This window comes from Streptomyces hydrogenans (genome assembly GCF_014656075.1).
Classification (GTDB): domain Bacteria; phylum Actinomycetota; class Actinomycetes; order Streptomycetales; family Streptomycetaceae; genus Streptomyces; species Streptomyces hydrogenans.
The window spans coordinates 1-55192 of the sequence record NZ_BNBS01000051.1 but is presented as its reverse complement, the minus strand read 5'-3'; the positions used below and the strand labels follow the sequence as shown (position 1 = coordinate 55192).

At 73.5% G+C, this 55192-nt stretch carries 57 protein-coding genes and 2 pseudogenes (1 of these 59 cut by a window edge); 37 read left to right on the top strand and 22 right to left on the bottom strand.

The genetic code is table 11. From position 1 onward, the window contains the following. The 4 genes in view from IE321_RS21950 to IE321_RS21935 are tightly spaced (at most 2 nt apart) and all read right to left on the bottom strand, a layout consistent with a single transcriptional unit that may run on beyond the window. A protein-coding gene (locus IE321_RS21950) for an O-antigen ligase family protein (RefSeq protein ID WP_190224226.1) crosses the window boundary here: on the bottom strand, positions 1-1274 show its 5' portion. Its footprint begins 70 nt before the window's first position; only the first 1274 of its 1344 coding nucleotides appear in the window; it begins with the start codon at positions 1272-1274; its stop codon lies off the left edge, out of view. 2 nt (positions 1275-1276) lie between these two features. Continuing rightward, positions 1277-2743: an exopolysaccharide biosynthesis polyprenyl glycosylphosphotransferase gene (locus IE321_RS21945; RefSeq protein ID WP_190224225.1), complete on the bottom strand. Its 1467-nt coding sequence runs from the start codon at positions 2741-2743 to the stop codon at positions 1277-1279. Beyond that, the gene (locus tag IE321_RS21940; protein ID WP_370531621.1) at positions 2740-3912 is read right to left on the bottom strand and encodes a glycosyltransferase; all 1173 of its coding nucleotides are present in this window, start codon (positions 3910-3912) and stop codon (positions 2740-2742) included. Before IE321_RS21940 ends, IE321_RS21945 begins: the two co-directional genes overlap by 4 nt. Beyond that, positions 3878-4090 carry a hypothetical protein gene (locus IE321_RS21935; RefSeq protein ID WP_226651322.1) on the bottom strand — a complete coding sequence of 71 codons (213 nt, stop codon included), beginning with the start codon at positions 4088-4090 and terminating at the stop codon, positions 3878-3880. Before IE321_RS21935 ends, IE321_RS21940 begins: the two co-directional genes overlap by 35 nt. Before the next feature lie 403 nt (positions 4091-4493). Between IE321_RS21935 and IE321_RS21930 the strand changes: the two genes are divergently transcribed. From IE321_RS21930 to IE321_RS21905, 6 genes are all read left to right on the top strand, one after another. Then, on the top strand, positions 4494-4733 hold the full coding sequence (locus IE321_RS21930) for a chaplin (RefSeq protein WP_043227061.1): 240 nt from the start codon (positions 4494-4496) through the stop codon (positions 4731-4733). A 273-nt stretch (positions 4734-5006) separates the two neighbouring features. Further along, positions 5007-5921: a hypothetical protein gene (locus IE321_RS21925; protein ID WP_190224223.1), complete on the top strand. Its 915-nt coding sequence runs from the start codon at positions 5007-5009 to the stop codon at positions 5919-5921. A gap of 245 nt (positions 5922-6166) precedes the next feature. After that, complete coding sequence (locus tag IE321_RS21920; protein WP_043227062.1) at positions 6167-6439, top strand: hypothetical protein; 273 nt, start codon at positions 6167-6169, stop codon at positions 6437-6439. A gap of 161 nt (positions 6440-6600) precedes the next feature. Further along, the gene (locus IE321_RS21915) at positions 6601-7551 is read left to right on the top strand and encodes a hypothetical protein (protein ID WP_190224222.1); all 951 of its coding nucleotides are present in this window, start codon (positions 6601-6603) and stop codon (positions 7549-7551) included. Between the two features lie 123 nt (positions 7552-7674). Next, positions 7675-8187: a hypothetical protein gene (locus IE321_RS21910; protein WP_043227064.1), complete on the top strand. Its 513-nt coding sequence runs from the start codon at positions 7675-7677 to the stop codon at positions 8185-8187. A 322-nt stretch (positions 8188-8509) separates the two neighbouring features. Next, positions 8510-8788, top strand: coding sequence for a chaplin (locus IE321_RS21905; RefSeq protein ID WP_043227065.1), 279 nt, complete (start codon positions 8510-8512; stop codon positions 8786-8788). 78 nt (positions 8789-8866) lie between these two features. Here IE321_RS21905 and IE321_RS21900 read toward each other — a convergent pair whose 3' ends face one another. Continuing rightward, positions 8867-9733, bottom strand: a complete 867-nt coding sequence (locus IE321_RS21900; protein ID WP_043227066.1) for a tyrosinase family protein — start codon at positions 9731-9733, stop codon at positions 8867-8869. After that, entirely contained in the window at positions 9717-10112 is a 396-nt protein-coding gene (locus IE321_RS21895) for a tyrosinase family oxidase copper chaperone (protein WP_043227067.1), read from the bottom strand. Before IE321_RS21895 ends, IE321_RS21900 begins: the two co-directional genes overlap by 17 nt. Before the next feature lie 149 nt (positions 10113-10261). Here IE321_RS21895 and IE321_RS21890 point away from each other — a divergent pair, with 149 nt between their 5' ends. From IE321_RS21890 to IE321_RS21880, 3 genes are read left to right on the top strand one after another with little or no spacing between them, the layout of a single operon-like run. Continuing rightward, positions 10262-10765 (top strand): DUF5949 family protein, encoded by a 504-nt coding sequence (locus tag IE321_RS21890; RefSeq protein ID WP_063766074.1) that lies wholly within the window; start codon positions 10262-10264, stop codon positions 10763-10765. A gap of 17 nt (positions 10766-10782) precedes the next feature. After that, positions 10783-11436: a vitamin K epoxide reductase family protein gene (locus tag IE321_RS21885; protein ID WP_043227068.1), complete on the top strand. Its 654-nt coding sequence runs from the start codon at positions 10783-10785 to the stop codon at positions 11434-11436. A gap of 1 nt (position 11437) precedes the next feature. After that, positions 11438-12463 carry a glycoside hydrolase family 26 protein gene (locus IE321_RS21880; protein WP_190224221.1) on the top strand — a complete coding sequence of 342 codons (1026 nt, stop codon included), beginning with the start codon at positions 11438-11440 and terminating at the stop codon, positions 12461-12463. On the opposite strand, the gene IE321_RS21875 is transcribed toward IE321_RS21880, so the two are convergent. Together IE321_RS21875 and trhA are read right to left on the bottom strand one after the other, a co-directional pair. Beyond that, complete coding sequence (locus IE321_RS21875; protein WP_190224220.1) at positions 12429-13034, bottom strand: acyl-CoA-like ligand-binding transcription factor; 606 nt, start codon at positions 13032-13034, stop codon at positions 12429-12431. The genes IE321_RS21880 and IE321_RS21875 overlap by 35 nt on opposite strands. Positions 13035-13051: 17 nt before the next feature. Next, positions 13052-13750, bottom strand: coding sequence for a PAQR family membrane homeostasis protein TrhA (trhA, locus tag IE321_RS21870; RefSeq protein WP_190224219.1), 699 nt, complete (start codon positions 13748-13750; stop codon positions 13052-13054). Between the two features lie 197 nt (positions 13751-13947). On the opposite strand from trhA, the gene IE321_RS21865 reads away from it, so the two are divergent. Next, complete coding sequence (locus IE321_RS21865) at positions 13948-15765, top strand: phosphoenolpyruvate carboxykinase (GTP) (protein WP_043227073.1); 1818 nt, start codon at positions 13948-13950, stop codon at positions 15763-15765. A gap of 127 nt (positions 15766-15892) precedes the next feature. Here the strand turns inward: IE321_RS21865 and IE321_RS21860 are convergent, their stop codons facing one another. The 6 genes from IE321_RS21860 to IE321_RS21835 all read right to left on the bottom strand — a co-directional run bounded on the left by IE321_RS21860 (position 15893) and on the right by IE321_RS21835 (position 22337). Continuing rightward, positions 15893-16483 (bottom strand): hypothetical protein, encoded by a 591-nt coding sequence (locus IE321_RS21860; protein WP_190224218.1) that lies wholly within the window; start codon positions 16481-16483, stop codon positions 15893-15895. After that, positions 16470-18065 carry a substrate-binding and vWA domain-containing protein gene (locus IE321_RS21855; RefSeq protein ID WP_190224217.1) on the bottom strand — a complete coding sequence of 532 codons (1596 nt, stop codon included), beginning with the start codon at positions 18063-18065 and terminating at the stop codon, positions 16470-16472. The genes IE321_RS21860 and IE321_RS21855 overlap by 14 nt, the downstream gene beginning before the upstream one ends. Next, the gene (locus IE321_RS21850) at positions 18062-19318 is read right to left on the bottom strand and encodes a toxic anion resistance protein (RefSeq protein ID WP_226651323.1); all 1257 of its coding nucleotides are present in this window, start codon (positions 19316-19318) and stop codon (positions 18062-18064) included. The genes IE321_RS21855 and IE321_RS21850 overlap by 4 nt, the downstream gene beginning before the upstream one ends. Then, the gene (locus tag IE321_RS21845) at positions 19315-20439 is read right to left on the bottom strand and encodes a hypothetical protein (protein WP_190224216.1); all 1125 of its coding nucleotides are present in this window, start codon (positions 20437-20439) and stop codon (positions 19315-19317) included. Before IE321_RS21845 ends, IE321_RS21850 begins: the two co-directional genes overlap by 4 nt. Positions 20440-20611: 172 nt before the next feature. Further along, positions 20612-21001, bottom strand: coding sequence for an SCO4983 family protein (locus IE321_RS21840; RefSeq protein ID WP_043227077.1), 390 nt, complete (start codon positions 20999-21001; stop codon positions 20612-20614). Positions 21002-21125: 124 nt separating this feature from the next. Beyond that, positions 21126-22337, bottom strand: coding sequence for a pyridoxal phosphate-dependent aminotransferase (locus tag IE321_RS21835; protein WP_043227079.1), 1212 nt, complete (start codon positions 22335-22337; stop codon positions 21126-21128). Between the two features lie 109 nt (positions 22338-22446). Here IE321_RS21835 and IE321_RS21830 point away from each other — a divergent pair, with 109 nt between their 5' ends. Together IE321_RS21830 and mptB are read left to right on the top strand one after the other, a co-directional pair. Beyond that, entirely contained in the window at positions 22447-22899 is a 453-nt protein-coding gene (locus tag IE321_RS21830; RefSeq protein WP_190224215.1) for a hypothetical protein, read from the top strand. Between the two features lie 41 nt (positions 22900-22940). Further along, complete coding sequence (mptB, locus tag IE321_RS21825; RefSeq protein ID WP_190224214.1) at positions 22941-24356, top strand: polyprenol phosphomannose-dependent alpha 1,6 mannosyltransferase MptB; 1416 nt, start codon at positions 22941-22943, stop codon at positions 24354-24356. On the opposite strand, the gene IE321_RS21820 is transcribed toward mptB, so the two are convergent. Next, the gene (locus tag IE321_RS21820; protein WP_190224213.1) at positions 24353-25960 is read right to left on the bottom strand and encodes an N-acyl-D-amino-acid deacylase family protein; all 1608 of its coding nucleotides are present in this window, start codon (positions 25958-25960) and stop codon (positions 24353-24355) included. The genes mptB and IE321_RS21820 overlap by 4 nt on opposite strands. Positions 25961-25973: 13 nt before the next feature. Further along, positions 25974-27242 (bottom strand): amino acid deaminase, encoded by a 1269-nt coding sequence (locus IE321_RS21815; RefSeq protein WP_190224212.1) that lies wholly within the window; start codon positions 27240-27242, stop codon positions 25974-25976. 131 nt (positions 27243-27373) lie between these two features. On the opposite strand from IE321_RS21815, the gene IE321_RS21810 reads away from it, so the two are divergent. The 4 genes from IE321_RS21810 (at position 27374) to IE321_RS21795 (ending at position 30184) form a co-directional block, all read left to right on the top strand. Beyond that, positions 27374-28423 carry a sugar kinase gene (locus IE321_RS21810; RefSeq protein WP_190224229.1) on the top strand — a complete coding sequence of 350 codons (1050 nt, stop codon included), beginning with the start codon at positions 27374-27376 and terminating at the stop codon, positions 28421-28423. Next, positions 28420-29196, top strand: a complete 777-nt coding sequence (locus IE321_RS21805; RefSeq protein ID WP_043227086.1) for an IclR family transcriptional regulator — start codon at positions 28420-28422, stop codon at positions 29194-29196. The genes IE321_RS21810 and IE321_RS21805 overlap by 4 nt, the downstream gene beginning before the upstream one ends. Continuing rightward, positions 29189-29599, top strand: a complete 411-nt coding sequence (locus IE321_RS21800; RefSeq protein ID WP_190224211.1) for a RidA family protein — start codon at positions 29189-29191, stop codon at positions 29597-29599. The genes IE321_RS21805 and IE321_RS21800 overlap by 8 nt, the downstream gene beginning before the upstream one ends. A gap of 126 nt (positions 29600-29725) precedes the next feature. Continuing rightward, a complete protein-coding gene (locus IE321_RS21795) occupies positions 29726-30184 on the top strand; it encodes a hypothetical protein (RefSeq protein WP_226651325.1) in 459 nt (152 codons plus the stop codon). Between the two features lie 43 nt (positions 30185-30227). On the opposite strand, the gene IE321_RS21790 is transcribed toward IE321_RS21795, so the two are convergent. After that, positions 30228-31565, bottom strand: coding sequence for a M14 family metallopeptidase (locus tag IE321_RS21790; RefSeq protein WP_190224209.1), 1338 nt, complete (start codon positions 31563-31565; stop codon positions 30228-30230). 310 nt (positions 31566-31875) lie between these two features. Then, a complete protein-coding gene (locus IE321_RS21785) occupies positions 31876-33600 on the bottom strand; it encodes a chitinase (protein WP_190224208.1) in 1725 nt (574 codons plus the stop codon). A 407-nt stretch (positions 33601-34007) separates the two neighbouring features. Here IE321_RS21785 and IE321_RS21780 point away from each other — a divergent pair, with 407 nt between their 5' ends. The 12 genes and pseudogenes from IE321_RS21780 to IE321_RS21725 all read left to right on the top strand — a co-directional run bounded on the left by IE321_RS21780 (position 34008) and on the right by IE321_RS21725 (position 43205). Further along, a complete protein-coding gene (locus tag IE321_RS21780) occupies positions 34008-34859 on the top strand; it encodes a hypothetical protein (RefSeq protein ID WP_190224207.1) in 852 nt (283 codons plus the stop codon). Between the two features lie 21 nt (positions 34860-34880). Continuing rightward, positions 34881-35600, top strand: a complete 720-nt coding sequence (gene cpaB / locus IE321_RS21775; protein WP_043227090.1) for a Flp pilus assembly protein CpaB — start codon at positions 34881-34883, stop codon at positions 35598-35600. Positions 35601-35609: 9 nt separating this feature from the next. Then, positions 35610-36866: a CpaE/TadZ family protein gene (locus IE321_RS21770; RefSeq protein WP_190224206.1), complete on the top strand. Its 1257-nt coding sequence runs from the start codon at positions 35610-35612 to the stop codon at positions 36864-36866. A gap of 3 nt (positions 36867-36869) precedes the next feature. Beyond that, the gene (locus IE321_RS21765; RefSeq protein WP_226651327.1) at positions 36870-37244 is read left to right on the top strand and encodes a TadE/TadG family type IV pilus assembly protein; all 375 of its coding nucleotides are present in this window, start codon (positions 36870-36872) and stop codon (positions 37242-37244) included. Next, positions 37241-37717 (top strand): TadE/TadG family type IV pilus assembly protein, encoded by a 477-nt coding sequence (locus tag IE321_RS21760; RefSeq protein ID WP_190224205.1) that lies wholly within the window; start codon positions 37241-37243, stop codon positions 37715-37717. Before IE321_RS21765 ends, IE321_RS21760 begins: the two co-directional genes overlap by 4 nt. Further along, positions 37714-39069: a TadA family conjugal transfer-associated ATPase gene (locus IE321_RS21755; protein WP_190224204.1), complete on the top strand. Its 1356-nt coding sequence runs from the start codon at positions 37714-37716 to the stop codon at positions 39067-39069. Before IE321_RS21760 ends, IE321_RS21755 begins: the two co-directional genes overlap by 4 nt. A gap of 8 nt (positions 39070-39077) precedes the next feature. Then, the gene (locus IE321_RS21750) at positions 39078-40019 is read left to right on the top strand and encodes a type II secretion system F family protein (protein WP_043227095.1); all 942 of its coding nucleotides are present in this window, start codon (positions 39078-39080) and stop codon (positions 40017-40019) included. An 18-nt stretch (positions 40020-40037) separates the two neighbouring features. Then, entirely contained in the window at positions 40038-40925 is an 888-nt protein-coding gene (locus tag IE321_RS21745; RefSeq protein WP_190224227.1) for a DUF5936 domain-containing protein, read from the top strand. Positions 40926-41110: 185 nt separating this feature from the next. Next, the gene (locus IE321_RS21740; RefSeq protein WP_043227096.1) at positions 41111-41320 is read left to right on the top strand and encodes a hypothetical protein; all 210 of its coding nucleotides are present in this window, start codon (positions 41111-41113) and stop codon (positions 41318-41320) included. Between the two features lie 32 nt (positions 41321-41352). Further along, positions 41353-41982: pseudogene (locus tag IE321_RS21735) on the top strand (pilus assembly protein TadG-related protein); the annotation flags it as partial. A gap of 14 nt (positions 41983-41996) precedes the next feature. Continuing rightward, entirely contained in the window at positions 41997-42572 is a 576-nt protein-coding gene (locus IE321_RS21730; RefSeq protein WP_043227098.1) for a hypothetical protein, read from the top strand. A gap of 9 nt (positions 42573-42581) precedes the next feature. Then, the gene (locus tag IE321_RS21725; protein ID WP_043227099.1) at positions 42582-43205 is read left to right on the top strand and encodes an OmpA family protein; all 624 of its coding nucleotides are present in this window, start codon (positions 42582-42584) and stop codon (positions 43203-43205) included. A gap of 39 nt (positions 43206-43244) precedes the next feature. Here the strand turns inward: IE321_RS21725 and IE321_RS21720 are convergent, their stop codons facing one another. After that, entirely contained in the window at positions 43245-43496 is a 252-nt protein-coding gene (locus IE321_RS21720; protein ID WP_190224203.1) for a hypothetical protein, read from the bottom strand. A gap of 674 nt (positions 43497-44170) precedes the next feature. Here IE321_RS21720 and IE321_RS21715 point away from each other — a divergent pair. Further along, entirely contained in the window at positions 44171-44767 is a 597-nt protein-coding gene (locus IE321_RS21715) for a hypothetical protein (protein WP_043227103.1), read from the top strand. 9 nt (positions 44768-44776) lie between these two features. On the opposite strand, the gene IE321_RS21710 is transcribed toward IE321_RS21715, so the two are convergent. Further along, a complete protein-coding gene (locus IE321_RS21710; RefSeq protein ID WP_190224202.1) occupies positions 44777-45691 on the bottom strand; it encodes a hypothetical protein in 915 nt (304 codons plus the stop codon). Between the two features lie 154 nt (positions 45692-45845). Between IE321_RS21710 and IE321_RS21705 the strand changes: the two genes are divergently transcribed. From IE321_RS21705 to IE321_RS21695, 3 genes are all read left to right on the top strand, one after another. Next, complete coding sequence (locus tag IE321_RS21705) at positions 45846-46235, top strand: DUF7674 family protein (protein WP_051842439.1); 390 nt, start codon at positions 45846-45848, stop codon at positions 46233-46235. 84 nt (positions 46236-46319) lie between these two features. Then, the gene (locus IE321_RS21700) at positions 46320-47492 is read left to right on the top strand and encodes a hypothetical protein (protein ID WP_190224201.1); all 1173 of its coding nucleotides are present in this window, start codon (positions 46320-46322) and stop codon (positions 47490-47492) included. Positions 47493-47534: 42 nt separating this feature from the next. Further along, a complete protein-coding gene (locus tag IE321_RS21695) occupies positions 47535-48707 on the top strand; it encodes a putative hexosyltransferase (protein WP_190224200.1) in 1173 nt (390 codons plus the stop codon). 19 nt (positions 48708-48726) lie between these two features. Here the strand turns inward: IE321_RS21695 and IE321_RS21690 are convergent, their stop codons facing one another. Continuing rightward, entirely contained in the window at positions 48727-49098 is a 372-nt protein-coding gene (locus IE321_RS21690; RefSeq protein ID WP_190224199.1) for a DUF192 domain-containing protein, read from the bottom strand. 29 nt (positions 49099-49127) lie between these two features. On the opposite strand from IE321_RS21690, the gene IE321_RS21685 reads away from it, so the two are divergent. After that, positions 49128-49865 carry a prepilin peptidase gene (locus IE321_RS21685; RefSeq protein WP_190224198.1) on the top strand — a complete coding sequence of 246 codons (738 nt, stop codon included), beginning with the start codon at positions 49128-49130 and terminating at the stop codon, positions 49863-49865. A gap of 328 nt (positions 49866-50193) precedes the next feature. Here the strand turns inward: IE321_RS21685 and mgrA are convergent, their stop codons facing one another. Then, positions 50194-51261 carry an L-glyceraldehyde 3-phosphate reductase gene (gene mgrA, locus IE321_RS21680; RefSeq protein ID WP_190224197.1) on the bottom strand — a complete coding sequence of 356 codons (1068 nt, stop codon included), beginning with the start codon at positions 51259-51261 and terminating at the stop codon, positions 50194-50196. A 99-nt stretch (positions 51262-51360) separates the two neighbouring features. Here mgrA and IE321_RS21675 point away from each other — a divergent pair, with 99 nt between their 5' ends. From IE321_RS21675 to IE321_RS21660, 4 genes and pseudogenes are all read left to right on the top strand, one after another. Further along, positions 51361-52122: an isoprenyl transferase gene (locus IE321_RS21675; protein WP_043227108.1), complete on the top strand. Its 762-nt coding sequence runs from the start codon at positions 51361-51363 to the stop codon at positions 52120-52122. 298 nt (positions 52123-52420) lie between these two features. Continuing rightward, positions 52421-53746: an RNA 5'-3' helicase PhoH2 gene (gene phoH2, locus IE321_RS21670; RefSeq protein ID WP_043227109.1), complete on the top strand. Its 1326-nt coding sequence runs from the start codon at positions 52421-52423 to the stop codon at positions 53744-53746. A 399-nt stretch (positions 53747-54145) separates the two neighbouring features. Next, positions 54146-54874 carry an aggregation-promoting factor C-terminal-like domain-containing protein gene (locus IE321_RS21665; protein ID WP_043227110.1) on the top strand — a complete coding sequence of 243 codons (729 nt, stop codon included), beginning with the start codon at positions 54146-54148 and terminating at the stop codon, positions 54872-54874. Between the two features lie 99 nt (positions 54875-54973). After that, positions 54974-55192, top strand: a pseudogene (locus IE321_RS21660) (AI-2E family transporter); the annotation flags it as partial.

Sequence of the window (55192 nt, the reverse complement as noted above, 5' to 3'; positions counted from 1 at the left end):
AAGACCACCGACATCAGCACCGTCGACGGGCCGCCGATGTCCGCGTAGAAGAAGTCGATCAGCTGCCAGGAGAGCAGCCCGCCCGCCACCAGCGCGCACTCCGCGCCCGTCCGGCGCCGCCGCAGCGCGCCCACCAGCAGCGCCAGCCAGCTCCCCGCCAGCGCGAGCAGCCCGATCAGCCCCTGCTCGCTCAGGACCAGCAGGTACATGTTGTGCGGCGACAGCAGCGGCTGCCGCTGGAAGCCCGCGCCCGCGCCCGCCGTGTCGCTGCCGGAGGAGAGCGCCACCGAGGCGTTCGAGTCCCGGTAGTGCGGGAAGCCCTTCAGCCCGACCCCGGTCAGCGGCTCCGAGCGCCACATCCGCCCGGCCGCCGCCCACATCGTGTACCGGTCCGTCACCGACTGGTCCGGCGCCGCCGTCACCCGCGTGATGCTCGTGACGCGCTCCTCCACCATCTCCGAACCGAGCCCGAAGCCGCCGACCAGCACGACCGCCAGCGCCCCCACCGCGAGCACCACCCGCGCCGCCCGGCGCACCCCGCCGAGCAGCAGCTGGATCCCGCAGGCCAGCACGGTCGCGATCCACGCGCCCCGGCTGAACGACAGCAGCAGCGGCACCACGAGCAGCCCCACGCAGACCAGCGCGACGGTGCGGACCCGGCCGGCCGGGCTGCCCAGCGCGATCCCGGTGACGATCACCAGGCCGTACGCCACCACCGTCGCCATGCCCATCACGTCGGTCGCCCCGAAGGTGCCCACCGCCCGGATGTCCTCGCCCTGGTACGACGCGCCCGTCCCCGTCAGGTACTGGCCGACGCCCACCGCGCCCTGGACCAGCGCCAGCGCCACCAGTCCCCACGCCACCACCGCGAAGTCCCGCCGGTCCCGGATCATCAGCAGCACCGCCGCCGGGACCAGCACGAACACCTGCACGTAACGGGCCACGCCCGGCAGGCTCGACGCCGGATCGTTCGAGGTGACCGCCGCCAGGCAGATCCCGAACACCGGCAGCCCGAGCACCACCGCGGCGGTCCGGGTCAGCGGCCGGGCCCCGCCGCGCAACACCCGGACGAGACAGATCAGCACCAGCAGCCCCGAGGCCGCGTCGGCGATCGTGCCGGTGCCGCCCGTCCCGCCCTGCGCCCCGTCGGGCCCCGGCACCAGCAGCAGCGCGATCACCGCGAGGACCGGGGACAGCGCCCCGGCCCTGCGGACCAGGTCCCGGGCGTCCGGCGTCCCCGCGAGGGCCGGTGCCGTCGTCACGGCCGTGGCCATCCTCAGCTCCCCGTCGGTCGGACGAGCCCGGCCGCCGTGCGGACCAGGATGCAGACGTCCTGCCAGAGCGACCAGTGGTCGATGTAGTGGTTGTCGAAACGGCAGCGGTCCTCGATCGAGGTGTCGCCGCGCAGCCCGTGCACCTGCGCCAGACCGGTCAGCCCGACCGGCATCCGGTGGCGGGCCGCGTACCCCGCGTGGATCTTGCTGAACTGGGCGACGAAGTAAGGGCGTTCGGGCCGCGGCCCGACCAGGCTCATGTCACCGCGGAGCACGTTCCACAACTGCGGCAGCTCGTCCAGCGAGGACTTCCGCAGGAAGCCGCCGGCCGCACTCATCCGCCGGTCCCCGGCCACGTTCCACCGGGTCGCCGACTCCGTCTCGTCGGACGGCCGGAGCGTACGGAACTTCAGCAGCGTGAAGTGACGCCCGTGCTGCCCCACCCGCTCCTGCCGGAACAGCACCCCCGGCCCGTCCGAGAGCCGCACCGCCAGCGCGCACACCGCCAGCACCGGCAGCGCCAGCGCCAGCGCGGGACCCGCCAGCGCGATGTCCAGCGCCCGCTTGGCCCGCGCCCCGCGCCGCTGGGTCACCGGGATCAGCCGGCGGCGGGCGTACCCCCACACGTGCTCGCCCATCGGACCCTCGCGCCGCTCCCCGCCGACCCGCCAGGTCGCACAGCCGTAGTGCTGGAAGAGCGTCACCAGCTCCGGCTCGTCGACCAGGAACACCGCCTCGCGGACCGCGTTCTGGATGACCGCCCGGCGGATCTCCTCCGCCGTCGTCAGCAGCGGCAGCCCCGGCTCCAGCGGCCGCTGCTCCCCGACCGTCCCCTCGGTCGGCCCGACCAGGCCGACCGGCCGCATCCCGTACTCGGGGTGCTGGAGGGCCGCCGCGGCGAACCGGCGGCCCGCCGCCGGGGGACCCACCACGAGCGCCGACCGCGGCCGCTCCCGGGCGATCCGCCGCCCGCGCGCGAGCAGCACCGCCCGCACCACGACCGCGAACCCGACGTGCACGGCGTACGCCCCGCACAGCCGCAGCGGACCGATCGCCAGCTCCGGCGACCAGGCCGCGGCACCCGCCGCGGCCACGCACCACACCACCCCGGCCCGGGAGGCCAGCAGGGGCAGCTCGTCCAACAGCCGCGCGTGCGCCGGCGGCCGGTACAGCCCGCCGCGCCCGTCGAGGACCAGCAGCAGCACCGCCAACGGCAGCAGCAGCCGCGGGTCCTGATGGGCGGGACCGAGCAGCGCGCCACCGGCGAGCACGGCCAGGCAGTCGACCGCCCGCAGCGCGCCCGCCCCGGGACCCGACCGGGCGGCCGCCCGGTGGCGCGGCAGCGCGAGGCGGCCGGACAGACGCCCGGGCAGCCGCCGCCGGGGGGCGAGCGAGGCCGTCCCGAAGGCCGGACCCGCGACCGGCCACGGGCCGGGTGAGGAGGGAACGCTCGTACTTTCCGTGGTCACTGCGCAATCGGCTCTCTGTGCTCGGTGCCCCGCACTCCGGCCAGCTCGCGGTAGATCTCCGCGACGGCCGCGCCGGTGCGCCGCACATCGAAACTGCTGAGGACGTGCTCGTGGGCCTCACGGCCCAGGCGGTGCCGCAGCTCCGGCCGGCCGAGGAGGCGGCCGAGAGCGGCGGCGAGGGCGGCCGGGTCCTCGGAGGGGACCAGGCACGGGGCTCGGTGGCCGGGCGGCAGGCTCTCGCGGGCCCCGTCGACGTCGGTGACGACGACCGGCCGGCCCGCCGCCATCGCCTCCAGCGGCGCCAGCGCCATGCCCTCCCAGCGGGACGGCAGCACGACGACGTCCGCCGCCCGGTACCAGGGCACGGTGTCGCCGACGGCGCCGGTGAACCGCACCGAGGGACCGGCCGCGGCCCGCAGCCGCTCGCCGTCCGGCCCGTCGCCGACCAGCACCAGCCGGGCGTCCGGCACCTCGGCGAGGACCGCCGGCCAGGCGGCGAGCAGCACGTCCTGGCCCTTCTGCCGGCAGAGCCGGCCCACGCACACCACGGTCGGCGCCGGATTCCCGGCGGGCCCGTCGGTCGCGAAACGCGCCACGTCCACGCCGTTGTGCACCACCGACCAGGCCGCCTCGACCCCGGCCTCCTCGCCGGTGCGCCGCTCGGCCCCGCTCACGCAGAGGATCCGGTCGGTCCAGCGGGCGCCGAACCGCTCCCAGCGGCGGGCGAGTTCGGCGGTGGTGCCGGTCACGGCCTCGAAGGACCAGGCGTGCGGCTGGTAGACGGTCGGGATCCGCCCGCGCACCGCGAGCCGGGCGCACAGGCCCGCCTTCGCCGAGTGCGCGTGGACGAGCCCGGGCCGGACGGCACGGACCACCCGGGCCAGGTCGCGGGTCTCCCGGAACAGCGCCGGACCGGGGTCGCGGCCGGCCCGCCAGTCGCGGACCTCCGCTCCCTCGGCGCGCAGCTCCGCGGCGAGTTCCGTGCCGGGCGGGCAGGCGACGACGGGCCGCAGCCCGTCCGCGCGCTGGGCGCGCACCAGGTCCACGACGACCCGGGCGACGCCGCCGTCGCCGGGCTGGACCGCGTGCAGGACGGTGACGGACCCGTGGTCCGTCTCGATCGGGGCCCGCACGTCAGCGCCGTACGTCCGCCTGCGGGAAGAGCGCACCGAGCCAGACGGTGTCCTGACGGCTGCCGAGCCGGACATGGACACCGTCGGCCCCGCTGCGCAGCGCCCCCCGCAGATCGAAGACGTCGGATTCGTACCCCAGGGTGTTCCCGGCGGCGGGGAAGCGCGTGGTCCCGGCCCTGCCGAATTCGGTGGCGCACCACACGCTGCGACGCACAGCAAGAACCGCTGAATTCCGCATACAGGTTCTCCGCTTTGATGAGAGAAGGAAGGGAAGACCCGTGAAGACCGGGGGAGGGGAAGGTGTCGTCCGCACGAAATGGGTGAACGCGCGGCGGGCCCGGAAGCAACGTTCGGGAACGTTATAACCCCGGCGCGGGGCGATAGTAAGCATTAGATGCTCGGAAACGCTAACTCCCGTATCCGCGCGGCCGGTTCCTCGTTGAGCGTGTTGCGCCTTTCTCCGGCCCATCGCTCGAATGACCCCCGTGTGGCCCAAAGATCGGTTGAACGTCACCCGTTCGGGAGAGCAACCGATGAATAGCCGGGCCGTTGTTGAGGGAGCCGGGCCGAACAGTCCGCGCAGTCCGAGTTGGAAATCGATCGAGGAGAACTTCTCCATGTCCCGTATCGCCAAGGCCGTCGTCCTGACCGTGGGTGCCGCCGCCGCGGTCGCCGGTGCCGCCGGCGCCGCCGCTGCCGACTCCCTCGCCGAGGGTGCCGCCGTGAAGTCCCCCGGTGTCGGCTCCGGCAACGTCGTGCAGGTCCCGGTCCACGTGCCGGTCAACGTCTGCGGCAACACGGTCAGTGTCATCGGTGCGCTGAACCCGGCCTTCGGCAACGCCTGCGCCAACGTCTGATCTCGCACGTCGGATCGGTCCTTCCGAAGCCGGTGCGCCCACCCCGCGGGTGGGCGCACCGGCTTTTTCCTTGCGGCCATTGGATCGGTACTCGTTCGGACGCACCCCCATGCGCCGTCCGGTGCAACGGCGTACGCCCCTTCGGGGGGCAGGTCGGAAGGCAGATTCACTCGAACGGGGACGTGGCGCTGCGTAGCGCATCAGTTGCGGAGGGCTATAACCGCAGGCACGGTGGGAGGGCAGTTGTCCGACGCATAAGGAAAAGGAACACATATGCGTCCCCTGGCTTCACGCCGTCTCACCGCCCTGGCGATATCCGCCGCCCTCACCCTCGGCACGGCGGGACCCGCCGTCGCCGACGAGCTCCACCCGTCCTCCGCGGCCGACCGGGCCGCTCGCGCCCCGCTTCCCGACGCGGCCGCCCTGCTGACCCAGACCAAGGCCCTCGCGGACGTCGGCGGGGTGACCACCCCCGTGACCGAACTCGTCACGGCGGCCCTCGGGGCCGACGGCGGTCAGGTCCCCGCCGCCGACGCCGAGTCCCTGAAGGCCAGGATCCAGGCCGCCGTCGACCGGGCCAAGGAGACCGCCCCCGCCCCGGTGCCGGAGACCCCGGCCCTCCCGGAGCCGCCGGTCACCCCGCCCGCCGCCGACACCCCGGTCACCCCGCCGGCCGTGGACACCCCCGTGACCCCGCCGGCCGTGGACACCCCCGTCGCCCCACCCGCCGTCGAGACTCCGGCCGGGCTGCCGGTGAAGCCGCCGGTCACCCTGCCCGTCGCCGCCGGGGCGGCGGCGGTGAAGGCCGGGAAGGCCGCGCCCGCGGACCTGGTGGACGACGCCCTCGGCACCGTCGAGAAGGCCGTCGCCGGACTGCTCGCCGCGGTCACCTCCGGGGACGCCGCCGGAGTCGCCCCGCAGGTCACGGCCACGCTGACCTCGCTGGTCAACCTCGCCGTCGCCACCGTGCTCGGCAGCGGCCTGCCCGCGCCGGACCTGGCCGGTCTGCCCGCGCTCCCCGCGCTGCCGGTCGAGCCCCCGGCGCTGCCGGTCGACCCGCCGGTCGAGGCGCCGGAGCTGCCGGTCGACCCGCCGGTCGAGCCCCCGGCGCTGCCGGTCGACGCGCCGGTGAAGCCGCCGGTGTCCGCGCCCGAGCTGCCGGTGAAGCCGCCGCTGCCGGTCCGCTGACCCGCCCGCACCACCCCCTGACCCGTACCGGTCCGGCCTCCCGCCGGGCCGGTACGGGCACGTGTGCGCCCGGTCATCCGGAAATAGCACCGGTCGCCTTCGATCGGGTGCAGTGTCGAGAAATCCTTCCTTCTGGAGTTTCCGGGGAGCGAACCTCTCGTTACAGAAGGCAGAACGACGTACGGGATTTCCCCAAGAAGCCCGTGCGGAACGTGAGTTGAAAGAACAGAGGAAGGATTCTCCCCATGAAGCCGACCAAGGTCGCCGCCGTCGTCGCCGGTTCCCTGATGGCCCTGGGCGTCGCCGCCCCCGCCATGGCCCAGCAGGCGCTGACGCCGACCAGCCTGAACGGCGGCCTGGAGGCCATCGCCGCCAACGGGCTGAAGTCGGACGTGCTCAGCAGCACCACCGAGGGCTCCCCGGTCAAGTCCGTCACCGACACCGCGACCCAGCTGAACCAGACCGGCAAGGGCCTCCCGCTGGTCGGCGGCCTGCCGGTCAACCCGCTCGGCGGCTGATCGAATGATTTTCTGACCGGTCGCCGTGTGGCCTCGACTCCACACGGTGAGCCGCTCCCTACTCTCGGGACCGTCCCACGCGAACGTCAGCGGGGGACGCGGCCGGACGGAGCGAGGGGGGATCCTCGCCGGTCTCTCCCTTTCTCCCGAGGAAGAGCGGTATGCGGTCCATCATCAGCAGGAAAGTACTCACCGCGGCGGCAGCGACCGGCCTGCTGTCGCTGACCGGCGGCTTCGCGCTGGCCGCGAACGCGCACCCCGGCACGGGCGACACGCCCGGGCCCGGCAACGGCCAGGCCCACGCCCCCCTTTCGCCGGAGGTCTGCGCCGGCATGGACCTGGGCGGCTATGTGGCGTCGGCCGTCGGAGACCTCTGCGCCCACACGGCGGAGGACCCGGACGGCGGCTACGGCGAAGAGCCCGAGGAGCCCACCCCGACGCATCCGACGCACCCGCCGACCGAGCCCCCCACGCACCCGCCGACGCACCCGCCGACGCACCCGCCGACGGAGCCGCCCACGACTCCGCCCACGCACCCGCCCACACACCCGCCGACGGAGCCGCCCACGACTCCGCCGACCACGACTCCGCCCACGACCACTCCGCCGACCCATCCCCCGGGCGAGTGCGAGGCGCCCGCGCCGGGCGAGGAGCCGGAGCCGGGCTGCGAGGAGCCCACCACCCCGCCCACCACGACTCCGCCCACCACTCCGCCGACGTCGCCGCCGTGGACCCCGCCCACGAATCCGGACGAGCCGCCGGGCGAGTGCGAGGAGCCGGAGCCGGGCGAGGAGCCCGAGCCCGGGTGCGAACCGACCACGCCGCCCACCACCACCCCGCCCACCACTCCGCCGACGTCGCCGCCGTGGACCCCGCCCACGAACCCGGACGAGCCCCCCGGCGACTGCGAGGAGCCGGCCCCCGGCGAGGAGCCCGAGCCCGGGTGCGAGCCCACCACCCCGCCCGCCACTCCGACCGACAAGCCCGAACTCCCCGACACGGGCAGCGACCCCGCCCTGTGGGGAGCGGCCGCCGTCAGTGCCGCCCTCATCATCGGCGGCACCGTCGTCCAGCTCCGGGGCGGCCGCCTCGTCCGGAGCCGTCGCCACTGACGTACGCGCTCCGCTGACGTGACGTCAACCGAGGTCCCCGCCGTCACCGGCGGGGGCCTCGGGCGTTGCTGCACATGGGGGACGCCCGCGCGACGTTTCGGCCAAGGGGCTCGTTCACACGACATGACTCTGCGCTCTCACGCCGGCATGGGCCTCCTCATGACCGCGCTCGCCTCCGCCGCCATGGCCGCCCCGGCCGCCGCCGTCGAGGCTCCGGTGGTCGTCCCCCTCCAGGGCCTGGACCCGGTCCTGCCGATGGACGCCCCCACCGTCGCGACCGGCGTACCCGTGCCGATGCCCGGCGCCCCCACCGGCTTCCAGAAGGGCCTCGGCGCGCTCCCGGACGTGACCCTGCCGAGCGTCCCGCTCGCCGGCACCCTGCCCGAGACCGTCGTCGACGCCCCGCTGCCCGAACTCCTGGAGGGCAGCGAGCCCGGCCGGGCGCTCTTCGCCACCCCGCACTCCGAGATGAAGGCCGCCACCCCCGGCGCCGTCCTCGGCAACCCCGTCGAGGCGCCCGACGGCGACGGCCTGGCCGGCGTGCCCGACGTGCACGTGCCGGAGCTCGGCCTGGTCTCCCCGACGCTCAGCGGCGCCCTCGACTCCCAGCTCGGCCTCGCCCCCGACCGCGGCTGACCCCGCCCCCCTTCCTTTCGGAATTCTGTACGGATCCGGTCCGCGCGGGTGAAGACACGATTCTTCCCCGCTACCGCAAGGGCTTTCCGTCGTTGCACCGGAAGGCTTGTCGCATGGCCGCGGCCCGCGGTCCGGTGCGCCGCCCGCCGTATCCGACGGCGGGCGGCCACCGGACCGCGGGCCACCTTTTCCCGCCCCCGCGGGATTCTCCGATTTCTCCCTCCCGTTCGGCCCAAAGACCGTGACCCGGCCCCCGGTGCGGCGTTGAACGGAAGTGACGGCCGTGATCCCTGCGGTCGCTCGACCCATTCAAGGAGTTCTGATGTCTCGCATCGCCAAGGCTGCCGCCGTTCTGGCCGGCACCGGTGCCGTCGCCCTCACCGGAGCCGGCCTGGCCGTCGCCGACTCGGGCGCCGAGGCCGTCGCCGCCCACTCGCCCGGCGTCGCCTCCGGCAACGTCGTCCAGGTCCCGGTCCACGTCCCGGTCAACCTCTGCGGCAACACGGTCAACGTCATCGGTCTGCTGAACCCGGCCTTCGGCAACAGCTGCGCCAACATCGACGCCCCGCACGACAACGGCGACGGCGGCTACGGCGGCTGATCCGCCCCCGCCTCCGTTCTCCGGGCGTCCCCCCGGCCCCACCAGGGCCGGGGGGACGCCCGTGTCCGGGCCCGCCCGTCAGGCGTACCGGTAGATCCCGGCGTGGTCGAACATCTCCGCCGGCGTCACGCCCCACGGCGCCATCGGCTGGTGCCGCGCCACCACCTTCCGGTACTGGGCGTCGCCCAGCGGGGGCGGCTCCGCCGGCAGGTACGCCGCCCCCGGATTGCGCTGCTGCCACCGCGACCACACCAGGTCCACGAACGAGTGGTGCAGCCAGAACACCGGGTCGTTCACCGACCCACCGCCCAGCATCAGGCCGCCCACCCAGCGGTGCACCCGGTTGTGGATCCGGAACCGCTCGTTGCCCGAGCCCGGCGCCCACCCCTCCAGACGGTTGCGGAAACCCGACGGGCTGGTCGAGTTCCAGGGGGCCGTGTCGTACGTCCGCTCCCGCATCACCTCGTCCAGCTGGGCCGCCGTCGGCAGCGCCACCGGATCGCGCGGACGGCCGAAGTCCCTGGTCAGATAGGAGATCTCGGTCATCGCGTGCTTCACCGTCCACTTTCCCCGGGCGTACGCGAAGGGGCCGGTGGTCACCTGGAGGTCCGAGCGGCGGCCGTTGCCGCCCATGAAGTCCTCGGCCCAGATCGAGGACGCCGGAGTGGAGTCCCGGGTCCAGTCCCAGTACGGCACGGACACCGTCGCGTCGATCCGGCGCAGCGCCCGCTCGAACTCCAGCAGGAACTTCCGGTGCCAGGGCAGGAAGCTCGGCGCCATGTGCGCGGTGCGCAGTCGGCCCGCGCCGTCGGCGGTGTAGTGGTCGATGTGCATGCGGACGAACTCGTCATAGGTGCCGCGGCGCTTCAGTTCGAGCACCGCGGCCACGAACCGCCGGCGCTCGGCCGTCGTCAGGTCGCGCTGGTTCTTACGCGTGTACACCACGCGGGTTCCCTCCCGTCGGGTCGGAGTGGAGGCCGTGCCCCGCCGCGTACCGGGACAGCGGGGCGGAGCCCGCCGCGTCCACCGCCGCGCGGGTGGCGGAGAGCGGGGTCGGACAGGACTCGTAGTGGTCGAGCGGGGTCACCCAGCCGCCGTCGGCGCACCGCATCAGGTGCAGCGGCCGGCCGTCCACCAGGGCCACCGGCTCACCTCCCGGACCGGTGAGACCGCGGATCCGCCGGCCCGCGTACATCTCGTCGAAGGCGTACGGGTCCGCCGCCTCCGGGGAGCGGGCGGCGATCCGGCCGAGGGCGCCGCCGGTGGCGGCGGTGACGGCCAGCGCGAACAGGGACCGGAGGGCGACACGGCGCGGGAAAGGCATCGGCGATCTCCTGGTGTCGACAAGGGGCCTCAGGGCACAACGATGAAAACCCGGGTTCGTTGCGGCCGGGAGTTCGAGCGGGCGAATGTCGGCCGGATGAGTGAATTCGGTACGGGGAAAGGGTGGTTGCCCCACTAGCATCCCCTTCCATGACCACTCCCCACGTCCTTTCCGAGGCGCGCAGCGTCTCTCCGCTGGGCACGCTCACGGTGATTCCGTGGTCCAGCGAAGCCACCGCCGATTCCGCCGGCACGCCCTTTCTGATGGCGTATTCGCTCGGCGACGGCCGCGACGGGCCGGAGGCCGGTCAGCAGGCCATGCGGACCGCCCTGGAGTCCATGGGCCTCTCCGTCGGCGACCGGCTCTTCGACCTGGAGAAGGACGCGGGGATCAGCGCCACGCTGCTCGTCGAGGCCGGCACCGCCGTGCTCACCCTGCCCTTCCTCAAGGTGCAGTGCCCGGTGCCCGCCGAGTGGCAGACCGCCGCCCGCGAGAGCGGCAAGGTCTACTTCCTCTGCTCGGTGCGCCCCTGGGGCGAGGGCGTCCCCGGGAAGCCCGTGGACGAGGACCGGCTGCGCGCCTTCGTCTCCGACGAGGAGACGCTCGCGGAGTGCGCCCACGTCCTGCTGCCCGTCCGGCGCGTGCAGGGCTGAGCGGAAGGGGCGGCGCGATGACGACGCTCGGGGTACGCGGCGGTGTGCCGGGTCAGCGGCGGGAGGACCGGGCGGCCGCCCGGTCGGAGGACGGGACGGTCGGCGCCGGGCGGGCGCTCGGCTGGCTGCTCGTCGTCACCGGGGCGGCCGGGATCCTGGCCGCGTGGGTGATCACGATCGACAAGTTCAAGCTCCTGGAGGACCCGGGCTTCCAGCCGGGGTGCAGCCTGAACCCGGTCGTGTCCTGCGGGAACATCATGAAGAGCGAGCAGGCGGCGGTCTTCGGCTTCCCCAACCCGATGCTGGGCCTCGTCACGTACGGCGTCGTCGTCGCCGTCGGCGCCGGGCTCCTCGCGGGGGCCCGGTACCGGGGCTGGTTCTGGCTCGGGCTGAACGGCGGGACGCTCTTCGGCGTCGGCTTCTGCACCTGGCTGATGCAGCAGTCGCTGTACGAGATCAACGCGCTGTGCCTGTGGTGCTGCCTCGCCTGGACGGCGACCATCACCATGTTCTGGTACGTCACCGCGCACAACGTGCGGACCGGGGTGCTGCCCGCCCCGGCGGCGGTGCGGGGCTTCCTCGGCGACTTCGCCTTCGCCCTGCCCGTCCTGCACGTCGGGATCATCGGGATGCTGATCCTGACCCGCTGGTGGGAATTCTGGACCAGCTGACGTGAACCGTCTCCCCTCGTGGCCGCGGGCCGCACTCCTGGTGCTGCTCGCGGCCGTTCTCGCGCTCCTGCTCGTGCCCGGCCTGCCCGGGCGGCTCGCGCCCGGCGAGCGGCACACCGGGACCCGGGCCGCCCCCGAGCCCTCGCCGCTGCCCGGGGTGCCGTCCGGCTTCTTCACCGGCTCCGACGCGGAGGGGGTGCGGCGGATCGCCGGGGTCGAGTCGTGGCTGGGCGGCGGCGGGCTGACGGTCGGGCACACCTATCTGCCGGGCGACACCTGGTCCAACATCGAGGGGCATCCGCAGCTGTTCGCGCCCTGGGCGGAGTGGAAGGCCGAACGGCCGGGCCGGCTCTTCGTGCTGAACGTGCCGATGATGGACCGCAACGAGGCCGGGCTGACCGACGCCCAGGTGCGGGACGGGCTGCGGCGGGGCGCCGCCGGCGACTTCGACCGGCACTTCACGGCGCTGGGCGAGGGGCTGGTGGAGCACGGCCTCGGGGACGCGGTGCTGGTGCTCGGCTGGGAGATGAACGGCACCACGTACGGGCACCGCTGCGGGCCGGACCCGACGGCCTGGAAGGCGTACTGGCGCAAGGCGGTCGGGGCGCTGCGCGGGGTGGCCGGGCAGCGCTTCCGCTTCGACTTCACGCCGAGCCGGGGGCGGGACGCGGTGCCCTGGCCGGAGTGCTACCCCGGCGACGACGTCGTCGACATCATCGGGATGGACGCCTACGACCAGCCCGCCGGGCTCTCCTTCGAGGAGCAGGTGAGCGAGGAGTACGGGCTCGCGCACCACGTGGCCTTCGCGGCGGCGCACGGCAAGCCCGTCTCGTACCCGGAGTGGGGGCTGTTCCGGAACGGGGACAACCCCGCCTACGTGCGGGGGATGCTCGACTGGTTCGCCGCCCACCGGCCCGTCTACCAGACGGTGACCGACTACTGCCCGCACGGAGTGTGGGGGTGCGCGGACAACCCGCGCTCCGCCGAGGTGGTCAGGGGCGCGCTGGGAGCGCCGGCCCGGCCCTGAGGGTGTCGAGCGTGCGGTCGAGCAGCGCCGGGAGGTCCTCTTCGAGGCCCCGCTCGGCCCAGTAGAGGGTGGCCTCGCGCAGGGCGCCGAGGACGGCCGCGGCGAAGACCCGGACCTCCAGGTCGTCGGGGGCGCGGCCGGTGCGGTCGGCCAGGGCGCGGGCGAGCCGACGGCCGGTCTCCGCGGTGGTCTCGGAGAGCCGGGCGCGGACGGCGGGGGCGCCGGCCATCAGCCGGGCGCGGAGCCGGATCTCCTCGGGGTCGGCCTCCAGGGCCGCGCGAATGGCCTCGACGACGACCGCGCGGAGGGATTCGAGGGGCTCCTCGCCGGCCGGGCGGGCGCGCAGCCTCGCCTCCAGGCGCTCGTCGTCCTCGTCGGTGAGGACGATGTCCTCGCGGACGGGGAAGTAGCGGACGACGGTGGAGGGGGAGACCTCGGCCTCGGCGGCGATGCGCTCGATGGTGGCGGCCTCCCAGCCGTGGGCGGCGGCGATCCGTCGTCCGGCCCGGCGGATCTCCTCGCGGGTCCGCTGCTTCTTCCGCTCCCGCAGGCCGTTCGTCGTGCTGGACATGGGGCCATTCTGCCTGGTCAGGACTGGTACGCGACCAGGGAGATGCCGACGTAGTGGACGATGAAGGCGGCCAGGGTGAGGGAGTGGAAGACCTCGTGGAAGCCGAACCAGCGGGGGGACGGGTTCGGGCGCTTGATGCCGTAGATGATGCCGCCGGCGCTGTAGAGCAGGCCGCCGACGACGACGAGGACGAGGACGGCGATGCCGCCGGCCCGCATGAAGTCCGGCAGGAAGAAGACCGCGGCCCAGCCCATGGCGATGTAGCAGGGGGTGTAGAGCCAGCGGGGGGCGCCGACCCAGAAGACGCGGAAGGCGATGCCGGCCAGCGCGGCGGCCCAGACCGCCCACATGAGCGGCTTCGCGGTGGAGTCGGGGAGCAGCAGCAGCGTGAGCGGGGTGTAGGTGCCCGCGATGATCAGGAAGATGTTGGCGTGGTCGAGGCGGCGCAGGATCGCCTCGCCGCGCGGGCCCCAGTCGCCGCGGTGGTACAGCGCGCTGATGCCGAAGAGCAGGCAGGCGGTGAGCACGTAGATCCCGCAGGCGATGCGGGCGCGGGGGGTGTCGGCGAGGGCCACCAGGACCAGTCCCGCGACGATCACGGCGGGGAACATGCCCGCGTGCAGCCAGCCTCTGAGCATTGGCTTCAGCGGGAGCGACGGGGCCTGGACGATCGGGTCGGGCTCGACCGGGGTCACTTCCGGCGTGGCTGCAGTCATGACACGGAATCGTACCTACGGCCCCGTAGGTCCCGTATATGAGTGGCGATGCTCACGTGTGCACCCCCCTGGACATATGGGCGTTTCCGTCGGATGATCAAATGAGTGCGGTCGGCACCGGATGAGCAGCTACGACGCATCCGGGTCGCAGCCCCCACGGGGCATACAGCGAACACACCCCTCTACAAGGAGCAATCGTGGCGCGCGACAACGCGGCTCCCCTTCCCACCCAGCACCAGGAGCTCGTCTCCTGGGTGAACGAGATCGCCGAGATCACCCAGCCGGACAGCATCGTCTGGTGCGACGGCTCCGAGGCCGAGTACGAGCGCCTGTGCGAGGAGCTCGTCGCCAAGGGAACGTTCACGAAGCTCGACCCGGTGAAGCGCCCGAACTCGTACTACGCCGCCTCCGACCCCACCGACGTCGCCCGCGTCGAGGACCGCACCTTCATCTGCTCCGAGAAGGAGGAGGACGCCGGCCCGACCAACCACTGGAAGGCCCCGTCCGAGATGAAGGAGCTCTTCGCGGGCTCCGAGGGCATCTTCCGCGGGTCGATGAAGGGCCGGACCATGTACGTGGTCCCCTTCTGCATGGGCCCCGTCGGCTCCCCGCTCTCCGCCATCGGCGTCGAGATCACCGACTCCGCCTACGTCGCCGTCTCCATGCGCACCATGACCCGCATGGGACAGGCCGTCCTCGACGAGCTCGGCACCGACGGCTTCTTCGTGAAGGCCGTCCACACCCTCGGCGCCCCCCTCGCGGAGGGCCAGGAGGACGTGCCGTGGCCGTGCAACTCCACCAAGTACATCTCGCACTTCCCGGAGACCCGCGAGATCTGGTCGTACGGCTCCGGCTACGGCGGCAACGCGCTCCTCGGCAAGAAGTGCTACGCCCTGCGCATCGCCTCCGTCATGGCCCGTGACGAGGGCTGGCTCGCCGAGCACATGCTCATCCTCAAGCTGACCCCGCCGCAGGGCGAGGCGAAGTACGTCGCCGCCGCCTTCCCGTCGGCCTGCGGCAAGACCAACCTCGCCATGCTGGAGCCGACCATCCCCGGCTGGACGGTCGAGACCATCGGCGACGACATCGCCTGGATGCGCTTCGGCGAGGACGGCCGCCTCTACGCCATCAACCCCGAGGCCGGCTTCTTCGGCGTCGCCCCCGGCACCGGCGAGCACACCAACGCCAACGCCATGAAGACGATGTGGGGCAACTCCGTCTTCACGAACGTCGCGCTCACCGACGACGGCGACGTGTGGTGGGAGGGCATGACCGAGACGGCGCCCGCGCACCTCACGGACTGGAAGGGCAACGACTGGACGCCCGCGTCCGACACGCCCGCCGCCCACCCGAACGCCCGCTTCACCGTCCCGGCCGGGCAGTGCCCGATCATCGCGCCGGAGTGGGAGGACCCGAAGGGCGTGCCGATCTCGGCGATCCTCTTCGGCGGCCGCCGCGCCACCGCCGTCCCGCTGGTCACCGAGTCCTTCGACTGGAACCACGGCGTCTTCCTCGGCGCCAACGTGGCCTCCGAGAAGACCGCCGCCGCCGAGGGCAAGGTCGGCGAGCTGCGCCGCGACCCCTTCGCCATGCTGCCGTTCTGCGGCTACAACATGGGCGACTACATGGCGCACTGGGTCAAGGTGGGCGCCTCCGCGGACGCCGCGAAGCTGCCGAAGATCTACTACGTCAACTGGTTCCGCAAGAACGACGCCGGCAAGTTCGTCTGGCCCGGCTTCGGCGAGAACAGCCGCGTCCTGAAGTGGATCGTCGAGCGCCTCGACGGCAAGGCCGAGGGCGTCGAGACCCCGATCGGCGTCCTGCCGACCCGGGAGGCCATGGACACCGACGGCCTCGACCTGGCCGACGAGGACCTGGACTTCCTGCTCACCGTCGACAAGGGCGTCTGGCGCGAGGAGGCCGCCCTGGTCCCCGCGCACCTGGAGACCTTCGGCGAGCACACCCCGAAGGAGCTGTGGGACGAGTACCGCGCGCTGGTCGAGCGCCTGGGCTGATCCCGTAGCAGCATGAGACTCGTGGTGGGCTGCCCCGACATTCCGCCCTGACCAGTGGGGTCACGACGGTCCACCACGACGCATCCGGCCCCGGAGCCCCCTCAGGCTCCGGGGCCGGCGCATCTTCCTACGTACCGCGGTCCTCCAGATAGCGGGTGTGCGCCCGCTGGCGGAGCTCCTCCGCCTCCTGGAGGGCCGCGGCGATCCGCCCGGCCTCCTCGCGCAGCGCGGCCAGCTGACGCTCCAGATGCCGCTCGGGCGGCTCGGAGCCCGGGTTCACCCGCGTCCACCAGCGGGTCCGCACGAAGGCGTCGACCGCCTCGGGGACGTCCTGCCGGACCGTCCGGGCCAGCACCCGCAGGTGCTCGGGGTCGCTGACCCAGCCGGGTTCCAGGAGCGCCTCGCCGAGGGCGTCCAGCTCGTCGAGGCGCGTCCGGGCGTCCTCGGGCAGCTCCACCTCCGCGAGGTACTCCCGCAGCGTGGCGTGGTCCGCGCGCAGCGACTCCAGCTGCTCGCCGGCGCTCGGGAAGGCCGGGGCGTCCGGGCGCTCGGGCGGGGCGATCAGCGCGCCCGCGCCGTACAGGCCGAGCACCACCAGCGGCCACAGTCCGCCGGCCGCGCCGGTGAGGCCGATGCCGAGCCCGGCCAGGCCGCAGAGGCAGCCCGTCAGGTTCTTGCGGGACTCCGCGTAGCGGAGCACCGGGTTACTGGTAGCCACGGATCTCCTCGAACGCGCCCTTCAGGGAGCCCTCCGCCCCGAAGAGCCTGCCGCCGGTCAGATCCGCGATGTGCTCCAGCTCGACCCGGTCGGAGTCGCCGAAGAGGATCGGGAAGACCGGGGTGTGCCGCTGCTCGGCGGGCAGGGCGCGGAAGAAGGCGTCGAAGCCCGCGCCGTCCATGCCGTCGGTGTTCTCGCCGTCCGTCATGAGCACGACCGAGGTGAAGGTGTCGCGGGGCGCGGCGCCCAGACTGCGGTACGCCTCGGTGAGGCTGGTGTAGATCGCCGTGCCGCCGGAGGCGGTGAGCCTGGCCGCGTCGGCCCGGATCGCGTCCCTGGCCCGCGCCGGGTCCTTCGGGTCGACCGTGTACGTCCGCACCTCGCCGGACTTCACCGTGGTGCCGAAGGGCATCAGGGTGACCTCCTCGCGGTCCCGGAAGTCCTCGGTCAGCTCGGTGATCGCCTCCTTCAGCCGGGTCAGCCGCTCGCCGCCCATCGACCCCGAGGTGTCCAGGACGTAGACCGTGCGGGAGGGCCGGCGGAGCGTGTTGTCGTACGCGTCGAGCAGCCCGTCGGCGACGGACCGGCTGCCCGGGAAGGGCAGCTCGCGCCGCAGGTCCCGGTCGAGCCGGGGCGAGGGGTCGACGCCGGCGACCACCGGGCGGCGCAGCGTCGTCTCGGTGATCCTGCGCTGCGCCTGCGGGGTGCGGAGGTAGGTGGTGAGCCGCCGGGCGGACTCCTTGGCGTCGGCGGAGGAGGCGGTGAGCAGGGTGAGCGGGTAGTCGGCGGTGACGACGCCGTCGGAGGGGCGGATCACGGTGAGCGCGCCGGGCGTGGAGAGCAGCACCGACTCGTAGTTGACCAGCGCGTCGATGTCGGTGCGGCGGCCGTAGGCGGTGGCGAGCCAGCCGGAGGAGCCGGAGGTGAGCTTCTGGCCGGTGAAGAACTCGCGGAGCTTCGGCGTCGCCTTCGCCACGTCCCGGTCCTGGAGCGCGGACTGGGCGCCGGAGAGGCCGGAGGCGACCGAGACCAGCGCGGAGAAGCCGGAGTTGGAGCGCTTCGGGTCGGTCATGCCGTAGGTCAGCCGGCCCGCGGCGACGGCCTGGTGGAGCTGCGACCAGGTGACCTTCTTCGGGTCCCAGCCGAGCCGGGCGACGGCCTCGGGGCGGACGCCGAGCGCCACCGGGGAGGTCATCACCGGGGTCTCGTTGGTGATCCGGCCGGCGGTGTCGGGGCGGAGCCGCAGGTAGTCGTTGGAGGAGAGCCAGACGGCGTCGTACTCCTTCTCGGCCCGGCCCGAGGCGATCCGCTCGACGGCGTCGAGGGTGCCCGCGTAGGTGGCGCGGACGGTCACGCCGGTGGCCTCGCGGGCCTCCTCCAGGACCGGTGCCATGTCGGCGAGTTCGGAGGAGGCGAGGATCCGGAGGGTGCCGGGGGCGGCGGGCCCGGAGTCGGTCCTGTCGCGCTGCTCGCCGGTGCCGCCGGCCGAGTTGTCGATCGTGCCGCAGGAGCCCGCGGTGGCGGTGAGGAGCAGGGTGAGGGCGAGGCCCGTGAGGAGGCGGGGGAGCGTGCGGGGTCTCATGCGGAGGGGCCGCCTTCCAGGGCGCTCGTGCGGCGGCTGCGGTCCAAGTGGGCGCTCGCTTCCTGGAGTTCACCGGTGAGGGAGGAGACGGTCGCCGCCATCGCCTCGGTCGCCCGGACCTTGTACGTGTCGATGGCGTCGAGGGTGCGGTAGATCTGCTGGAAGGCCGTGCGCAGGGTCTCGGCGCCGACGGCCGGGTCGGCCGCGATCCGCTGGATCTCGCCGGCCTGGGTGGAGAGCATCTCGGCGTTGCCCCGGATCAGGTCCTCGGTGGTCGAGCGGAGCACGTTCACCTGCTCGGTGACCTTGCGCTGGTTCTCCAGGGCGGAGGCGAGCATGACCGCGATCCGCAGCGCCGACAGGGTCGTCGTCGCGGCCCGGTCCACGCCCTTGATCAGCTCGTCGTTGTTCCGCCGGACCACGTCCATGGCCAGGTAGCCCTGGGCGCAGACGGCGAGCTGGGTGAGCAGGTCCTGGTGCTTCTGGCGCACCGGGAAGAGGACGTCGGCGCGGAGCGCGTCGGCCTGGGCCGGGTCGGCGGTGGCCGCGATCCGCTGTTCCACGGCCGCGTCGAGGGCCTCGGTGAGGACGGCGAACTCCTGGAGCTTGCCCATGGTCTCCCACAGCCGGGCCCGCTCGGTCTGCAACGCGGCGTTGTCGCGCCGGAGTTCGTCCTGGCCGCCGCGGAGCGAGTCGACGATGCGGTGGAGCGTGGCCTGCGAGGAGGCGTACTTGGCGACGTGGTCGCGGAACCTGTTGCCGCCGGGCAGCTTGGCGAGGAGCCGCCGGGCGCCCTTGGCGGGGGCGTCGCGCGGGTCGAGGTCCTCGACGGTGCGGCGCAGCTCCACCAGGGAGGAGCCGACGCGGGCCGGCGCGTCGCCGCCGCCCCGGCCGAGGGAGCGGACCGTGCGGTCCAGCATCCGGTTCGACTGCTGGGCGGCGGCCCGCATCTCGCCGGAGCCGAGCGCCGCGATCTCGCCGATGCGGCCCGCGAACTCGGGGGAGCGCGGGTCGAGTCCGGAGAGCGAGCCCACGTACTCCTCGGCCCGCCGGTCCATCTCGGCCCGCACGGACGCGTCCAGCGGCACCAGGCCGGAGGCCTGTTCGGCGCGGACCACCGGGGGCGGAGCGGGCGGGGTGAGGAGGAGCGGGGCGTCGTGCTCGGGCGGGGTCAGGACGAAGGTGGACTCCGGCGGGCCCGCGTACGGGTTCCGGGGCTGCCCCGCGGCGCGCGGGTCGGTGTGCTCGGTCATGCGGTGCCCCCCTGGTCACGGGCCCGCCGCGCCATGTCGCGCAGCACCGCGCCGGTGGGCACGGGCGCCTGGCGGACTCCGGTCAGTGTCTGGTTGAGGTATTCGCCGTACGGGTTGGTGGCCTCGGTGAACTCGGGCGCGGCGCCCTGCGGCCGGAAGCCGTGCCGGACGGCGAGCCGGCGCAGCTCGGGGTCCTCGGAGAGCAGCCGGCCCAGCTCCTTGCCGCCCTCGGTGAGGGGGACGAGGGTGTGGTCGCTGTTGACCGTGGTGTCCGGGTAGAGGACGACGAGGTCGCCCATCGGCCGGCCGGCGAGGAGCTGCGAGGCGACCTGGGACTCGTACACGAGGACCAGCGGGTTGCCGACGCCGCTCACGAAGTCCCGGAAGGGGGCGTCGGAGCCGGTCTGCTGGGCGCCCTGCACCTGGGTCAGCTTCCGCAGCAGCGGGGCGGTGCGGCCGACGGCCTCCTTGCCGTCGGCGACCCGGCCGCCGTCGGCGACGTAGCTCGCGGCGGCGAGGTAGAGCGCGCCGGAGTTGGAGGCCACCGGGTCGGTGGAGGTGATGAAGAGGGTGCCGCTCAGCTCGGCGTGCTTGTCGGCGCCCTTGAGCTGCTGCCAGCTGCGGTCGGCGCGGACGGCGGCCAGATAGGCGTCCATCCGGAGGATGCCGCTGGTGCCGCGGGCGCCGAGGGTGGCCAGGCCGTTGCCGGCGAGGACCCGGGCGGCGTTGCTGTGCGCGACGACCACCAGCGGCGAGTAGAACGGGCGCAGCGGCGTGGCGACGGCCTTGTCGGCAGCCTTGGCACGCAGCTCGTCGGCCGGTCCCTTCGAGGACGGGAACGCGAAGTCGTATCCCTTGAGGGGGAGTTGCTCCATGTCCCAGGACCCGGAGGTCTCGGTGCTCACGGTGAGGCCCTTGGCGGCCAGGGCCTTCACGACGTCGGGGTCGGTGAAGAACTCGCTCTTCTCCGAGCCGATGACTCCTCGCACGGTCTTCGTTGCCGTGCCCTTGTCCTTGTCGCCGCCCGCCACGAGGACGGCGGCCACGCCGCCCAGGAGCAGGACGGCCAGGACGATTCCCAGAATGCGTCTCACGCGGGCAGAGTGCTCGCGGAAACCCACATTCCAGGGGGAGTTGGGTGGACGGGGGGTGAAGGAGCGATCCCGGTAGGGAACCGGAAGGACGGCTGCCGTGTCCCCCGTTGTCGTCGTCGACGACGAGGGAGAGGGCTCCCCGCGGTCCGGTTGGGTGGCTCCCGGGTCGTGCGGTTCGTGCCGCGCGACCCGGGGCCGTCTAGGGGGCGGTGACCAGGGGGTCCCCGGTCAGGGCCGCGGTGTGGGCGTCCATCCGCTCGGCGGCGAGGATCGCCGCGGAGGTGTCCGCGCGGGAGGCGGCCACCACCAGGGCGCGGCCCGCGAGGGCGTGCGCCTTGCGGTGGAGGGCCTCGGGGGAGGCGCCGCTCAGTCCGGCGTGCCGGGCCGGGGGCGCGCCGCGGAGGCGGGCCACCTGGTGGGCGATCCGCTCGCCGCCCTCGGCGTCACCGAGCTCGTCGGTCACGGCGAGCAGGGCGGCGAGGTGGCCGGCGAGCTGGATGTCCAGCTCCTCCTCGCGGGAGCGGTGCGGATACGCGCCGGCGTCGCCGCCCGTCGTGTGGACCGACTTGGTGCGGATCGGTTCGTACATGGGGACGGCCTCCTGACTGCTCGGAGACCAGCCTAGCTTAGATTTCGTCTAAAGTTGATTCGAGTCCGATTCAAGGGCGGGTCAAGGATGGTCGGAGTGCCTCCGGCCGGCCGGGAGCGGGGGCTCAGGGCTGGCTGTAGCCGTCCAGGAAGCGGCCGATCCGGGTCACCGCGTCCGTGAGGTCGGCGACCGCCGGCAGCGTCACGATCCGGAAGTGGTCCGGCTCGTGCCAGTTGAAGCCCGTCCCGTGCACCACCATGATCTTCTCGGCCCGCAGCAGGTCCAGGACCATCTGCCGGTCGTCCTTGACCTTGTAGACGTTCGGGTCGAGGCGCGGGAACAGGTACAGCGCGCCCTTCGGCTTCACACAGGTCACGCCGGGGATCGAGGTCAGCAGCTCGTACGCGGTGTTCCGCTGCTCCAGCAGACGGCCGCCCGGCAGCACGAGCTCCTCGATCGACTGCCGGCCCTGGAGCGCGGCGGCCACCGCGTGCTGGGCCGGCATGTTGGCGCACAGCCGCATGTTGGCCAGGATCGTCAGGCCCTCGATGTACGAGGAGGCGTGGTGCTTCGGTCCGCAGACCGCGAGCCAGCCGGAGCGGAAGCCGGCCACCCGGTAGTTCTTGCTCATCCCGTTGAAGGTGAGGCAGAGCAGGTCCGGGGCGATCGCGGCGGTCGGCGTGTGGGTGGCGCCGTCGTAGAGGATCTTGTCGTAGATCTCGTCCGAGCAGATCACCAGCCCGTGGCGGCGCGCGATGTCCGTCAGCGAGCGCAGCATCTCGTCGTCGTAGACCGCGCCGGTCGGGTTGTTCGGGTTGATGATCACGATCGCCTTGGTGCGGTCGGTGATCTTCCGCTCGATGTCGGCGAGGTCCGGCATCCAGTCCGCCTGCTCGTCGCAGCGGTAGTGCACCGCCGTGCCGCCCGCGAGGGAGACCGAGGCCGTCCACAGCGGGTAGTCGGGGGCCGGGACCAGGACCTCGTCGCCGTCGTCGAGCAGCGCCTGCATCGACATCTGGATCAGCTCGGAGACGCCGTTGCCGAGGTAGACGTCCTCGACGGAGAGGTGGATGCCCTTGGTCTCGTAGTGGCTCATCACCGCGCGGCGGGCGGACAGCAAGCCCTTCGCGTCGCCGTAGCCGTGCGCCTCGGAGAGGTTCCGGAGGACGTCCTCCAGGATCGCGGGCGGGCACTCGAAGCCGAAGGCGGCCGGGTTGCCGGTGTTCAGCTTGAGGATGCGATGACCCGCGGCTTCGAGCCGCATCGCCTCTTCGAGCACCGGGCCCCGGATTTCGTAACAGACGTTGGCGAGCTTCGTGGACTGGATCACCTGCATGACGAGAGCTTACGGCGGCGGGGGGTGGGACGCCTCGTGTTCTCGGACACGTCGGGTGTCGGGACGCGCCCGCAGGACCGGTCTGTCGTGATCCCTACAATGCGGGGCCATGAGCTTCGAGGACCCCGCCAGAGCCCCCCGTGGGCGCCGCCGCCACGCCTCCGCCCGGCGCGGGCGGGGCGTGGTGTGGCTGGCCGCGGCCGGCGGGATCGCGGTGCTGGGCCTCGGCGCGGTGGCCCTGACCGGCGGCGGCGCGCGCGGACCGGCCGAGCGGGACGCGGACGGCGGGGGACTGCCGACGCTGATCCAGGCGGACCCGACCGCGAGCGGCACAACGCCGGAGCCGGACTCCCCGCCCAGCCGGACGGCCGGCCCCGCCGCCACGGGACGGCCCGGGGCCACGGCCACGGCCTCCTCGGCGACGCCCTCGCCCTCCGGATCCGCCCCGGCCGCCCCCTCGGCCTCCTCGACCCCCTCGGCGGAGCCCGTGCCCGACGCCTCCGACGCCACCCGGTCCGCCAAGCCCGGCCGCGGCCGCGGCAACGGCAAGGGCCGGGGCTGACCGGTCGGGGCCCCCGCGCGGTGCGGGTAGGTTGGCTGGTCATGTGGGTTCTCAGTGCTTCCGGATGCCGGTGGGCCGGGGCGGGCGGAGCGCTCGCCGTGGCCGCCGGCGGATACGCGGCCGGGTCCCTGCCGGTGCTCGGCGGGGGCGGGCTGTGGGCGCCGCGCGGAAGCGCGGCCGAGACCGTCGGGGCCGTCGTCGCCGCGCTCGGCCTGACGCTGCTCGTCGCCGCCTGGTGGCGCTACGGCGTGCTGCTGGCGCGCGGCGCCGCCGGGGGCGTGCTCGGGACGCTCGCCGCCTGGTGCGCCCCGCTGCTGGTCGCGCCGCCGCTGCACAGCGCGGACGTGTACAGCTACATCGCGCAGGGCGCGATGGTCCTGGAGGGGTACGACGTCTACGGCGCCGGGCCCTCCGTGCTCGGCCCCGGCGAGCTGGGGGCGGACGCGGCGGCGAGCGTCGGCGGGAACTGGACCGACACCCCGGCGCCGTACGGACCAGCCTTCCTGCTGCTGGCCGAGGCGGTGGTGAAGCTGACCGGCGGGGCCGTCGTCCCGGCCGTCCTGCTGCTGCGGCTGGTCGCGCTCGGGTCGCTGGCGCTCCTCGTGTGGGCCGTGCGCGGCTTCGGCAGGGGCGACGGCGCCCTGTGGCTCGCCGTGCTCAACCCGCTGCTGCTGGTCCACGTCGTCGGCGGCATCCACAACGACGGCCTGATGGCCGGGCTCATGCTCGCGGGCGTGCTGCTCGCCGTGCGCGGCCGGTGGGTCCTCGGCAGCGCGCTCGTCGGCTGCGCCGTGATGGTGAAGTCGCCGGCCGCCGTCGCCCTGCTCTTCATCGCGGTGGTCGTCGCCCGGCGCGGCGGACTCCTGAAGGGCCTCGTCCTGCCCCCGGCCGTCGCCGGGGCGGTCGCCGCCGGGGCCAGTCTGGTCTCCGGGACCGGCTTCGGCTGGCTCGGGACGCAGTCCGTCGCCGGGGCCATCCACACCCCGCTGTCGCTCACCAGCGACCTCGGCCTCGCGCTCGGCACGCTGGTCGCTGACGACCCCGAGCCGGTCAAGGCCGTGGTGCAGAAGCTGGGGCTGCTCGCCGCCGTCGTGATCATCTGCCTGCTCGCGTGGCGTGCGTACCGGGGGCGGATCGACCCCGTCCTCGGCCTCGGGTACGGCCTCCTCGCCCTGGTCGCGCTCTCCCCGATGGTGCAGCCCTGGTACCTGCTGTGGGGCACGGTCGTCGTCGCGGCCGTCGCCTGGCACAGCCGCGCCGGGCAGGTGCTCGCGGTGCTCTCGGCGGCCCTCGTCTACGAGACCCAGCCCTCCGGCCACACCCCCTGGTACGGCTTCGTCGCCGCCGGCCTCGTCCTGGCCCTCGGCGCGCTCTGGCTCCGCCGGGACCGCTGGCCGTCGGCGGGTTCGGGCGCGGGCCCCGCGCCCGAACCCGCCGACGGCGTCCGGGCCGTCTAGACCGGCGTCCGTCTGATCGCGCGGCCCGCGAGGGCGTCCGTGCGGCGGCCGTCCTCGATGACGAAGCGGCCGTCCACCAGGACGTGCGGGATGCCGACGGGCAGGGTGCGCGGGGCGTCGTAGGTGGCTCCCGCCGCGACCGTCGCCGGGTCGAAGAGCACCAGGTCGGCGACGTACCCCTCGCGCACCAGGCCCCGGTCGGGGAGCCGCAGGCGGGCCGCCGGGCGGGAGGTCAGATGGGCGACGCACTCCTCCAGGGTGAGGACGCCCTCCTCGCGGACGTAGCGGCCCAGGTACTCGGGGAAGGTGCCGTAGGCGCGCGGATGCGGCTTGGCGCCCTGGAGGATGCCGTCCGAGCCGCCGGTGTGGACGCGGTGGCGCATGATCGCCCGCACGTTCTCCTCGTGGCCCACGTGCTGGAGGATCGTCGAGCCGAGCCGGTCGGCCAGGAGCAGCGCCCGGGCCTCCTCCCAGCCGCCGAGCCGCCGGCCCACCCGGTCCGCCAGGGCGGGCTCCGTGACGCCCGAGACCTCGATCGTCGACCAGTCGACCGGCACCCCGTGGCAGCCGTCCGAGCCGGTCACCTCCAGGTCGTGGCGGATCCGGTCCGCCGTCGGCCCGTCCGCGAGGCGGGCGAGGGCCGCCTCGGGACCGCCCTCCTGCGCCCAGGACGGCAGCAGCGCGAGGAGCGTGGTGCAGCCGGGGGTGTAGGGGTAGGTGTCGAGGCTGATGTCGGCGCCCGTCCCCAGCGCCCGGTCCAGGAGGGCCAGGAGCTCGGGGGCGCGCCCCTCGTTCTCCCCGAAGTTCAGGGTGGCGTGGGCGAGGTGGAGCGCGCAGCCCGCCTCCCGGGTGAGCGCGATCATCTCCTCGTACGCGCGCAGCGCCCCCGCGCCGTAACTCCGGTGGTGCGGGCAGTAGTAGCCGCCGTACCGGGCCACCACCCGGCACAGCTCGGCGAGTTCGGCGTCGGGGGCGTACATGCCGGGGGTGTAGGTCAGGCCGGAGGACATGCCGACCGCGCCCTGCTCCAGGCCCTCGGCGACCAGCCGGCGCATCCGGTCCAGCTCGGCCGGGGTCGCCGGACGGTCCTCCCAGCCCATCGCGTGCATCCGGACGGTGCCCTGCGGGACGAGGTAGGCGGCGTTCACCGCGATGCCCTCGCCGCCGTGCGCGGTGTCGAGCCGGTCCAGGTACTCGCCGACCGTCCGCCAGTCCAGGTCCACGGTCGGGTCCTCGGGGCCGCCGCCGTTCCAGCCGGCGATCGCCCGCCGCACCTCCTCGCGGGTGCGGTCGTCCACCGGCGCGTACGACAGGCCGTCCTGGCCCAGGACCTCCAGGGTCACGCCCTGCGCGGCCTTCGCGGAGTGGTCCGGGTCGCGCAGCAGCGCGAGGTCGCTGTGGGCGTGCATGTCGACGAAGCCGGGGGAGAGGACCAGGCCCTCCGCGTCGACGCTCCGGCGGGCCGTCGGCCGCTGACAGCCGGCCGCGGCTGCCTCCTGCACGATCGAGACGATCCTGCCGCGCTCCACGGCCACGTCGGCGCGGTAGGAGGGGCCGCCGGAGCCGTCGACCACCTCGGCGTCACGGAAGACGAGATCCATCATCCCCGGCCCCCGCTCAGAAGAAGGTGCGGACGTAGTCGACGACCGTGCCGTCCGCCTCGACCAGCGGGATCAGCTGCCACTTGTCGAAGGAGGTGCACGGGTGCGACAGGCCCATCCCGACCCAGTCGCCGACCTCCACGTCCGCGCCGTCCCCGGTGCGCAGCCACGCGTGCTGGTCGGAGAGGGCCGTGACGGTCACCCCGTCGGCCGGCCGGACCTCGCCGGTCCGGGCGGAGCGCACCACCTGCGCCTCCGGCAGGTGGAGGTCGTACGCCGCGTCCCGCTTGCCCGCGTTGGTGAACGCCTGCCCGTCCGACGGCCGGGACACCACCTGCGACCACAGGCGGAAGGCCGGCTGGAGGGCGCCCTCCGCCGGGATCCGGTTGAAGGGGGTCTTCTCGCGGTACTGGCCGTCGTCGTGCGACACGTACGCGCCGGAGCGCAGCAGCTTCAGGACCGGCAGGGAGAGACCGGGGATCTCCGCGAAGACGTCGGCGACCGCGTCGAACCACGCGCTGCCGCCCGCGCTCACCACGATCTCGCCCACCGACGGGTCGAAGCGGCCGTCCTCGTCGAAGGCGACGGCGAGCCCGGTCAGCCGGCGCAGCCAGGCCCGGACCGACTCCGCGTCCGCGCCCGGGACCTCGGCCTCGTAGCCCGCGACGCCGACCAGCCGGAGGGTGCCGGTCGCGGCGATCGCGTCGGCGACGGCCGTGCACTCCGCCTCGGTGCGGGCGCCGGTACGGGCCCCCTCGCCGGCGCCCAGCTCCACGACGACGTCCAGCGGGCGCCGGGCCCCGGCCGCGCGCAGCGCCTCGTCCATCAGCTCGACCCCGCGCACCGAGTCGGCGTAGCAGACCAGGTGGAAGTCCGGGTGGGCGTCCAGCTCGGCGGAGAGCCAGTGCAGCGCCACCGGGTCCACCACCTCGTTGGCGAGGAAGATCCGGTCGACGCCGTGGGCGCGGTAGACCCGGACCTGGTGCGGGACGGCGGCCGTGATGCCCCAGGCGCCGTGCTCGATCTGGCGCCGGAAGAGGACCGGCGCCATCGAGGTCTTGCCGTGCGGGGCGAAGGCGAGGCCGTGCCGCTCGGCGTACTGCTCCAGGGCGCGCAGGTTGTGCTCGACGGACTCGGCGGAGAGGGCGAGGACCGGGGTGGTGAAGCCGCCGGTGAAGAGGGAGCGGCGCTGGGCGGCCAGCTCGCCGACGGTCAGGCCCTCGGCGTCCGGCGGCAGGCCCTTGAACCGGTGGTCGACGCGCTCGTCCGACAGGTCGGTCGGCATGGATCCTCCTTCGGTCGTTGCGCTCTCTGCAACGTCCATTGCGTATATCGCTCGTCGCTGTCTAACATCCGGGCCGAGGCCGGGTCAATGGACCCCCGGCGCCCGAGGACCGCAGGAGCGTGACCGTGAGCATGGCCGGACCCCCCGAGGTCGTCTGTGTCGGCGAGTCCATGGTGACCTTCCTGCCCTCCCGGCCGGGCCGCCTCGCCGACGTCCCCGCCTTCACCCGCGCCGTCGGCGGCGCCGAGTCCAACGTCGCCTGCTCCCTCGCCGCCGCCGGACACCGCGTCCGCTGGGTCGGCCGGGTCGGCACCGACGGCTTCGGCGACCACCTGCTCGACACGATCGCAGCGTACGGAGTCGACACCGGCGCGGTCCGCCGCGACCCGCACCGGCCCACCGGCGTCTACTTCCGCACCGACGCCGACCGCGCCACCGACGCCCACGAGGTCGTCTACTACCGGGCCGGCTCCGCCGCCTCCGCGATGTCCCCGGCGACGGTCCCGTACGCCACCGTCGCCGACGCCCGGATCCTCCACCTCACCGGCATCACCGCCGCGCTCTCCCCCGACTGCCGGGCCCTCCTGGACGAACTGACCCGGCCCCGCCCCGGCCGCCCCGCCCTCTCCTTCGACGTCAACCACCGGCCCGCGCTCTGGCCCGACGGAGACGCCCCCGGAGTGCTCCTCGGCCTCGCCGGCCGGGCCGACCTCGTCCTCGTCGGCGCCGACGAGGCGGAGCGCCTCTGGGACGCCACCGACCCCCGCGCGGTCCGCGCGCTGCTCCCCGAGCCCGCCGTCCTGCTCGTCAAGGGCGGCGAAGGGCCGGTAACCGCCTTCGAACGGCACCGGGGCACGGACACCGTCACCGTCGTCCCGGCGCCCCGGGTCGACGTCGTCGCGGCCGTCGGCGCGGGCGACGCCTTCGCCGCCGGCTTCCTCTCCGCCACCCTCCGCGGCCTCCCCATGACCGCCCGGCTCCGGCACGGCCACCTCGCCGCCGCGGCCGCCCTCACCGTCCCCGGCGACCTCGCCGCCCCGCCGCGCGACGCCCTCGCCGACCGGCTCGCCGCGCTCGACGCCGACGCCTGGGGGAGACTGCACCTCGGCCCCGGCTGGACGGCGGCCGACACGGCGGCCGGCTCCGACCCGGCGGCCGACGAGGAGGTACGTACCCGATGAGCCAGACCGTCGACCGCGCGCTCAGCATCCTGCCGCTGCTCGCGCAGGGCCCCGCCGACCTGGGCCAGGTCGCCGACCGGCTCGGCGTGCACAAGTCCACCGCCCTGCGGCTGCTGCGCACCCTCCACGAGCACGGCCTCGTCTACCGGCAGCAGGACCAGCGCTACCGCCTCGGCGCCCGCCTCTTCGCCCTCGCGCAGGAGGCCGTCGAGAACCTCGACGTCCGCGAGATCGCCCACCCCCACCTCGCCGCCCTCAACGACCGCACCGGCCACACCGTCCACCTCGCCGTCCACGAGGACGGCGAGGTGCTGTACATCGACAAGGTCGAGAGCCGCTACCCCGTGCGCATGTACTCGCGCATCGGCAAGCCCGTCGCCCTCACCGTCGCCGCCGTCGCCAAACTGCTCCTCGCGGACCTGCCCGAGCCCGAGCGGCGCGCCCTCGCCGTCAAGCTCGACTACCCCCGCTACACGCCCCGTTCGACCCCCGACGCCGCCGCCTTCCTCCAGGAGCTGGCCACCGTGCGCGAGCAGGGCTGGGCCACCGACCTCGGCGGCCACGAGGAGTCCATCAACTGCGTCGCCGCCCCGATCCGCGGCGCCGACGGCCGGGTCGTCGCCGCCATGTCGGTCTCGGCGCCCAACGTGGTCGTCACCGCCGAGGAACTGCTCGCCCTGCTGCCGCAGGTGCGCCGCACCGCGGAGGCGATCAGCCACGACTACTCCGGCACCACCCCACCGAAGGAAACAGAGGTATCTGTCGATGAGTGAGAAGACCGCCCTCACCCCCACCACCCACACGTCCCCGCCCGCGAAGTTCTCGCACGGCGTGCGCAAGGGGAACATCCTCCAGGTCGCCGGCCAGGTCGGCTTCCTCCCGGCCGTCGAGGGGCAGCCGCCGACGCCGGCCGGCCCGACCCTGCGCGAGCAGACCCTCCAGACCTTCGCCAACGTCAAGGCGATCCTGGAGGAGGGCGGCGCGGGCTGGGACGACGTGATGATGATGCGCGTCTACCTCACGGACGTCGACCACTTCGCCGAGATGAACGCGCTCTACAACCAGTACTTCGAGGAGCAGGAGCTCAAGGCCCCGCCCGCCGCCCGGACCACCGTCTACGTCGGCCTGCCCAAGGGCCTGCTCATCGAGATCGACGCGCTCGCCGTCCTGGACTGAACCCCGGGGGGTCCCCCTCACAGCCGCGTCGGCCATACTGCCGCCGTGGAGCAGAGCAACGGACCCATAATGCAGCCCCTGCGCGCCGCTTCGGCCGACCCGGGGTTCGTCCCCGGACTCACGGGCGTGACGGACGCACCTCAGGACGCCGTCCGGGACGCCGTACCGGACGAGGTCTCGGACGAGGCGACGGAACGCGTCGGCTCCGATGCCGACGCCCCGGACGCCCCGGACGCCCCGGACGCCCCGGACGCGTCGGAGGGCCAGGACTCGGCCGAGGACGAGGCCGGGCCGGCCGACGGCCCCGTCTTCGAGGCCGCCGACCGGCGGGGGCGGATCGTGGCCGACGCCGAGGGCGTGCGGCTGAGCTACGACGAGGAGGCGTGCGAGTTCCGCTGGGACGAGCTCGCCGCCGTCGAGAGCGCGAAGGGGCGCTTCGGCAAGCGGTTCACCGTCACCGTGCACACCCCCGACCGGCGCTGGTACCCGATCGACCTCCTCGCGCCGGACCGGGGGCGCATCGCCGCCTGGGAGGCGGAGCTGGACGCCGTCCTCGACGCCTACTTCGACGACGAGGCGCCCTGACGGTCCGCCGTCGGGACCGTCGGGGCACCCGGCCGGCGGGGCGTCAGCAGTACTGCGCCTGCTTGCCGATGGAGCGGTACATGCAGTCCGCGTTCTCCAGGAGCTGGAGGACGGCGTCGCGGTTGCGGCTCGTCTCGCGCTCGATGACCTCGTCCGGCGGGTAGAAGCCGCCGTTCCAGGACGAGGTCGGGTACATCTCGAAGGTGTAGGCGAAGATCTTCTGGGCGCCCCAGAGGTAGTCGTCGATCGACCCGTCGGTGATGTAGAGGTCGCTGGACTGCTCGGGGGTGTAGCCGTTGCTCGCCGCCATGCTCCGGCCGACCGCGGCGAAGGCGTCGCGGTCGTCCTGGGTCATGCCGGGGGCGGTGTCCGCGTTGGTCCAGCCGAAGGGCCACAGGACCAGCTCGCTGTACGTGTGGAAGTCGATGCCGGCCTTGATCTGCTGGGTGCCGCCCACGACGCGGGAGCGGACGAAGTCGGCGACGACCTTCACCTCGGGCGCGGACTCGGGGGCGGCGCCCCGGTAGGTCTCGGAGCTCTTGGTGCCGGAGGAGCCGCCGCAGCAGCCCCACTTGTAGTCCCAGTTCCGGTTCATGTCGGTGCCGACGTACGAGGAGCCGGAGTTGGGCTGCCGGTTCTTGCGCCAGCTGCGGTAGGAGCCGGTGGCGATGTCGTACTCGCCGCCGTCCGGGTTGAGGTCCGGCACGATCCAGATCTCGCGGCCGTTCACCGCGGCGGTGACCCGGGGGTCGGTGCCGTAGCCCGCGCCCAGCTCGCGGAGCAGGTACAGCGCCATCTCGACGGTGAGGTGCTCGCGGGCGTGCTGGTGGTGGGTGAAGAGGACCTCCGGCTCGTTCTCGTCCACGGCCACGTTGTCGCTGATCTTGATGGCGACGATGTCCCGGCCCTGGTAGCTCTTGCCGATGACCCGCTTGCTCATGATCGAGGGGTACGCGGCCAGCCGCTGGTCGATCTCCGCCGTCATCTCGGCGTGGTTGTGGTACTTCGCGTCGGCGGAGGGGAAGTCGAGCGGGCCGAGGGAGGACCGGGCCGCGTCGCCCCGGTCGGGCGGGGCGGGCAGGGCGACCGGCTCGTAGCCGAGCGCCTCGATCCGGGCCAGTTCGCGCGCGTCGGCGCTGACCACGACCGAGCGGGCGTCGACCTCGTCGATCGAGACGCCGGTGGCGGTGAGCGCGGAGCGGGCGGCGGGGGTGGAGGGCCCGGCGATCTCGTACTGCCGGATCACCTCCTCGCCGCCCCTGGCGGCGCTCGCCGGGTCGGCCCCGGCGGGTGAGGAGAGGGCGGAGAGGGGCGCCGCGAGGGCGAGCGCCACGAGGGCCGCGAGGGTGGCGGACCTTCTGCCGCGTCGAGGACGTCGCATGGTGTCTCCTGGGTGGGGAGTGTGGGGGAGTGCGACAACAGGTGCGGGTGTCCGGGGCACATGGTGGAGCCATGTCATGGACGGGTCAAGAGAGCGAGTTCGGCCATGGTCGCTGCCACGCTAGGCGACGGGGGTGCCGGAAACGCGGTGCGGCGGGGCCGGGAGGGCGGTGCGGCGGGGTCGGGGGCGCGCACGATGGGGTGGGGGACGCGCACGACGGGGTCGGGACGCGCACGACGGGGTCGGGAACGCGGCACGGCGCCGCCGGAGGACCGGCGGCGCCGCGATGGGGGTGTGGCGGGGAGTGCGGTTACGGCAGGGCGTGGACGTGCGCGCCGACCGCGTTCGACCAGGCGTTGCCGGCCGTCGCGTCCCAGTTGGTGGACCAGGTCATGGCGCCCCGGAGGGTCGGCCACGCCTGGGCGGGCTTGAAGGTGCCGCAGCCCGTCAGCTTGGTGAGGCAGTCGATCGCGCTGTTCACGACCGCCGGGGCGACGTAGCCGCTGCCCGCGCCGCGGGTGGAGGCGGGCACGCCCAGACCGACCTGGGACGGGTCGAGGCCGCCCTGGATCTGGATGCAGGCGAGCGCGGTGAGGAAGTCCACCGAGCCCTGGCTGTAGACCTTGCCGTCGCAGCCGAGCATCGAACCGCTGTTGTAGTACTGGGTGTTGACCACCGTGAGGATGTCCTTCACGGCGAGCGCGGTCTTGAAGTACTCGGTGCCCGTGGACTGCATGTCGATGGTCTGCGGGGCCATCGTCAGGACCATCTTCGGGCCCGCCAGGGCGGACAGCTGGCGCAGCGCCTTGGTCAGGTAGGTGGAGTTGATGCCGTGTTCGAGGTCGATGTCGATCCCGTTGAAGCCGTACTCCTGGAAGAGCGCGTAGGCGCTGTTCGCGAAGGCGGTGGCGCTGGCGTCGCTGTTGATCGTGACGTTGCCCTTCTCGCCGCCGACCGAGATGATCACCGACTTGCCGGCCGCCTTCTTGGCCGCGACGTCCGCCTTGAAGTCGGCCACCGAGGTGTAGCCGACCGCCGGGTCGAGGTTGAAGGTGATCTGGCCGGGCGTGGTCGTCGAGTCCGCGAAGGACACCGCGATGATGTCGTACGCGGCCTGGACGTCCCGCAGCTTCTGCTTGGCCGCGCCGTTGTCGAAGTTCTGCCAGTAGCCGGTGACCGCGTGCTTCGGGACGGCCGGGTTGTCGCCGCCGCCTCCACCGGTCTTGGCCGTACGGGCGCTGACCGCGGCCGACTTGGCGGACTCGCCGGCCGCGTTGGTGGCCGCGACCTGGAAGGAGTACGCGGTGTCGGCGGCGAGGCCGGTGACCGTGGTGGAGGTGCCGCTGACGGTCGCGGCGAGCGCGCCGTCCCGGTAGACCTTGTAGCCCGTCGCGCCGGAGACCGCGCCCCAGCTCAGCGGGACCGCGCTGGTGGTGGGCGTGCCGGCGGCGAGCCCGGCCGGGGTGCCGGGGACGACCGGGTCGGGGTCCTGGCCGCCGCCCCCGTCGGGGCCGTAGACGCTCACGTCGTCCACGAAGTAGGCGGCGGTGCCGTACCACCCGTGCGTGTAGATCTCGACCGAGGTGGTGGACGCCCCGGTGGTGAAGGTGGTGGTCAGCTGCTTCCAGGACGGGGAGTCGGGCGTCCAGGTGGAGACCGTGCCCGTGCCCGTGCCGGTGCCGCTCGCGCCGAGGTAGGCGTAGCCGCCCTGGACCCAGGCGCTCAGCGTGTAGGTGGAGTTGGGCTTCACGGTGACGGTCTGCACGCACTTGGCGTTGTCGAGACCGGCGGGGAGGGCCTTGAGGGCGCCGGCTCCGGAGTGGGCCGGGGTGGCGACGGCGGTGCCGCTGCCGGCCGAACAGGCCCAGTTCGCCAGGCCGTTCTCGAAGCCCGCGTTCCGGGCGTTGTTGACGTCGGCGGCCAGGGCGGTGCCGGTGCCGCCGACCAGGGCGAGGCCGGATCCGACGGCGAGCGCGAGGGCTCCGCCGAGCCAGCGGCGGGCGGCCGGGCGGGTGGTGGTGCGGTCCACGTGCATCCTCCGGTGGGGGAGTCGGGAGCTGGAGGTGCCGTACGTCGTCGTACGGGGGAACTGCGGTCAGGGATGGGGCTGGGGATGGAGATCGGGAGGTGGCCACCGCCGTCGTCGCACCAAGTTGGTCCAGACCAATTGCGTTGTCAAGACCTCTGGCACAGACCCGCGGCGAGCGGAGCCCGGGAATCCGGTGACGGGAAAGGGGGTGGGAGTTGACGGATTGTGTGTTCACCACCCCGGTCCGCGTGGATAAGGTGCAGAACAGCCGTGCCGAGGGGACGGGAAGGCCGGTGCGGGCCGGAAGGGTCGCGTGTGCCGGGAACGGCCGCCGCGGACCGGAAGGACGCGCGGGCGCGTACGGCGGACGCGGCGGGAACGGCCGGTGCGGGCCGGGAGGGACGGGGGCTCACGTGCCGACAGCGATCGCGGTCACCGGCGCCGATCTCGTGCTGCCGCCCACCGACCCCGCGACCCCGAACGCCGCCGTCCTCGGCGACCCCGCCGCCCGCGGCCTCGACGACTCCGTCACCGAACTCCGCCGCCTCGTCGACCGCTTCGGCCACGTCCTCGTCGTCTGCCCCTCCTCCGCGCCGCCCGCCGTCGCCCACCGCCTCCACACCGTCCGCGGCCTCCTGGAGAGCGACCGGATCGCGCTGGTCAGGACCGACCTCCCGCCGCTCGGCGCCGCCGTCCTCGTCCGCCAGCTGCGCCAGCTCTCCGTCTGCGACATCAGCCCCGGCGTCCTCGCCTCCGCCGCCCGCCTCCTCGCCCACTACATCTACGCGGGCGCCGTCCTCGGCTCCGTCTCCCGCCTCGACCGCGTCCCCGTCACCCTCGGCTCCCACCTCAAGGGCTGGCTCCCCGGCGCCCACTTCGCCGTCCTCGCCGGACCCACCCCCCGGATCGTCCGCGTCGGCGCCGACGAGACCGCCTTCGAGGGACCCGAGTTCACCACCCGGCTGCTGATCGCCCGGGGCCAGCTCGCCACCGAGTGGCCCACCACCGACCTCGCCCCCCGCTGGGCCGTCGCGGGCCCCGTCGAGGAGACCGCGCTGCCCGCCTCCTCGCCCGCCTGGTGGGGCACCCCCAAGCTCACCGAGTTCGCCGCCCACCTCCCCGACCTGCCCGTCCTCCACCGACTCGTCGCCTCGGTACGCCGCGAGACCTGCCACTGGTGCGGCATGGAGCTCATCGGCGACCGCTGCGGCTTCTGCGCCGCCCCCCTGGCCCGCACCACCCTCCCGGCCCCGGCCGGCCGGTGACCCGATGAACGAGGAAACCCGATGAACTCCCGCCAGCGCCGCGGCGTCATCCTGCTGCTGCTCTCCGTCCTCTGCGCCCTCGGCGCCTTCGCCGGCGTCCTCGCGGTCATCAGCGACGTGAACGCGAAGGTCGGGCCGGAGACCACCGCGTACCGGGTCAAGAGCGACGTCAAGCCCTATGTGCGGCTGAGCGCGGGCCAGTTCGAGAAGATCTCCATGCCCGAGCGCTGGCTCTCCGGGACCGCCGTCACCGACCTCGCCCAGATCGAGGGCAAGATCGCCGTCACCACCCTCAAGGCCGGCTCGCTCCTCCAGAAGGACATGATCGTCCCTCGCCCCGAACTCCGCCCCGGCGAGCAGGAGATCGCCATCATGATCGACGCCGCCACCGGTGTCGCGGGAAAGATCACCCCCGGTGCCACCGTCAACATCTACGCCACCTTCGCCGGCGACAGGAAGAGCGAACCCAGCCAGTCCCGCCTCCTCGTCGCCGCCGCCCGCGTCATCGACGTCGGCACCCTGAGCCCCTTCGTCAAGCAGAAGTCCGGCTCCGGCTCCCGCGCCGCCACCGAGGCCGTCCCCATCACCTTCGCCCTCTCCGCCCAGGACACCCAGCGCGTCGCCTACGCCGAGTCCTTCGCGGAGCACGTACGCCTCGCCCTCGTCGCGCCCTCGGCCGACGGCGCCCCCGCCGGGCCCGCCCCCGGCGACCGCACCTACACGCTCGACAAGGACAAGTGAGGCCCGGCCATGCCCACCAGGATTCTGCCGGCCGTCGGCGACCCCGACGCGGCCCGGGCCCTCGCCACCCTCCTCGGCCAGCTCCCCGACACCGAGCCCGCCCCGCCCGTCCCCGACTCCACCCAGCTCGTCGACACCCTCGCCCGGCTCGCCGCCGAGTCCCTCGACGCGCTCCCCGAGGTCGTCCTCGTCCACGAGCGGATCGGCCCCGTCCCCGCCCTCGACCTCGTCCGCGAGGTCGCCCTCCGCTTCCCCGCCGTCGGCGTCGTCCTCATCACCGCCGACTCCGGCCCCGGGCTGCTCTCCGCCGCCATGGACTCCGGCGCCCGCGGCCTCGTCTCCCTGCCGCTGGGCTACGAGGAGCTGGCCGGCCGCGTCCAGGCCGCCGCCCAGTGGTCCGCCGGCTTCCGCCGCCACCTCGGCGGCGGCGCCGCCGAACTCGTCGCCGGCCCCGGCGGCACCGTCGTCACCGTCAGCGGCGCCAAGGGCGGCGTCGGCACCACCCTCACCGCCGTCCAGCTCGCCCTCGCCGCCCGCGCCGCGGGCCGCACCGTCGCCCTCGTCGACCTCGACCTCCAGAACGGCGACCTCGCCTCCTACCTGGACGTCCAGTTCCGCCGCTCCGCCGCCGACCTCGCCGCCATCACCGACCTCTCGCCCCGCGTCCTCCAGGACGCCGTCTACGTCCACGAGACCGGCCTCTCCCTCCTTCTCGCCCCCGCCGAGGGCGAGCGCGGCGAAGAGGTCACCGACCGCGCCGCCCGCCAGATCGTCAGCGCCCTGCGCGGCCGGCACGAGGTGGTCGTCGTCGACTGCGGCTCCCGCCTCGACAGCGCCAACGCCGCCGCCGTCGAGATGGCCGACACCGCGCTCCTCGTCACCACCCCCGACGTCATCGCCGTCCGCGCCGCCCGGCGGACCGTACGGATGTGGGAACGGCTCCAGGTCCGCAAGGCCGAGACCACCGTCACCCTCGTCAACCGCCACTCCCGCACCACCGAGATCCAGCCACCCCTGGTCCAGAAGATCACCGGCACCCGGATCGCCGCCGTCACCGTCCCCGCCGCCTACAAGGAGCTCCAGGCCGTCGTCGACGCCGGCCGCCTCCACGAACTCGACGCCCGCTCCACCGTCAAGCAGGCCCTGTGGTCCCTCGCCGGCGAACTCGGCCTCACCGGCCCCCCGACCGCCCCCGCCCCCGGCAAGCAACTCGCCCGCGCCGGCGACCGCGGCTCGCTGGGGCTGCGCCGCCGCGGAGGACGCTGAACCGTGGACGGGCAGAGGGCGGTCGGCGACCGGGGCCAGGTGGCGGTGGAGTTCACCGGCATGGTCCCGGTCATCCTGCTGACCCTCGCGCTTCTCTGGCAGGTGGTGCTGGTCGGGTACACCTACGTCCTGGCCGGAAACGCGGCGGACGAGGCGGCGCGCGCCGCAGCCGTGGACGGCGACTGCGACGGCGCCGCCCGCAGGCACCTCGACGGGGCGTGGGCGGGGGCCGAGGTGGCGTGCGGACCCCCGTCGGGCGGCATGGTCATCGTGACCGTCACCGTCCCGGTCCCGGTCCTCTTCCCTGGCCTGGGCTCCTTCGACGGGGTCTCCGCGACGGCCGGCGCGGTCCACGAGGGCCCGGGGGCGACGCCGTGAACCGGAAGAGGGCGGGGCGGGGCGATGCGCGGCCGGGCGGTACGGACCTGCCGGGCGACGCCCCTCGGAGCCGTACCGCATCTCGTCCTCGCCGTCGGGACCGGGGCCAGGCGGCCATCGAGTTCCTCGGCTTCCTGCCCGTCCTGCTGATCGTCGGGCTCGCCGGACTCCAGCTCGGACTGGCCGCGTACGCGGCGCAGCAGGCGGGGACGGCGGCGCGGGCGGCCGCCAGGGCCGCGACCAGGGACGTGCTGCCGGGGGAGGATCCGATCGACCCGCAGACAGCGGCGGAGGCCGCCGTGTCCGGATGGATCGACCCCAGGGTCGCCTCCGGTGACGTGGGCGGCGACGCGTACACCGTGACCGTCACCGTCGACATCCCCCAGGTCGTCCCCTTCTGGACCTTCGACCCGGTCACCAGGACCGCCACCATGCCCCTGCCCCAGGTCCCGGAGGAGGACGAGGTCCCATGAGCCTGCGCGCCCGCATGCACCACGCCGGGGACGACCCGCGCGCCCTCGGGCCCGGCGGCGGCCGGGAGGACGGACATCTGGTCGCGTCCTTCCGCGCCAAGCTGCTGGAGGAGATCGACCTCACCGAGATGTCCGCGCTGGCGGCGGCCGAACGCCGCGCCCGGCTCGAACGCGTCCTCGGGCACATCATCAGCCGCGAGGGCCCCGTCCTCTCCACCGCCGAACGCGCCCAGCTGATCCGCCGCGTCGTCGACGAGGCCCTCGGCCTCGGCGTCCTCGAACCGCTCCTCGAAGACGCCTCCATCACCGAGATCATGGTCAACGGCCCCGACCGGATCTACATCGAGCGCGCCGGCCGGGTGGAACTCCTCCCGCTCCGCTTCGCCTCCCACGACCAGCTGATGCAGACCATCGAACGGATCGTCTCCACCGTCAACCGCCGCGTGGACGAGTCGAATCCGATGGTCGACGCCCGCCTCCCCTCCGGCGAACGCGTCAACGTGATCATCCCTCCGCTCGCCCTCACCGGCGCCACCCTCACCATCCGCCGCTTCCCCCGCGCCTACACGCTGCACGAGATGATCGGCCTCGGCTCGCTCGACGAGCAGATGCTGCTGCTCCTGTCCGGCCTGGTCCAGGCGAAGTTCAACATCATCGTCTCCGGCGCCACCGGCACCGGCAAGACGACCCTCCTCAACGCCCTCTCCGGCCTCGTCCCCGAGGGCGAGCGGATCATCACCATCGAGGACTCCGCCGAGCTCCAGCTCCAGCAGTCCCACGTCATCCGGCTCGAAGCGCGCCCCCCGAACATCGAGGGCCGCGGCCAGGTCACCATCCGCGACCTCGTCCGCAACTCCCTCCGGATGCGCCCCGACCGGATCATCGTCGGCGAGGTCCGCGGCGGCGAGACCCTCGACATGCTCCAGGCCATGTCCACCGGCCACGACGGCTCCCTCGCCACCGTCCACGCCAACTCGGCCGAGGACGCCCTGATGCGGCTCCAGACCCTCGCCTCCATGTCCGAGGTCAAGGTCCCCTTCGAGGCGCTGCGCGACCAGATCAACAGCGCCGTCGACGTCCTCGTCCAGCTCACCCGCCACCCCGACGGCACCCGTCGCGTCACCGAGATCGCCATCCTCGCCTCGCACGGCCGCGAACGCCTCCTCCTCGCCACCCTCTGCCACTTCCAGGCCGAACCCCTCGCCGCCGACGGACGGGTCCACGGCCGCTACGTCCACCACCCGCTGCCGCGCCGCGTCGCCGAACGCCTCTACATGGCGGGCCAGCCCATACCGCCGGCCTTCGGCGTCGCCGCGGCCGACACCGAACTCGCCACCCGGGAAGCGAGGTAGGAGCGCCCATGACCGACCCCTTCTGGCTGACGACCGCCGTGGCGCTGCTCGCCTGCGTCCTCGGCGTCATCGGCGTCCAGGTGTACGCGAGCGGGGCCAGGCGCCACGCCGCGCTCGTCGCCCGCCTCGACGACACGGCCGCGCCCGAGGCCACCGGCCGCCGTCGGCGCCGGTTCCCCGCACTGGACCGCCGGGTCCGGGCCACGGCCCTCGGCCGCAACCTGGAACGGCGCATCGCCGCCACCGGACTCGACGTCACACCGGGCGAGTTCACCGTCGCCCTGGCGGCGTCGGTGACCGTCCTGTGGATCGTCGGCCAGGCCGCGCTCTCCCCGTTCTTCGGCCCCATCTGCGGCCTGCTGGGGGTGTGGGTGGCGCTCGGCTACCTCAACTGGCAGCGTCAGAAGCGCATCGAGCGCTTCATCAACCAACTCCCCGAACTCTCCCGCATCCTGGCCAACGCCACCCAGGCCGGCCTGGCCCTGCGCATGGCGATCAGCCTGGCCGCCGACGAGATGGAGTCCCCGGCCGGCGACGAACTGGAGAAGGTCGCCCAGCAGCTGGCCGTCGGCACCCCCCTGGACGACGCCCTGGAGGAACTGGCCGAACGCCTCCCCTCCCGCGAACTCGTCGTCCTCGTCACCACCCTGGTCCTCGCCAACCGGGCCGGCGGCACGGTCGTCTCCTCCCTCCGCAACCTCACCGAGACGCTGGAACAGCGCAAGGAGACCCGGCGCGAGGTCCGCACCCAGCTCTCGCAGGTGAGCATGACGGCGTACGCCGTCCCCGTCATCGGCTTCGGCTCGCTGCTCCTCATCGACAACATGCAGCCCGGCGCCCTCGACCGCATGACCGGCTCGCCCCTCGGACAGGGCGCGGTCATCGTGGCGTGCGCGCTCTACGTCCTCGGCTTCGCCGTCATCCGCCGCTTCTCGAAGATCGACGTGTAAGGGCCGCAGACGCAGATGCTGGAACTCGCCATCGCCCTCCTCGCCGGCCTCTCGGTCGCCGGCTTCGCCTACGGCCTGCGCCTCTACCGCGCAGACGCCCGCCTCCCCGACGACCTCCGCCTCGCCCTGGAGGTCGGCGCCACCCGCACCGGCGCGGTCGACTCCGCCGTCGACCGCCTCGGCATGCGCTGGTCCCCGTCGGTCCTCCGCTGGATGGGCCCCAAGCGGGTCGCCGCCGTCCGCCGCCGCATCGACCTGGCCGGCAACCCCGGCGGCCTGACCATCGACCGCTACGGCGCGCGACGGGCCGTCTACGGCTTCCTCGGCTTCCTCGGCGGCCTCCTGATGCTCGGCCGCGGCTCGTACGTCACGGCCGCGCTCCTCCTCGCCTTCGGCGCGTTCTGGACGGAGGTCGGCATCTGGTCCGCCGTCCGCATCCGCAAGGACCAGATCGAACGCACCCTCCCCGACTTCCTCGACGTCCTCGCCGTCGTCGTCTCCGCCGGCCTCGGCTTCCGCCAGGCCCTGGAACGCGTCGCCGACAAGTACTCCGGCCCCTGGTCCGACGAACTCCGCATCACCCTGCGCCAGATGGACATGGGCGTCACCCGCCGCCAGGCGTTCGACGAACTCCGCCGCCGCAACGACTCCGAACAGGTCGCCCAGTTCGTCACCGCGCTCCAGCAGGGCGAGGAGCTCGGCGCGCCCATCGTCGACACGCTCATCCAGATCGCCGAGGACATGCGCCGCACCGACGCCCAGAACGCCCGCCGCAAGGCGGCCAAGGCCGTCCCCAAGGCGACGATGGTCATCACCACCCTGATGGTCCCGGCCACCATGATCCTCCTCGGCGCGGGCCTCTTCCTGGGCACGGGGACGGACCTCGGCTCGATCGCGGGCGAGTGAGGCACCCCTGATGAAACTTCCCCCAACTCCCCCCGGCCCCCCCACGCCAGGCCATACCCTGCCGGAGTACAAGGTCCCGACCCGCCCGACCCGATCTGACGAACGACCACAGGGACCCTGTGCACCGCACGAACCACAGGCGTACCGTGCGACTGCGCAAGCGTCAGACCGCGGAGGGGACCACGATGTACGACGCGCTGCTGAAGGCCCTGACCACCATCAGAACCCACACGACGTCCCGGGGCGACCGGGGGCAGACGGCGGTGGAGTATCTGGGGATCATCGTGGTGGTTGCGGCCATCATCATTGCCATTACCGGGACCGATATCGGGACGTCGATCCTGAACGCGATCCGCGACAAGATCAGCGACATCACTGGTGGCGGCGGAGAGTAGGGAAGACTCCGCCGGATCGGGGCCAGGCGTTTCCCGCTTACGTGGCCGTAGTCGCAGGGCTGTTGTTCCTGGCCTTCGTCTACTTTGCCGTCGGGCAGGCGGCGGTCCTGCGGAACGGTGCTCAGACCGCCGCCGACGCGGCGGCGCTCGGGGCGGTGGAGGAGGCCCGTTCTCAACTCCGGGAGGGTTGGCTCGAAGTGCTGGATGATCCAACTCAGTGGCAGCGGTTCGTTCGAGGCGAGGACTACACCGTGGGCCGGGCCTGTGCGCGTGCTGCCGTGTTGGCCTCCCTCAACGACGCTGAGAGCGAGGATTGCGTACCTCTGGAGTTCGGCTTCACCGTGACGGTTCGAAGTGAGGGAACGGTCGGGGAGTCGATCGTGCCGGGTACGGAGGAAGAGCAAGCCACAGCCACTGCCTCCGCGGTGATCGAGCCGCTGTGTCGGTTCGATCCGCCTGAACCGAGCAGTGATCCGAGCACGGAGCCACCTTCTGATCCAGAACCGACCTCTACGCCGTCGGAGGAGCCAGAGGAAGCCGAACCCGAGCCGATCTCGGGCCTTGTGTGCGAAGGCACGCCCCTGGAAATCGACCCAGAGGATCCTGTTCTTCCCGATGCGGACGACCTCTTCCATGTTCGGTTGACCGGCGACGACGAGTAAAGGAAGCGCTCTTCATGAACGTCACTACTTACGTGAGAGGAGGGTTCATCGCCTTCGCGGTGGCAGCCTCTTTGACCGTGGCCGGCTGCGGTGCCGACAGTGAACCCAAGACCTCGCAGAAGCCGACGGCGACGACTCAGCCCTCACAGCAATCCGCCCCCACTCAGGTGGAGCAGAGCAGCGAGGCGCCCGCAGAGCCACTGCTCGTTGCCAAGGGGCGCAAGGGGGTGGAACTCCGGGTCGAGTCCGTGGAGCGCGACGCAGGCGGGTTCCTCACGATCAAGGGGCGTCTCGCGAACCCAACCGGATCATCGGTGGTCCTGCCGGGCGAAATGAGAGGCAACGAGACGGAGGTCGTGAAGCACGGCCTCTCCCTCGGTGGAGCAACCCTCGTCGACTCATCCGCCAAGAAGCGCTACTACGTCCTCCGCGACACGGACGGTCGCCCCCTGACCACCACCGGTCTCGACAGCCTCGGCCCCGGTAAATCCACCGCCGTCTTCATGCAATTCCCCGCACCCCCCGCCACCACCACCGAGGTCTCGTTCCAACTGCCCACGTTCGAACCTGCCACGCTCAAGCTCTCCTGAGGCGGCGCCATGACGACGACAGGACGACGCAGGCTGGCCGCTCTCGCGGTCGTGGTCACCGTGGTGTGGTCGGGAGCTTCGGTCACCGCTTACGCCGACGATCCGCCGGGCAGCACGAGTTCCTCCCCGCCGCCCGCCATCGACTCGAACTCGCCCGACCTGATGCTCCCGGACGGCGCCACGCTCGCGCCCGCCAAGGTGTTGGACATCAAGCAGATCGTGGAGGAGGAGGGGGGCGAGCAGCGGCGGGAGGACACGAACGTGGACGTGACGTTCGCGTTGCAGGCGGAGGTGCTGTTCCCGAAGAACAGCGCGAAGCTCAGCCCGGCCGCCGCCGCGCGGATCCGGGCCATCGCCGGTGAGGTGCGGACGCAGGGGTCGGGGAAGGTGCGGGTCTTCGGGTTCACGGACAACCTGGGGACGTACGAGCACGGGCTCAAGCTCTCCAAGGAGCGGGCCGTCGCCGTGCAGCAGGTGCTGGCGCGGGAGCTGGAGCCGGGGACCTCGTACGAGATCCGCGGTTACAGCGAGGACTACCCGATCGCCGACAACCGCACGGAGGAGGGCCGCAAGAAGAACCGTCGCGTGGAGGTGTCCTTCCCCCGCACGGCTCCGCCGGCCGCCGCGCCCTGAGCGGAGAGGAGGGCGGCGGGGTCCTGCCGGTCCTTGCCGTCACCGTTCGGTCCGGCGCGCCCGCCCCGTTCCGAAGGGCCACCAGCGCCGCTTCCCGGGGGCGGCCCGGAGGCCCCGCAGCGCCGCGTCGGGGTTCTGCCGGGCCAGGGCCTCATGGTGCTCGTCGTCCATGTCGTGGAAGACCGCGACGGCTCGGCGAAGGGCGGTGACGGTCGCCTCCGTGGTGCAGATGATGTTGCCGGCCTGATAGCTGCGGCCGTCGCCGGAGACACGGGCGTGCTGCTCGGTCAACGTCTCAGGCCCCCTGGCCGGGGTGGTCGTCGTCGCCGGACTGCTCCGCCCGGCCGCGGCCGTCGCCAAAGACCCGGGCGTGCTGCTCGCCCGACTCCTCAGGCCCCCTGGCCCGGGTGGACGTCGTCGCCGGACTGCTCCGCCCGGTCGCCTTCGCCCGCTGCTCGCCCCGCTCGTGCCCGGCGGCCGTGCCGCGGCCGGACTGGAGGATCCGCCCCGAGCCGGACGCCTCCGCATGCTGCTCCAGGTGCGTCGCCGCACCGCCGCCGGACTGGCGGACCTCGCCGTCTGTACGAGCGTCCGCGCCGGCGGTACGGGGCCCGGCGCCGGCGCGGGGGGCCGTTCGCGCCCGGCCGACCAGCCGAGCCCCGCCAGCACCGCCGCGCCCGCGAGCGCGCCGAGGCCGAGGGCCGGGTCGAGCCGGGCCCCGTCCTCCCGCGGCAACCATCCCCACGGCAGCGCCCGTACGACCGCCACCCCGACCCCGAACGCCACCAGCGCCGCGACCCCGGCCACCACCCACCGCACCGCACGAGACACCCGCCGCTCCCCTCGTCGCGCCCGCGCCCGGGGCTGGCCGGCCCTCGGGCCACCCCATGGTGGCGAACCGGCCGTCGCGCCGTCGCGCCGGAGCGCGGAAAACCGGCGCGCAGCCTTCGGGATACTGATCGGCCATGAACACCTCCTACGGTTCGGCCGACTTCACGCTCCACCACACCGATCCCGAGGGCGGATCGCGGCTGTTGACTCCCGCGCCGTCCTGGGCCGGGTCCGTCCCCGGGCTGGGGGGCGTGCACGTGCGGTACGGGCCGGTGCCGGGGCGGAGCGACGCGTTCGCGCAGGTCTCGGTGGCCGGGGAGGGGCTCCCTGCCGGAGTCTTCAGCGGCATCAGGTACGGGCACGCGCCGCTGCCCTCCCGCGCGCGCCTCCAGGTCGGAGCGCACACCGGCGCCGTGAGCCGCTTCCGCAGCGGACTCACCCGCGACCAGCGCGCCCTGCGCGTCCGGATCGACGGCCGGGCGTACCGCTACCGCCAGGGGCCGGGCAAGTGCGTGCACGAACTCCTGCGCCCGGGCCTCCGCATACGCGTCACCCGCGACGACTGGTACCGCCCCCTCGCCCTCACCGTCCGCGCGGAGGGCCCCGCCGACGGGCTGGACCTCTCCCTGGCCCTGCTCCTCCAGGGCGTGTACACCCGCCACCTGTCCCAGGGCGGCCGCTGGTTCTCCCTTCCGTTCCGGATCCTGAACCGGATGCCGGACGTGTTCTGAACCGGCCGCTCAGGTCGCTCGGGTGGCCGCGCCGAGCTCCTCCAGGGCCGTCCGGACCGTCGCCGTCATCCGGTCCGGACGGGTGAAGACCTCCCGCGCCGTGAACCGCAGCACGCGGTGGACCTCCGGACAGGACTGGAGCGCGTTGAAGCGGGCGATGTCCCGCTCGTGGGCGCGGGGCGTGCCGTGGTACGCGTACCCCTCGACCTCCACCGCGAGGCCCGCCGCCCGGAAGAGGAAGTCCGGGTGGAGGGGGCGGCCCGCCGGTGTCCGCAGCGGGGGCTGGGACTCGGGGAACAGGGACGCGTCGGCCATCCGCAGCCGGGCCACCGTCTCCGCCGGCGAGCCCGCGGCCGGGTCCGCGAGCCGGAGCCAGGCGCGGGCGCGCGGCGCGCCGGGCCGCCGGACCGACAGCTGCGCGGCCAGCTCCTCGTACCGGACCGGTGGGTCCCTGCGCACGCCCTCCACGACGCGCCGGGAGAGCGCCGAGTCCGCCGTGACCACCGCCTCCTCCCTGCTCCCGGACGCCCGTATCAGGTCGGCGGCCGTCCGCGCGGCCGTCGTCACCCGCAGGCCCCGGCGCAGGCAGACGTCCCCCGGCGGCAGCGAGGCACGCGAGCCCGCCCCCGCTCTCGCCGACGAGCCCGAGCCCCGTACCCGGCCCGCCCCCGTCAGGACCTCGATCCGGTGCAGCCGCGCCGCCGTGCCGTGGTGGCAGACGTAGCGCGGGCGCAGCAGTTGGAGGGCGGTCTCCCGGACCCGCCAGTCCGTCTCCTTGCCGGGCACCGCCCACGCGCCCCGGCAGATCCGCTGCCAGCCGTCCCGTCGCAGGCGCGCGGCGAGGCGGCCCGCCGGCCAGCCGGCCGCGAGCGCCCAGACGGTGAGGAGCACCCCGCCCCTGGCGAGGATCGCCAACTCGTACATACGCGCAAGGTTCCCCGGAAGGGGGACACTTCGCACCCCCTGTGGAAAACCCGGAGAAAGTTGTCCCCAGGTTTGCGCAAAAGTGTCGGGACACATCCTCGGGGGAGGAGCATTCTGGACCGAAACACCACAACGCTCCGGGGCAGGGCCGCCGATGCAGCAGTTGCCGCACACCAGTCCTCTGACCGCCGGCACGGCCGGCGTGCAGCTCGTCCATGACCTCCTCGTGCACGTGCCCGCCTTCCGGGGCGCGTACGAGAGCCACGTCTTCCGGCAGGGCGGGGTCCTGCCGCACGTCTTCTTCTGGGACGTCGTCCAGGGGACCGTCCGCTCCTACCTCGCCGAGGAGGCGGAGCCCGACTGGCGCCGCACCCTCGACTTCCTGGAGGAGCGGAGCAGCCGCGGCGACACCGCCGTCGACGAGGTGATCGTGACCTCCTTCCTCGGCGACCTTCCGTCGCCGACCGAGCCGGGCCACGGCATCGTCCAGCAGCTCGGGCCCGTCATGGCCGCGAAGTTCGTCCGGATAAGGCCCGGTGGCTGACCACGCCGGATACCAACGGGGCTTCTTCGGTCCGTAGTTGGGTAGCTTCCCGGGGTCCGACGAGGGTCCCGTGGAGGCCGAGGCGTGCTGAGCGACGACGACATCCTGGCGGCGGTGCGGCGCGGTCTCGGGGCCCCCGGGGCGGACGACGCGGCCTTCCCCGCGGCGGGCGCCCACATCACCCGGCACCTCCTGCTCGCCGGGGAGATCGTCCGCTGTGTGGAGACCCGCACGGAGGGCACCGCCTTCCACGCCGGCACCCGCGACCTGTCGGACCTGCCCGAGTACGACGACCTCGACCGGTACCCGGTACCCGCGCCCGCCGACCCCGGGGCGGCCCGCTCGACCCTGCGGCTGGTGCGGCGCGGTTCGGTGGCCGCCCACGCCTGCTCCACCTGCACCAACGGCCGGAAGCCCTGCGCCCGCTGCCGCGGCGCCGGGGACGTGGCGTGCCGGACCCACGTGCCCTGCGCGGGGTGCGAGGGGCGGCTGTGCTGCCTCGCCTGCGAGGGCACCGGCAAGCGGGCCCGTGAGGCGGCCGACCGGCCGCAGGGCGAGACGGCGTCCCGGGTCCGCTGCCGGAAGTGCGGGGCCGACGACGCGGCGTGCGGGAAGTGCCGGGGAGCCGGCCGGAAGAAGTGCGGGGTGTGCGGCGGGACCGCCTCCCGCCCCTGTCCGGACTGCGCGGGGGGCGGGACGGTGTCGCACGACTTCTGCGCGGGCACCGGCCGGTACGTGGAGTGGACCGAGGGGGTCGTCGTCCGGGAACCCGTCGTGGACACCGTCGAGGAGTCCTCCGACCTCCCCGCCCGGGCCTTCGCCTGGACGAACGAGGCCGACGCCTGGAACCGCGTGGACCACGTCGGCGAGGACGCCTTCCCGCCGGACGGCACCGACACCGGGTCCGGGCCCGGCACCCGCACCGACCTCACCGAAGCCACCGACCTCACCCAAGCCACCGACCTCACCCAAGCCACCGACCTCACCCAAGACACCGACCTTGCCGAGGTCGCCGCCCGGCTGAAGCCCCGCCTCGGCTTCCGCGACGGGGAGGTCGCCCGCCGCGTCCGGGTCCGGTACCTGTCGCTCGCGCGCGTCACCCACGACGACCACCCCGACCGGGTGTACGTCGTGATCCCCGGGCGCCCCGCCCCGCGGGTCGTCACGGTCCGCTCCCCGCGCCGCGCCTGGCGGCTCGCCGCCCTCGCGCTGCTGGTCCTCGTGGCCGTCGTCGCGGTCTCCCGCCTCCTCGCGTAGCCGGCGCGGGGGCGGGCGGACCGCCTCGGGATAATCGACCGCATGCCCCCGCCGACTCCGCCGACCTCCGCACGCGTCTCCCCGCCCGCCCCGTCCGCCTCACCCGCCCCGCGGTCCTCGTGGCCGGCCGGCCGTTCCCCGCTCCTCCTCGCCCTCGGCGGCTACGCCCTCACCCGGGTCCTCGGGCTGGCCGCCCTCGCCGTCGCCGCCGCCGTGACCGGCAAGGACGGCTTCCACCGGCTGAGCGGGCGCTGGGACTCGGTCTGGTACGCGCGGATCGCCGAGCACGGCTACGGGTACCAGGTGACGCTCCCGAACGGCGACGTCCACTCCGACCTGGCGTTCTTCCCGCTCCTCCCGGCCCTGGAGCGGGGCCTGTCCGCCGTCCTGCCGCTCGACGCGGCCGGTGCCGGACTGCTGGTCTCCTGGACCGCCTCGCTCGCCGCCGCCTGGGGCCTCTACCGGTGCGGGGAGCACGTCGTGTCGGCGCGCGCCGGGATCGTGCTGGCCGTGCTGTGGGGCGCGTACCCGACGGCGTTCGTCCAGTCGATGGCGTACACGGAGACCCTGTTCACCGCGCTCGCCGCATGGTCGCTGTACGCGGTGCTGCGCGAGCGCTGGATCCTCGCCGGGCTGCTGTGCGCGTTCGCCGGGCTCACCCGGCCCACCGCCGCCGCGCTGATCGCGGCCCTCGGCGTCACCGCCCTCGTCGCCCTGGTCCGGGACCGGCGACTGCCCTGGCGGACGGTCGCCGGGGTGCTCCTCGCGCCGCTCGGCTGGCTCGGATACGTCGTGTACGTCGGCGTCCGCGAGTCGAGCCCCACCGCCTACTTCGACGTGCAGGCGGGGTGGGGCAACTCCATCGACGGCGGGGTCGCCCTCGCCCGCTTCATCGCCTCCCTGCCCCGGCCGGCCGCGCTCGGCCTGTGCGCGGCGCTCGCGCTCCTGGCGTGGCTGGTCGTGCTGTGCGTCCGGCAGCGCCAGCCGCTGCCGCTGCTGGTCTTCACGGTCGGGGTGGTCGTCGTGTCGCTCGTCGGCGCCGCGTACTTCGGCTCCCGCCCGCGCCTGATGATGCCCGCCTTCGGGCTGCTCCTGCCGCCCGCCGCCGCCCTCGCCCGTGTCCGCACCGGCCCCGCCGCCGCCACCCTCGCCGGACTCGCGCTCGCCTCGGCGGTCTACGGCGCCTTCACCCTCCTGGGGTCCGGCCCGCCGTGACCGCGGCCGCGAGGTGCCGTCACGCTCCTGGGGCCGGGTCCGCCGCGACCGTGACCACGACTCCCGGGCGCAGCCCCCAGCCCGCCATCGCCCCCGCCTCCGCCTCCAGGACGTGCCGGGCGCGCGGGCGCGGCAGCCCGAGCCGGCCCGGACGCATGGTGGCCACGGCGAGGACCCGCAGCCGCCGGTCCAGATAGGCCACGTCGATCGGGAAGCGCATGCCGAAGGTGTGGACGCTGTTCGCCGGGGTCAGCAGCATCGCCCCCGCGACCCCGTCCCGGCCCAGCAGCCCGCGCCGCCGCGCCCGGTACGAGGCGGCGACCTCCACCGGGACCGTCGCGCCCTCCGGCACCGTCAGCGTGCCCGTCCCGTCCCGCCGACTCCGCCCCATGCGCCCGACCTTAGCCCTAGGGTCACCCCGTGTACCCCTCGCTGATCGTCCTCGCCGCCCTGTGGGGTGCCGCCGTCGGGCTGCTCGTGCCCCGGGCGGCGTACCGGCTGTCCGTGGAGCCCGAGGAGCCGTGGCGCGCGCTCTGTCCGGCGGGGCACCGGCTCGTCGGTCCGGCGCGCGGCTGGCTCGGCGGGCCGGGGCGTGCCGGGTGCGCGACGACCCCCGTGCCGTACGCCGTGCCGCTGTTGACGGCGGTGGTCTGCGCGCTGCTGGCCGCCGCCACCGGCGGGCCCCGGCCCGAGCTCGCCGTGTGGCTGCTGGCCGCGCCCTTCGGGGTGCTCCTGGCCTGCGTCGACGTGCGGGTGCAGCGGCTCCCGGACGGGCTGACGCTGCCGCTCGCCCTCGCCGTGCCGCTGCTGCTGGGGGCCGCCGAGCTCCTGCCGTACGACGCCGGGTCCTGGCCGCACGCCCTGCTCGGGGCCCTCGCGCTCGGCGGCGGCTATCTGGCGCTGCACCTCATCAGCCCGCAGGGGCTGGGCTTCGGCGACGTGAAGCTGGCCCTGCCGCTGGGCGCCGCGCTCGGCTGGTACGGCTGGGGCGTCCTGTTCACCGGCGCCTTCCTGGGCTTCCTGCTCGGCGCGGGGTACGGCTTCGGGCGCGTCCTCCTCGGCCGCGCGGGCCGCTCCTCCGCGATCCCCTTCGGCCCGTTCATGCTCGGCGGCGCCCTCCTGGGGCTCGCCCTCGGAGCCTTCACCGCCCTGCCCTGAGCGGCGCGCCCGGCGGTGCCTGCGCAGGGCCACCGGCCCGTAGCGGAGCGCCACCGGACGGCCGCCGACCTGCCGGGCGTCAACGCGCGGGAGGGGCCGGCCGTTCCCCCTTCGGAGGGACGGAAGTCCGCCGCCACGCCGGGGCACAAAACCGCCACATGCGGCCGGAGCCCTTGTGCCGCCTGGGATCCGGGGAAATCCGGTTGCTTCGTCCGGCGCACGTGGCGCGCAGCCCGACTATCGAAGGGTTATGGTGGAACCCCCCCCTCGGGCCGGTCCGTATCCCCCCCACGGACCGGCCCGTTTTCTTTTCCGTCCGTCCCGGACGTCAGCCCCGGCCGGCCCAGATGTTGGTGCCCTCGGTGTCGATGGCGAAGGAGTCGATCTCCTTCAGTTCCTCGTCCGTGAGCGGTCCGGAGGCCAGCGCGGCCACGTTCTCCTCCAGCTGGCCCACGCTCGACGCGCCGATCAGCGCCGAGGTCATCCGCGGGTCGCGCAGCACCCACTTCAGCGCCAGCTGCGCCAGCGACTGTCCGCGCCGCTCCGCGATGTCCGCGAGGCCGCGCAGCCGGCGCAGCACCTCGTCGGAGAGCAGGTTCGGGTCGAGGGACTTGCCCTGGGTGGCCCGGGAGCCCTCCGGGATGCCCTTCAGGTACTTGTTGGTGAGCAGGCCCTGGGCCAGCGGCACGAAGGAGATGCAGCCCATGCCGGCCGTCTCCAGGGTGTCCAGCAGGCCGTCGTCCTCGGTCCAGCGGTTGATCATCGAGTACGAGGGCTGGTGGATCAGGGCCGGGACGCCCATCTCCTTCAGGAGCCGCGCGGCCTCGGCGGTCTGCTCGGCGTTGTAGGAGGAGACGCCGACGTACAGCGCCTTGCCCTGGCGGACCGCGGAGGCGAGCGCCCCCATGGTCTCCTCCAGCGGGGTCTCCGGGTCGAAGCGGTGCGAGTAGAAGATGTCGACGTAGTCGAGGCCCATCCGGTTCAGGGAGGCGTCGAGCGACGACAGCAGGTACTTGCGGGAGCCCCACTCGCCGTACGGGCCGGGGTGCATCTCGTAACCGGCCTTGGTCGAGATGATCAGCTCGTCGCGGTAGGGCGCGAAGTCCTGGGCGAAGAGCTTGCCGAAGTTCAGCTCGGCCGAGCCGGGCGGCGGACCGTAGTTGTTCGCCAGGTCGAAGTGGGTGACGCCGAGGTCGAAGGCGCGGCGCAGGATCGCCCGCTGGGAGTCCAGGGCGCGGTCGTCGCCGAAGTTGTGCCAGAGGCCGAGGGAGACGGCGGGGAGCTTGAGCCCGCTGCGGCCCGAGCGGCGGTACTCCATGGAGTCGTAGCGCTCCGCGGCGGCGCGGTAGAGGGGGGAATCAGTCACGTATCTCTGCTTATCACGGACTTGTGACATAGCCGTACGCACTTGTGACACGCCCGGACTGGGACCCTTCATCCAGCCGCAGTAGGGTGGCGGCTTGCGAACCGCCCGCCCATGGAGGGGTAAAGAACAGTGAACCTGCGCGACCTGGTGTACGGGCTCTACGCACGCCGGGTGGAAGGCCGTCTCGACCACGATCAGGTGCCCAAGCACATCGGGGTCATCCTCGACGGCAACCGGCGCTGGGCGAAGGCGTCCGGAGGGACCCCCGAGCAGGGACACAAGGCGGGCGCGGACAAGATCCGGGAGCTGCTCGGCTGGTGCGCCGAGACCGACGTCGAGGTCGTCACCCTCTGGATGCTCTCCACGGACAACCTGAACCGCCCCGAGGCGCAGCTCGTGCCGCTGCTCGGGATCATCGAGGACGCCGTGAAGGCGCTCGCCTCCGACGGCCGCTGGCGGGTGCACCACGTCGGCACCATGGACCTGCTGCCGGCCCGGACCCAGACGGTCCTCAAGGAGGCCGAGGAGGCCACCCGCGGCAACGCCGGGATACTGGTCAACGTCGCCGTCGGCTACGGCGGCCGGCAGGAGATCGCGGACGCGGTCCGCTCGCTGCTCCTGGACCACGCGGAGCGCGGCACCAGCTTCGAGGAGCTGGCCGAGACCGTCTCCATCGACCTCATCTCGGAGCACCTGTACACGCGCGGGCAGCCCGACCCGGACCTGGTGATCCGCACCAGCGGCGAGCAGCGGCTGTCCGGTTTCATGCTGTGGCAGAGCGCGCACTCCGAGTACTACTTCTGCGAGGTCCACTGGCCGGCCTTCCGCAAGGTCGACTTCCTGCGGGCGCTGCGCGACTACGCCGCCCGGCACCGGCGCTACGGCTCCTGAACCACCCCCTCCCCCCGACCCCCGGGGGCGTCACCGCACGTTCACGAACACGCCGTCATATGCCCTGGCATGGCGGGGAGTGTTCGAGGGCATAAGCCTGGTGAAGTGAGCGGCACGGAGACCGCCACCCGGGAGGCCCCTTGCACCAGGACGACCGTGCGGGACACGTACGGGAGAAGCGGAGGGCCGGTGTTCGGCCCGCGCTGGGCGGTCCGATCCCGGTCCCATTCCGCCGCGACACGGGTTCCACCGTCGCACCCCGGCCTCATTCGGGTCTTCAGAGGGGGTCTGTCCTTCCGTGGTGACCAGCACGAAGCGCCGCCTTTCCGACCGGCGCACCTATGTTCTCGACACCAGCGTCCTGCTCGCCGACCCCAAGGCGATGTCCCGCTTCGAGGAGCACGAGGTCGTGCTCCCCATCGTGGTGGTGACCGAGCTGGAGGCGAAGAGGCACCACCCCGAACTCGGGTACTTCGCCCGCCAGGCGCTGCGCCTGCTGGACGACTTCCGGGTCCGGTACGGACGCCTGGACGCCCCCCTGCCCGTGGGAGACCTCGGCGGCACGCTGCGGGTCGAGCTCAACCACTCCGACCCCGGCATCCTGCCGGCCGGCTACCGGCTGGGCGACAACGATTCCCGGATCCTCGCCGTCGCACGCAACCTCCAGGCGGAGGGGTACGACGTCACGGTCGTCTCCAAGGACCTGCCGCTGCGGATCAAGGCGTCCTCGGTGGGGCTGCTCGCCGAGGAGTACCGCGCCGAGCTCGCCATCACGGACGCCAACGGGTGGACCGGGATGTCCGAGCTGGGCCTCTCCGCCGAGCAGATCGACCTCCTCTACGACCAGGAGCGGCTGTACGTGCCGGAGGCGGCCGAGCTGCCCGTGCACACCGGCCTGGTGCTCCAGTCCGAGCGCGGCAAGGCGCTCGGCAGGGTCGGCGCCGACGGGAACGTGCGGCTGGTCCGCGGCGACCGGGAGGCGTTCGGGATCCGGGGCCGCAGCGCCGAGCAGCGGATCGCGCTCGACCTGCTCCTGGACCCGGAGGTCGGGATCATCTCGATGGGCGGCCGGGCCGGTACCGGCAAGTCCGCGCTCGCGCTCTGCGCGGGCCTGGAGGCGGTCCTGGAGCGCCGGCAGCACCAGAAGGTGATGGTCTTCCGTCCGCTGTACGCGGTCGGCGGCCAGGACCTCGGCTATCTGCCGGGCAGCGAGTCGGAGAAGATGAGCCCCTGGGCGCAGGCGGTCTTCGACACGCTCTCCTCGGTCGCGGGCCGCGAGGTCATCGAGGAGGTGCTGTCCCGGGGGATGCTGGAGGTCCTTCCGCTCACCCACATCCGGGGCCGCTCGCTCCACGACGCCTTCGTCATCGTCGACGAGGCCCAGTCCCTGGAGCGGAACGTCCTGTTGACCGTTCTGTCCCGTATCGGGGCGAATTCGCGGGTGGTGCTCACCCATGACGTCGCCCAGCGGGACAACCTGCGGGTGGGGCGGTACGACGGAGTCGTCGCCGTGGTCGAGAAGCTGAAGGGGCATCCGCTCTTCGCCCACGTGACCTTGACCCGCTCCGAGCGGTCCCAGATCGCGGCCCTCGTGACCGAGATGCTGGAGGACGGCCACCTGTAAGGAGCGGGTGACCGATTCGTACCTATTAGCTCCCGTACGGGAGTTGGCGCCGCCCGGCGAAGCGCAGGAGCTTAGCCGGGCGGCGCCCCCATGTCCGCAACATCCGTCAAAACACCTGCGTCCAACGAGGTGTGAGCTTTCACACGCAACACAGAATTGCCTTGCGGCGTCCACGTCAGGCAAAGTCTTGCTTCCGTCAGGCCCCGCATACGGCACCCGTGCACCCTTCGACCCGTCGAAGGAGCACAACAGCACCGCACAACTCCACAATCGTCGCCGTATGCCGCCCACAGCACCACGGGCCCGTGTCTTCTGTGACCCGGTACGACGAAGACCAGCGCGAGGGGCACGATTTCGCCCGCGTGGTCACCGCTGCGGGTGATGCTGGAAGGAAACCGTGTGAGCCGGATCTCGGTCCGGGGATTCGCGGTGGCGTCTGCCACTGCGGTCACCACCGTCGGCGCCGTCGTCGGAGTTGCCACGGGCAACGCCGCCCAGGCCACCTCGGACGACAACTTCGAGGCAGCCGCGGCAGACAGCACCCTGCTCGCGGACATCCCCGCGGGCGCGCAGGCCCAGGTACAGGTCGCCTCCCTCGCGGAGCAGGCCGACGTCCAGGCCGCCGCCGCGGACGCCACCGTGCGCAAGAACGCCGAGGAGGCCGCCCGCTTCAAGGCCGCGGAGGACGCGGAGGCGAAGAAGAAGGCCGCCGACGAGAAGGCCGAGCAGGAGAAGAAGGAGCGCGAGGAGAAGGAGGCCCGCGAGAAGGCGGAGGCCGAGCGCGCCAGCCGCGACTCCGTGCGCGACGCGTCCAGCTTCTCCGCCCAGGGCTCGTACTCCATCTCCGAGGTCAAGGCGATCGCCCGCCAGATGATCCCGGCCTCGCAGTTCCAGTGCTTCAGCAACATCGTGGACCACGAGTCCGGCTGGAACTACCGTGCGACCAACCCGTCGTCGGGCGCCTACGGCCTCGTCCAGGCCCTGCCCGGCACGAAGATGTCCTCGGCCGGCGCCGACTGGCAGTCCAACCCCGCCACCCAGATCAAGTGGGGCCTCAGCTACATGAACGGCCGCTACGGCAGCCCGTGCGGCGCCTGGTCGTTCTGGCAGGCCAACCGCTGGTACTAGACCGGCGCCCGCTCAACCCCGGGAAGCCCCGCACCGTCCTACGGTGCGGGGCTTCCTGCGTGTAGGTTGCCAGGGACCGAACGGGGGAAGTGGGACCAGATGTCGAGACTGCCAGGATGGCTGAGCCGACTCGGCGAGGGCATCAGCCGCATAGGGACGGAGCTGGACGCCCGGCGCGCCGAGGCCGAACGGGGCGGCCCCGACGGGCCGGACGGACCGCCGTACGACCGGCCGCCGCTGACGGCCGGTCCGGAGCCCGGGACGCCGGAGAAGCCCGCCGGCGCCGCCGGCGCGGGGTCCGCCGCACCCGCCGCCGAC

Coding starts and splice junctions, on each gene's coding strand:
- IE321_RS21930 (WP_043227061.1), top strand. CDS start 4,494: ATGTCCCGTATCGCCAAGGCCGTCGTCCTGACCGTGGGTGCCGCCGCC.
- IE321_RS21925 (WP_190224223.1), top strand. CDS start 5,007: ATGCGTCCCCTGGCTTCACGCCGTCTCACCGCCCTGGCGATATCCGCC.
- IE321_RS21920 (WP_043227062.1), top strand. CDS start 6,167: ATGAAGCCGACCAAGGTCGCCGCCGTCGTCGCCGGTTCCCTGATGGCC.
- IE321_RS21915 (WP_190224222.1), top strand. CDS start 6,601: ATGCGGTCCATCATCAGCAGGAAAGTACTCACCGCGGCGGCAGCGACC.
- IE321_RS21910 (WP_043227064.1), top strand. CDS start 7,675: ATGACTCTGCGCTCTCACGCCGGCATGGGCCTCCTCATGACCGCGCTC.
- IE321_RS21905 (WP_043227065.1), top strand. CDS start 8,510: ATGTCTCGCATCGCCAAGGCTGCCGCCGTTCTGGCCGGCACCGGTGCC.
- IE321_RS21895 (WP_043227067.1), bottom strand. CDS start 10,112: ATGCCTTTCCCGCGCCGTGTCGCCCTCCGGTCCCTGTTCGCGCTGGCC.
- IE321_RS21890 (WP_063766074.1), top strand. CDS start 10,262: ATGACCACTCCCCACGTCCTTTCCGAGGCGCGCAGCGTCTCTCCGCTG.
- IE321_RS21885 (WP_043227068.1), top strand. CDS start 10,783: ATGACGACGCTCGGGGTACGCGGCGGTGTGCCGGGTCAGCGGCGGGAG.
- IE321_RS21875 (WP_190224220.1), bottom strand. CDS start 13,034: ATGTCCAGCACGACGAACGGCCTGCGGGAGCGGAAGAAGCAGCGGACC.
- trhA (WP_190224219.1), bottom strand. CDS start 13,750: ATGACTGCAGCCACGCCGGAAGTGACCCCGGTCGAGCCCGACCCGATC.
- IE321_RS21855 (WP_190224217.1), bottom strand. CDS start 18,065: ATGAGACCCCGCACGCTCCCCCGCCTCCTCACGGGCCTCGCCCTCACC.
- IE321_RS21850 (WP_226651323.1), bottom strand. CDS start 19,318: ATGACCGAGCACACCGACCCGCGCGCCGCGGGGCAGCCCCGGAACCCG.
- IE321_RS21840 (WP_043227077.1), bottom strand. CDS start 21,001: ATGTACGAACCGATCCGCACCAAGTCGGTCCACACGACGGGCGGCGAC.
- IE321_RS21835 (WP_043227079.1), bottom strand. CDS start 22,337: ATGCAGGTGATCCAGTCCACGAAGCTCGCCAACGTCTGTTACGAAATC.
- IE321_RS21830 (WP_190224215.1), top strand. CDS start 22,447: ATGAGCTTCGAGGACCCCGCCAGAGCCCCCCGTGGGCGCCGCCGCCAC.
- mptB (WP_190224214.1), top strand. CDS start 22,941: ATGTGGGTTCTCAGTGCTTCCGGATGCCGGTGGGCCGGGGCGGGCGGA.
- IE321_RS21820 (WP_190224213.1), bottom strand. CDS start 25,960: ATGATGGATCTCGTCTTCCGTGACGCCGAGGTGGTCGACGGCTCCGGC.
- IE321_RS21815 (WP_190224212.1), bottom strand. CDS start 27,242: ATGCCGACCGACCTGTCGGACGAGCGCGTCGACCACCGGTTCAAGGGC.
- IE321_RS21810 (WP_190224229.1), top strand. CDS start 27,374: ATGGCCGGACCCCCCGAGGTCGTCTGTGTCGGCGAGTCCATGGTGACC.
- IE321_RS21805 (WP_043227086.1), top strand. CDS start 28,420: ATGAGCCAGACCGTCGACCGCGCGCTCAGCATCCTGCCGCTGCTCGCG.
- IE321_RS21800 (WP_190224211.1), top strand. CDS start 29,189: ATGAGTGAGAAGACCGCCCTCACCCCCACCACCCACACGTCCCCGCCC.
- IE321_RS21790 (WP_190224209.1), bottom strand. CDS start 31,565: ATGCGACGTCCTCGACGCGGCAGAAGGTCCGCCACCCTCGCGGCCCTC.
- IE321_RS21785 (WP_190224208.1), bottom strand. CDS start 33,600: ATGCACGTGGACCGCACCACCACCCGCCCGGCCGCCCGCCGCTGGCTC.
- cpaB (WP_043227090.1), top strand. CDS start 34,881: ATGAACTCCCGCCAGCGCCGCGGCGTCATCCTGCTGCTGCTCTCCGTC.
- IE321_RS21770 (WP_190224206.1), top strand. CDS start 35,610: ATGCCCACCAGGATTCTGCCGGCCGTCGGCGACCCCGACGCGGCCCGG.
- IE321_RS21755 (WP_190224204.1), top strand. CDS start 37,714: ATGAGCCTGCGCGCCCGCATGCACCACGCCGGGGACGACCCGCGCGCC.
- IE321_RS21750 (WP_043227095.1), top strand. CDS start 39,078: ATGACCGACCCCTTCTGGCTGACGACCGCCGTGGCGCTGCTCGCCTGC.
- IE321_RS21740 (WP_043227096.1), top strand. CDS start 41,111: ATGTACGACGCGCTGCTGAAGGCCCTGACCACCATCAGAACCCACACG.
- IE321_RS21730 (WP_043227098.1), top strand. CDS start 41,997: ATGAACGTCACTACTTACGTGAGAGGAGGGTTCATCGCCTTCGCGGTG.
- IE321_RS21725 (WP_043227099.1), top strand. CDS start 42,582: ATGACGACGACAGGACGACGCAGGCTGGCCGCTCTCGCGGTCGTGGTC.
- IE321_RS21715 (WP_043227103.1), top strand. CDS start 44,171: ATGAACACCTCCTACGGTTCGGCCGACTTCACGCTCCACCACACCGAT.
- IE321_RS21710 (WP_190224202.1), bottom strand. CDS start 45,691: ATGTACGAGTTGGCGATCCTCGCCAGGGGCGGGGTGCTCCTCACCGTC.
- IE321_RS21705 (WP_051842439.1), top strand. CDS start 45,846: ATGCAGCAGTTGCCGCACACCAGTCCTCTGACCGCCGGCACGGCCGGC.
- IE321_RS21695 (WP_190224200.1), top strand. CDS start 47,535: ATGCCCCCGCCGACTCCGCCGACCTCCGCACGCGTCTCCCCGCCCGCC.
- IE321_RS21690 (WP_190224199.1), bottom strand. CDS start 49,098: ATGGGGCGGAGTCGGCGGGACGGGACGGGCACGCTGACGGTGCCGGAG.
- mgrA (WP_190224197.1), bottom strand. CDS start 51,261: ATGTCACAAGTCCGTGATAAGCAGAGATACGTGACTGATTCCCCCCTC.